52 protein-coding genes, 1 pseudogene and 1 riboswitch (1 of these 54 running past the window's edge) are annotated in these 57,010 nt (G+C 35.5%); of the genes and pseudogenes, 34 read left to right on the plus strand and 19 right to left on the minus strand.

What is annotated here, in order from left to right:
• On the plus strand, positions 1-1,099 hold the 3' portion of the coding sequence (locus tag ACTYA4_RS03000) for an extracellular solute-binding protein (protein WP_445505491.1). Its footprint begins 170 nt before the window's first position; only the last 1,099 of its 1,269 coding nucleotides appear in the window; its start codon lies beyond the left edge, outside the window; it ends in the stop codon at positions 1,097-1,099.
• 276 nt (positions 1,100-1,375) lie between these two features.
• On the opposite strand, the gene ACTYA4_RS03005 is transcribed toward ACTYA4_RS03000, so the two are convergent.
• Positions 1,376-3,913, minus strand: a complete 2,538-nt coding sequence (locus tag ACTYA4_RS03005; RefSeq protein WP_445505515.1) for a glycoside hydrolase family 31 protein — start codon at positions 3,911-3,913, stop codon at positions 1,376-1,378.
• A gap of 157 nt (positions 3,914-4,070) precedes the next feature.
• On the minus strand, positions 4,071-6,662 hold the full coding sequence (locus ACTYA4_RS03010; RefSeq protein WP_445505492.1) for a glycoside hydrolase family 31 protein: 2,592 nt from the start codon (positions 6,660-6,662) through the stop codon (positions 4,071-4,073).
• A gap of 631 nt (positions 6,663-7,293) precedes the next feature.
• Here ACTYA4_RS03010 and ACTYA4_RS03015 point away from each other — a divergent pair.
• On the plus strand, positions 7,294-8,868 hold the full coding sequence (locus ACTYA4_RS03015) for a response regulator transcription factor (RefSeq protein ID WP_443481990.1): 1,575 nt from the start codon (positions 7,294-7,296) through the stop codon (positions 8,866-8,868).
• A gap of 306 nt (positions 8,869-9,174) precedes the next feature.
• Here the strand turns inward: ACTYA4_RS03015 and ACTYA4_RS03020 are convergent, their stop codons facing one another.
• Both ACTYA4_RS03020 and ACTYA4_RS03025 read right to left on the minus strand, forming a co-directional pair.
• Complete coding sequence (locus tag ACTYA4_RS03020) at positions 9,175-10,410, minus strand: mannitol-1-phosphate 5-dehydrogenase (RefSeq protein WP_443481989.1); 1,236 nt, start codon at positions 10,408-10,410, stop codon at positions 9,175-9,177.
• A 117-nt stretch (positions 10,411-10,527) separates the two neighbouring features.
• Positions 10,528-11,196, minus strand: a complete 669-nt coding sequence (locus ACTYA4_RS03025) for an HAD family hydrolase (protein ID WP_443481988.1) — start codon at positions 11,194-11,196, stop codon at positions 10,528-10,530.
• A 468-nt stretch (positions 11,197-11,664) separates the two neighbouring features.
• Between ACTYA4_RS03025 and ACTYA4_RS03030 the strand changes: the two genes are divergently transcribed.
• From ACTYA4_RS03030 to ACTYA4_RS03040, 3 genes are all read left to right on the plus strand, one after another.
• A complete protein-coding gene (locus ACTYA4_RS03030; protein WP_445505493.1) occupies positions 11,665-11,853 on the plus strand; it encodes a hypothetical protein in 189 nt (62 codons plus the stop codon).
• Positions 11,826-12,497 (plus strand): DUF1835 domain-containing protein, encoded by a 672-nt coding sequence (locus ACTYA4_RS03035; protein WP_445505494.1) that lies wholly within the window; start codon positions 11,826-11,828, stop codon positions 12,495-12,497. Before ACTYA4_RS03030 ends, ACTYA4_RS03035 begins: the two co-directional genes overlap by 28 nt.
• 681 nt (positions 12,498-13,178) lie before the next feature.
• Positions 13,179-14,078 (plus strand): glycoside hydrolase family 26 protein, encoded by a 900-nt coding sequence (locus tag ACTYA4_RS03040; protein WP_445505495.1) that lies wholly within the window; start codon positions 13,179-13,181, stop codon positions 14,076-14,078.
• A 73-nt stretch (positions 14,079-14,151) separates the two neighbouring features.
• Here the strand turns inward: ACTYA4_RS03040 and ACTYA4_RS03045 are convergent, their stop codons facing one another.
• Together ACTYA4_RS03045 and ACTYA4_RS03050 are read right to left on the minus strand one after the other, a co-directional pair.
• Positions 14,152-16,437 (minus strand): glycosyltransferase, encoded by a 2,286-nt coding sequence (locus tag ACTYA4_RS03045; protein WP_445505496.1) that lies wholly within the window; start codon positions 16,435-16,437, stop codon positions 14,152-14,154.
• A gap of 372 nt (positions 16,438-16,809) precedes the next feature.
• On the minus strand, positions 16,810-18,564 hold the full coding sequence (locus ACTYA4_RS03050) for an alpha-glycosidase (RefSeq protein WP_443481984.1): 1,755 nt from the start codon (positions 18,562-18,564) through the stop codon (positions 16,810-16,812).
• A gap of 640 nt (positions 18,565-19,204) precedes the next feature.
• Here ACTYA4_RS03050 and ACTYA4_RS03055 point away from each other — a divergent pair.
• The 6 genes from ACTYA4_RS03055 (at position 19,205) to ACTYA4_RS03080 (ending at position 25,641) form a co-directional block, all read left to right on the plus strand.
• Positions 19,205-19,735 (plus strand): PadR family transcriptional regulator, encoded by a 531-nt coding sequence (locus tag ACTYA4_RS03055; RefSeq protein ID WP_443481983.1) that lies wholly within the window; start codon positions 19,205-19,207, stop codon positions 19,733-19,735.
• Complete coding sequence (locus ACTYA4_RS03060; protein ID WP_445505497.1) at positions 19,722-21,428, plus strand: MFS transporter; 1,707 nt, start codon at positions 19,722-19,724, stop codon at positions 21,426-21,428. The genes ACTYA4_RS03055 and ACTYA4_RS03060 overlap by 14 nt, the downstream gene beginning before the upstream one ends.
• Positions 21,429-22,261: 833 nt before the next feature.
• Complete coding sequence (locus tag ACTYA4_RS03065) at positions 22,262-23,161, plus strand: ABC transporter ATP-binding protein (RefSeq protein WP_443481980.1); 900 nt, start codon at positions 22,262-22,264, stop codon at positions 23,159-23,161.
• Positions 23,162-23,899 (plus strand): ABC transporter permease, encoded by a 738-nt coding sequence (locus ACTYA4_RS03070; protein WP_443481979.1) that lies wholly within the window; start codon positions 23,162-23,164, stop codon positions 23,897-23,899. It abuts the gene before it with no gap.
• A gap of 9 nt (positions 23,900-23,908) precedes the next feature.
• Positions 23,909-25,042, plus strand: coding sequence for a sensor histidine kinase (locus ACTYA4_RS03075; protein WP_443481978.1), 1,134 nt, complete (start codon positions 23,909-23,911; stop codon positions 25,040-25,042).
• Positions 25,039-25,641 carry a response regulator transcription factor gene (locus ACTYA4_RS03080; RefSeq protein WP_443481977.1) on the plus strand — a complete coding sequence of 201 codons (603 nt, stop codon included), beginning with the start codon at positions 25,039-25,041 and terminating at the stop codon, positions 25,639-25,641. Before ACTYA4_RS03075 ends, ACTYA4_RS03080 begins: the two co-directional genes overlap by 4 nt.
• 260 nt (positions 25,642-25,901) lie before the next feature.
• On the opposite strand, the gene ACTYA4_RS03085 is transcribed toward ACTYA4_RS03080, so the two are convergent.
• On the minus strand, positions 25,902-26,372 hold the full coding sequence (locus tag ACTYA4_RS03085; RefSeq protein WP_443481976.1) for an Lrp/AsnC family transcriptional regulator: 471 nt from the start codon (positions 26,370-26,372) through the stop codon (positions 25,902-25,904).
• Positions 26,373-27,001: 629 nt separating this feature from the next.
• Here ACTYA4_RS03085 and ACTYA4_RS03090 point away from each other — a divergent pair.
• Complete coding sequence (locus ACTYA4_RS03090) at positions 27,002-27,949, plus strand: DMT family transporter (protein ID WP_443481975.1); 948 nt, start codon at positions 27,002-27,004, stop codon at positions 27,947-27,949.
• Between the two features lie 387 nt (positions 27,950-28,336).
• Complete coding sequence (locus ACTYA4_RS03095) at positions 28,337-29,506, plus strand: MFS transporter (protein WP_443481974.1); 1,170 nt, start codon at positions 28,337-28,339, stop codon at positions 29,504-29,506.
• Positions 29,507-29,602: 96 nt separating this feature from the next.
• Here ACTYA4_RS03095 and ACTYA4_RS03100 read toward each other — a convergent pair whose 3' ends face one another.
• From ACTYA4_RS03100 to ACTYA4_RS03120, 5 genes are all read right to left on the minus strand, one after another.
• Positions 29,603-30,157 carry a TetR/AcrR family transcriptional regulator gene (locus tag ACTYA4_RS03100; protein ID WP_443481973.1) on the minus strand — a complete coding sequence of 185 codons (555 nt, stop codon included), beginning with the start codon at positions 30,155-30,157 and terminating at the stop codon, positions 29,603-29,605.
• Positions 30,158-30,203: 46 nt separating this feature from the next.
• Entirely contained in the window at positions 30,204-31,397 is a 1,194-nt protein-coding gene (locus ACTYA4_RS03105) for an MFS transporter (protein WP_443481972.1), read from the minus strand.
• Positions 31,394-32,989 (minus strand): GH3 family acyl-acid amido synthetase, encoded by a 1,596-nt coding sequence (locus tag ACTYA4_RS03110; RefSeq protein ID WP_443481971.1) that lies wholly within the window; start codon positions 32,987-32,989, stop codon positions 31,394-31,396. The genes ACTYA4_RS03105 and ACTYA4_RS03110 overlap by 4 nt, the downstream gene beginning before the upstream one ends.
• A gap of 254 nt (positions 32,990-33,243) precedes the next feature.
• The gene (locus ACTYA4_RS03115) at positions 33,244-34,986 is read right to left on the minus strand and encodes a sensor histidine kinase (RefSeq protein ID WP_443481970.1); all 1,743 of its coding nucleotides are present in this window, start codon (positions 34,984-34,986) and stop codon (positions 33,244-33,246) included.
• The gene (locus ACTYA4_RS03120; protein WP_443481969.1) at positions 34,973-35,695 is read right to left on the minus strand and encodes a response regulator transcription factor; all 723 of its coding nucleotides are present in this window, start codon (positions 35,693-35,695) and stop codon (positions 34,973-34,975) included. Before ACTYA4_RS03120 ends, ACTYA4_RS03115 begins: the two co-directional genes overlap by 14 nt.
• Before the next feature lie 146 nt (positions 35,696-35,841).
• Between ACTYA4_RS03120 and ACTYA4_RS03125 the strand changes: the two genes are divergently transcribed.
• From ACTYA4_RS03125 to ACTYA4_RS03135, 3 genes are read left to right on the plus strand one after another with little or no spacing between them, the layout of a single operon-like run.
• Positions 35,842-36,036 carry a hypothetical protein gene (locus ACTYA4_RS03125; protein ID WP_443481968.1) on the plus strand — a complete coding sequence of 65 codons (195 nt, stop codon included), beginning with the start codon at positions 35,842-35,844 and terminating at the stop codon, positions 36,034-36,036.
• 2 nt (positions 36,037-36,038) lie between these two features.
• On the plus strand, positions 36,039-36,728 hold the full coding sequence (locus ACTYA4_RS03130; RefSeq protein ID WP_445505498.1) for an ABC transporter permease: 690 nt from the start codon (positions 36,039-36,041) through the stop codon (positions 36,726-36,728).
• Entirely contained in the window at positions 36,728-37,633 is a 906-nt protein-coding gene (locus ACTYA4_RS03135) for an ABC transporter ATP-binding protein (protein WP_443481966.1), read from the plus strand. The genes ACTYA4_RS03130 and ACTYA4_RS03135 overlap by 1 nt, the downstream gene beginning before the upstream one ends.
• 91 nt (positions 37,634-37,724) lie before the next feature.
• On the opposite strand, the gene ACTYA4_RS03140 is transcribed toward ACTYA4_RS03135, so the two are convergent.
• Positions 37,725-38,093 carry a dehydroquinate synthase/iron-containing alcohol dehydrogenase family protein gene (locus ACTYA4_RS03140; RefSeq protein ID WP_443482015.1) on the minus strand — a complete coding sequence of 123 codons (369 nt, stop codon included), beginning with the start codon at positions 38,091-38,093 and terminating at the stop codon, positions 37,725-37,727.
• 88 nt (positions 38,094-38,181) lie between these two features.
• Positions 38,182-38,820: a DUF6198 family protein gene (locus ACTYA4_RS03145; RefSeq protein WP_443481965.1), complete on the minus strand. Its 639-nt coding sequence runs from the start codon at positions 38,818-38,820 to the stop codon at positions 38,182-38,184.
• Between the two features lie 552 nt (positions 38,821-39,372).
• Between ACTYA4_RS03145 and ACTYA4_RS03150 the strand changes: the two genes are divergently transcribed.
• From ACTYA4_RS03150 to ACTYA4_RS03170, 5 genes are all read left to right on the plus strand, one after another.
• Positions 39,373-40,062, plus strand: coding sequence for an MBL fold metallo-hydrolase (locus tag ACTYA4_RS03150; protein ID WP_445505499.1), 690 nt, complete (start codon positions 39,373-39,375; stop codon positions 40,060-40,062).
• An 18-nt stretch (positions 40,063-40,080) separates the two neighbouring features.
• Complete coding sequence (locus ACTYA4_RS03155) at positions 40,081-40,650, plus strand: TetR/AcrR family transcriptional regulator (RefSeq protein ID WP_445505500.1); 570 nt, start codon at positions 40,081-40,083, stop codon at positions 40,648-40,650.
• A gap of 143 nt (positions 40,651-40,793) precedes the next feature.
• Entirely contained in the window at positions 40,794-41,360 is a 567-nt protein-coding gene (locus tag ACTYA4_RS03160) for a permease (protein ID WP_445505501.1), read from the plus strand.
• A 340-nt stretch (positions 41,361-41,700) separates the two neighbouring features.
• Positions 41,701-41,904: a hypothetical protein gene (locus ACTYA4_RS03165; RefSeq protein WP_445505516.1), complete on the plus strand. Its 204-nt coding sequence runs from the start codon at positions 41,701-41,703 to the stop codon at positions 41,902-41,904.
• Positions 41,904-42,101, plus strand: coding sequence for a YwbE family protein (locus ACTYA4_RS03170; RefSeq protein ID WP_445505502.1), 198 nt, complete (start codon positions 41,904-41,906; stop codon positions 42,099-42,101). Before ACTYA4_RS03165 ends, ACTYA4_RS03170 begins: the two co-directional genes overlap by 1 nt.
• Before the next feature lie 130 nt (positions 42,102-42,231).
• Here ACTYA4_RS03170 and ACTYA4_RS03175 read toward each other — a convergent pair whose 3' ends face one another.
• Positions 42,232-43,089: a LysR family transcriptional regulator gene (locus ACTYA4_RS03175; RefSeq protein ID WP_445505503.1), complete on the minus strand. Its 858-nt coding sequence runs from the start codon at positions 43,087-43,089 to the stop codon at positions 42,232-42,234.
• Positions 43,090-43,197: 108 nt separating this feature from the next.
• Between ACTYA4_RS03175 and ACTYA4_RS03180 the strand changes: the two genes are divergently transcribed.
• The 6 genes from ACTYA4_RS03180 to ACTYA4_RS03205 all read left to right on the plus strand — a co-directional run bounded on the left by ACTYA4_RS03180 (position 43,198) and on the right by ACTYA4_RS03205 (position 49,180).
• On the plus strand, positions 43,198-44,316 hold the full coding sequence (locus tag ACTYA4_RS03180; RefSeq protein ID WP_445505504.1) for a Gfo/Idh/MocA family protein: 1,119 nt from the start codon (positions 43,198-43,200) through the stop codon (positions 44,314-44,316).
• Positions 44,317-44,618: 302 nt separating this feature from the next.
• Entirely contained in the window at positions 44,619-45,806 is a 1,188-nt protein-coding gene (locus tag ACTYA4_RS03185; protein WP_445505505.1) for a GTP-binding protein, read from the plus strand.
• 20 nt (positions 45,807-45,826) lie between these two features.
• Complete coding sequence (gene rpmG / locus ACTYA4_RS03190) at positions 45,827-45,976, plus strand: 50S ribosomal protein L33 (protein ID WP_445505506.1); 150 nt, start codon at positions 45,827-45,829, stop codon at positions 45,974-45,976.
• 37 nt (positions 45,977-46,013) lie between these two features.
• Positions 46,014-46,994, plus strand: coding sequence for a metal ABC transporter substrate-binding protein (locus tag ACTYA4_RS03195; RefSeq protein WP_445505507.1), 981 nt, complete (start codon positions 46,014-46,016; stop codon positions 46,992-46,994).
• Positions 46,995-47,489: 495 nt separating this feature from the next.
• Positions 47,490-47,930, plus strand: a complete 441-nt coding sequence (locus ACTYA4_RS03200; RefSeq protein WP_445505508.1) for an aminotransferase class III-fold pyridoxal phosphate-dependent enzyme — start codon at positions 47,490-47,492, stop codon at positions 47,928-47,930.
• A 107-nt stretch (positions 47,931-48,037) separates the two neighbouring features.
• Positions 48,038-49,180, plus strand: a complete 1,143-nt coding sequence (locus tag ACTYA4_RS03205; RefSeq protein WP_445505509.1) for an iron-containing alcohol dehydrogenase family protein — start codon at positions 48,038-48,040, stop codon at positions 49,178-49,180.
• 303 nt (positions 49,181-49,483) lie between these two features.
• Here ACTYA4_RS03205 and folE2 read toward each other — a convergent pair whose 3' ends face one another.
• Positions 49,484-50,389 (minus strand): GTP cyclohydrolase FolE2, encoded by a 906-nt coding sequence (gene folE2 / locus ACTYA4_RS03210; RefSeq protein ID WP_443482013.1) that lies wholly within the window; start codon positions 50,387-50,389, stop codon positions 49,484-49,486.
• A 259-nt stretch (positions 50,390-50,648) separates the two neighbouring features.
• On the opposite strand from folE2, the gene rpmG (ACTYA4_RS03215) reads away from it, so the two are divergent.
• The 6 genes from rpmG (ACTYA4_RS03215) (at position 50,649) to ACTYA4_RS03240 (ending at position 54,084) form a co-directional block, all read left to right on the plus strand.
• The gene (gene rpmG, locus ACTYA4_RS03215) at positions 50,649-50,798 is read left to right on the plus strand and encodes a 50S ribosomal protein L33 (protein WP_101178087.1); all 150 of its coding nucleotides are present in this window, start codon (positions 50,649-50,651) and stop codon (positions 50,796-50,798) included.
• Between the two features lie 293 nt (positions 50,799-51,091).
• Positions 51,092-51,361: a 30S ribosomal protein S14 gene (gene rpsN, locus ACTYA4_RS03220; protein WP_443481949.1), complete on the plus strand. Its 270-nt coding sequence runs from the start codon at positions 51,092-51,094 to the stop codon at positions 51,359-51,361.
• A 78-nt stretch (positions 51,362-51,439) separates the two neighbouring features.
• On the plus strand, positions 51,440-51,802 hold the full coding sequence (locus tag ACTYA4_RS03225; protein ID WP_443481948.1) for a hypothetical protein: 363 nt from the start codon (positions 51,440-51,442) through the stop codon (positions 51,800-51,802).
• A gap of 81 nt (positions 51,803-51,883) precedes the next feature.
• The gene (locus ACTYA4_RS03230; protein WP_443481947.1) at positions 51,884-53,080 is read left to right on the plus strand and encodes a GTP-binding protein; all 1,197 of its coding nucleotides are present in this window, start codon (positions 51,884-51,886) and stop codon (positions 53,078-53,080) included.
• 354 nt (positions 53,081-53,434) lie between these two features.
• A complete protein-coding gene (locus tag ACTYA4_RS03235; RefSeq protein WP_443481946.1) occupies positions 53,435-53,686 on the plus strand; it encodes an AbrB/MazE/SpoVT family DNA-binding domain-containing protein in 252 nt (83 codons plus the stop codon).
• Positions 53,683-54,084 carry a type II toxin-antitoxin system death-on-curing family toxin gene (locus ACTYA4_RS03240; RefSeq protein WP_443481945.1) on the plus strand — a complete coding sequence of 134 codons (402 nt, stop codon included), beginning with the start codon at positions 53,683-53,685 and terminating at the stop codon, positions 54,082-54,084. Before ACTYA4_RS03235 ends, ACTYA4_RS03240 begins: the two co-directional genes overlap by 4 nt.
• Before the next feature lie 115 nt (positions 54,085-54,199).
• Here the strand turns inward: ACTYA4_RS03240 and ACTYA4_RS03245 are convergent.
• The 3 genes and pseudogenes from ACTYA4_RS03245 to ACTYA4_RS03255 all read right to left on the minus strand — a co-directional run.
• Positions 54,200-54,337 (minus strand): annotated as a pseudogene (locus ACTYA4_RS03245) (GNAT family N-acetyltransferase); the annotation flags it as partial.
• Between the two features lie 190 nt (positions 54,338-54,527).
• The gene (locus ACTYA4_RS03250) at positions 54,528-54,959 is read right to left on the minus strand and encodes a MarR family winged helix-turn-helix transcriptional regulator (protein WP_443481944.1); all 432 of its coding nucleotides are present in this window, start codon (positions 54,957-54,959) and stop codon (positions 54,528-54,530) included.
• A 270-nt stretch (positions 54,960-55,229) separates the two neighbouring features.
• The gene (locus ACTYA4_RS03255; RefSeq protein WP_443481943.1) at positions 55,230-56,498 is read right to left on the minus strand and encodes an MFS transporter; all 1,269 of its coding nucleotides are present in this window, start codon (positions 56,496-56,498) and stop codon (positions 55,230-55,232) included.
• 226 nt (positions 56,499-56,724) lie between these two features.
• Positions 56,725-56,826, plus strand: a riboswitch (purine riboswitch).
• On the opposite strand from ACTYA4_RS03255, the gene ACTYA4_RS03260 reads away from it, so the two are divergent.
• Positions 56,822-57,010: hypothetical protein (locus tag ACTYA4_RS03260; RefSeq protein ID WP_445505510.1), on the plus strand; the 189-nt coding region annotated here is incomplete at its 3' end. (Overlaps the previous riboswitch by 5 nt.)

A 57,010-nucleotide genomic window follows, 5' to 3' on the forward strand; every position in this document is an offset into this window, starting at 1 on the left:
GATGATCCCTTCTTTTGAACAGAAATTTCCTAGCATTAAAGTAGTTTCTGTAAGAAAGCCTTATAACAATGGGCTGAAAAATACATTGATTGCCCGTGCTTTCTCTAATCACGGACCAGATGTCGTGCGAATGAAAGTGGCCTGGGTTCCGGATTTTTACAAAAATAAGCTGCTTATGCCTTTGAATGACTTTCCAGATTTTCAAAAAGTCCTTCATGCTCTTAACAACAAGACATTGTCAGCAGGCTTCAATGAGAATAAATATTATTCCCTTCCAATGGATTTATATATACAGGTGGCTATTTTTAATCGGGAGCTTTTAGAGAAAGCCGGATATTCACAGCCTCCCCATACTATGGAGGAAATACTAGAACTTGCAGGAAAAGAGCGATACCGCATTGGACTAGGAGGGCTCAACATTTGGAGGACTCTTCCATATATATATGGTCTTGGAGGTTCACTGACTGATACTGAATTTAGAACGGCAACCGGCTATTTAAATGGAGAAGCAACAGTACGTGCTGTGGAAAAGCTGTTGGGCCTTTATAAAGAAGGGCTGATTGATCGTATGGTAGGAGAAGAGGGAGGAGACAACTGGGAGGGGGTTAAAAGCGGAAATGTGCTAATAACCGGTGAAGGTCCTTGGTTTTATAATATTTGGACAGAGAAAGAATTATATAGATCGTTGAATAGTACGATAGCCATCCCTTTCCCACATGACAATGGGCCGTCTTCCCTTCTAGATGGAGAAAATCTGGTTATTATGAAGGGCAGCGAGGAAAAAGAAGCAGCTTGGACATTTTTAAGATGGATGACAAGCAAGGAAGCTCAGTTAATGATGTCAAGAGCAGGAATTTTTCCGACTAATTTAGAAGCAGCAGATTCAATGAATGTAAATCGGGATTCCTACACACTTTCCTACCAAGAAGCTCTAGAGTACTCTTTCCAAAGACCATCGGTGGAAAATTGGGATGAAATAGATAAAGTCTACACGCTTTATATGAATAAAATTTTTCAAGGCGAACTCTCTCCGAAAAAGGGACTGATGCAAGCGGCAGAAGAGATAGACCATCTATTATCTGCTTCTGGTTCTGATTGAAATAATGTTGGAGAGCTACGCCTTGTAGCTAGACATAAATATAGAAAAAACGACACCCTCATTGTTTGTTTTGTTTACCAATTGGGGGTGTCGTTTTTTTTATTAGTACTACATTCGTGTAGGAAAAAACATTTCTTCTTCAGCCAGGAAGATGTAGCTAACAGCTTGCTCTTAAAAGACTGCCGTTTCGGAGATTTCTGAACCCGTCCGGTCCTGCTTCAAATTCCTTAGTTCCTACTTATTTTTTCATCTTTTCTAGTACTTCATCTTGTTGACTTAACGGATTTTTACTTCTTTCTTTTCATCAGATGGGATGCTGACATAGAGTATTTCTGTATTTGTATCATAGAAGAAGACATTCGTTTTTCCTTTTGTTTCTTCGAGTGTTCCAACTTCTTGATATTTATGCTTGCCAGCTTGAATTCTAGATGGCTTTTCTGTTTTATTTAATTTCAGCGTATACTGCTCTAATTTTGAATCTTTATAGTTGTTAACCTCTTGTTTTTGTTTGAATCTAATAGAGTTGGGTTTATGTTCTACAACAAAGGTTGTTTGATTATATTCCCCTCTTGTGTAATCCTCTGTATTTGCATCGTCTTCATAGAAGGTCTGTGCTGCCTCTTTGTCAAGGTGCGTATCGAGAATCAAGTTCGTTAATGGCTTTTCTCCTGTGTGCTGCTGAACGTCGCGTCTAGGAATGATGGAGTCTTGCTTTACATAGATTGGAAGAGTGGCGAGATCGGCTTTCTTGTGGATCGTTTGTCCGCCTTCAAACTCTTCGCCAGTCCAATAATCTATCCATTTTGCACCAGATGGCAAGTACACAGAACGGGATGTTTCACCTTGTTTTACTACAGGTGCAATCATCAATGAATCGCCGAACAAGTATTGGTCATCAATGTTATACGTATTCGGGTCATGCTGGAATTTGTACACAAGCGGCTGCTGTACAGGCTGTCCGTTTTGATGGGTACGTTTAAATTGGTTATACAGGTAAGGAAGCAGTTCATAGCGCAGGGAAATGTACTTGCGGCTAATGTCTTCCACTTCTTTGCCAAATGCCCACGGTTCTTGCTCTTTATCCCAACTGTAATGGTCGCGGGAGAACGGTACAAAGGTGCCAACTTCTATCCATCGAGCAAAAAGTTCCGGTGACGGGATGTCCTGCGATGTTGGTTTTGCAAATCCGCCGATATCATTGCCGACAAACGCTGCACCGGATAATCCAAGATTCGAGTTCATCGGGATTGTCATGCGTAAATGATCCCAGTTGCTTGTATTGTCCCCAGTCCAGATTGCAGCATAGCGCTGGGTACCTGCATATGCGGCGCGTGTGAGCACAAAAGGGCGTATATTCGGTTTGTTTATTTTAAAAGCATTATACGTCGCTTCGTTTTCTAAGTGGCCGTAAATATTATGAATTTCTAAGTTTTTCCTCTCGGTGCCGTCATCTGCTTCGTAGAAGGTATCAAGCGGCATGGACCATCCTGGCCCGCCAAATACAGCCGGCTCGTTCATATCGTTCCAAATTCCAGAAACACCTTTGTCAAACAGAGCTTTATGCTTTTTCGCCCACCAATCTCGAACATTACTTTTCAGGAAATTGGGGAATACAGACTCGCCAGGCCAAACATAGCCAACATAGGGGCTGCCATTGGAATTTTTAACCCAGAAATTATTCTTGGTTCCTTCCTGATACGTATCAAAGCTTTCATCCACTTTAACACCTGGATCATTGATCGTTACATATTTAAAGCCTAGCTTATCCATATCTTCCTTCAGCTTATCGGGATTAGGATATTTTGGCCCCCAAGTAAAAACACGATAGTCATTCATATAATCGATGTCCGCGTACATGGCATCTGCAGGAATTTGCTTTTCTCGAAATGTTTTAGCAACCCTTGTCATGTCATCCTGCCAGTAGCCCCATTTACTTTGATGAAACCCGAGAGACCATTCTGGCGGCAGATTTATTTTACCTGTTAAATCAGTATATCTGTCTACAACATCTTTAATTTCCGGACCTTTAATAAAGTAATAGGTAAGTTTGCCGCCGTCGGCATAAAAGTAATAATAATCATCGCTTTCTTTTGCCATGTTGAAGTGGGATCGGTGCGTATTATCGAAAAAAATGCCGTATGCCTTCTCGTCCTTTAAACCGATAAAAAATGGTATGGTCGCATACACATATTTCGTGTCTTTCGTATACGAATATGCATCGGTGTTCCACATGCCGATATCATAGCCGCGCTTATTCAACCCGCCGGTTTGTTCGCCGAAACCATAGAAATTTTCAGCTTTGTCTGTTTTTTTGAACACATAGGGCTTCCCGTTTTCATAACCAGATCCTTTTACATCGTCTTCGTTGATTACGTTTCCTTTTTTATCTAAATATTTGATTGCGAAAGGGTTTTTCTTGATGTCGACTGTTAAGCTATCAGTGGTTAGGAGAATTCGATTATCCTCCTCCTTTATTTTGAGAGCAGGGGCAGGCCATTCTTTTTTGGCAATGCCAGGAGACGCAAATTCTTCGTCTCCTTTGTTTAAAAGAGATACCTTGGTCATATCCGAGGTAAGCAGTCGTATATAAGCTTCTTGATTGCCTAAGTCAAGCTTTACGCCATTTTCCAGCTTATCGACATTTTTTACCGTCATCGGCTGCTGCAGTTTATTTTTATCTAGAGGCGTATCAGGGGCGGGCTGCTGAACTTCTGCTGAGACTGGTTTTGCTAAATAGAACTGTGAAGCAGCACTTCCTGAAAACAGTACAGAAGCTGCCAAAAGTAATGGCGGCCATTTTTTTATTCGTTTCATCAAGTTTTCCCCTCCTATGTCATATTATCTTTTTAAAGTACATTTAAAAAATGGGTTGAAGACAAAAGTCTCCAACCTCTGATTCTACTGTTTTGGCAGAACTATCATACCGTTAGAATGTCTGCGATATTCATTTAGGTCAGGAACATCTGCATCTTTACTTTTGAATCTTCACCTTGTGCCTTTCATTGACAGGGATTTTAACATATAGTATGTTTTCTTTCGAATCAAAATAATAAGCTCTTTCCTGCTTGTTCAGTTCATCAACGCTGTCAGCTTTTTTATATTTTCTGCTGGCAGCTTTCACTTTCTTTGGTGCTGTGCTGTTATGAAGCTTCAATGTATACGATTGTATATCGGATCCGTAATTTTGAACTTTTTGATTTTGTTCGAATTCGATGTGGTTCCGTTTATTTTCAATATGGAAATCGGTTATATTGAATTCACCTCGAGTATAGTCCTCTGTCGTTGCATCGTCCTGATAGTAGCTGTAAGAAGCATCGCCCTTCAGATAGGTGTCGAGAATCAAGTTCGTCAGTTTTTTCTCGCCTGCATATTGCTGAACCTCGCGGCGCGGAATAATAGAGTTTTGCTTTATATACATTGGCAGTGTTCCAAGGTCGGCGTCTTTATGAATGGTTTGTCCACCTTCAAGCTCTTCACCAGTCCAGTAGTCCACCCATTTAGTGCCTGCTGGAAGGTACACGTCGCGGGATGTTTCTCCTTTATGGACAATTGGTGCAATCATCAGAGAATCGCCAAACATAAACTGGTCTTCATTGTTATAGGTGTTCGGGTCATTCTGAAATTGGAAAACAAGCGGCTGCTGAATTAGATTTCCTGTTTCATGAGCCTGTTTGAACGCATTTTGCAAGTAAGGCATCAGTTCATAGCGCAAGGAAATATATTTTCGGCTGATGTCTTCCACGTCTTTTCCAAATTGCCATGGTTCTTGTCTGTTTATATTTTGCTTAACAGAAGGGCTGTCACCATCATTATTGTAGTGGTCGCGAGAGAATGGCAGGAAGGCTCCAAGCTCCACCCAACGTGCAAATAATTCTGGTGTAACAATTTCACCTAACTCTTTATTTTTCGTAAAGCCGCCAATGTCGTTCCCAACAAACGGATGACCTGACAATCCTAGATTCGAATTCATTGGAATAGACATTCTCAAGTGTTCCCAAGTACTGTGGTTATCCCCAGTCCATGTTGCTGCATAGCGCTGTGTTCCTGTGTACCCAGCACGCGTTAATACAAAAGGACGGACATTTGGTTTAAGGTATTTGAATGAGTTGTATGATCCTTCCACTTCTAAATGAGCGTAAATATTGTGAATCTCTTCATGAGTATATTTAACGCCATTGTCGTCTTCATGGACAGCATCCAAAGGCAGTGTCCAATGATCTTTCGCAATGAAACTAACCGGTTCGTTTACATCGTTCCAGATGCCGTCTATGCCTGTATCAAAAAATGGCTTAAACTGCATTGACCACCAGTCACGTGTTTCTTTTTTCAGGAAATTCGGGTAGACGGAATCTGGTGGAGAAGATGGATTCCATGGCCAAAGTTTTCCGAGAAAATAACTGCCGTCTGGATTTTTTACCCAAAGATCTTTTTTTGTTCCTTCATCATAAACACTATATCCTGGCAAAGCTCTAATAGCCGGGTCGAAGATATTTACTTGATGAAAGCCCATCTCTTCCATTTGCTTGCCTAGGCCGGCAGGGTCTGGAACTTTTTTGCCCCATGTAAATGCTTTATAGTCGTCCATATATTCAATGTCAAAGAACAAGCCATCTGCTGGAATTTTCTTTTCGCGGTACTCTTTCGCTACTTCTTCCATATCATTTTGAGAATATGCCCAGCTTGATTGATGGAAGCCCAAAGACCATTCAGGAGGGAGAGAAATTTTCCCGGTCAAATCGGTATAGCGGTCCAAGACATCTTTTATTTGCGGTCCATTGAAGAAGTAATACGTTAATTTTCCGCCATCTGCGTAGAAGTAATAATAATCATCGCTTTCTTTTGCAAAATTGTAATAAGTACGATATGTATTATCAAACAAAATACCGTACGCCTTTTTGTCTTTTAAGCCGATAAAGAACGGAACGGATTGGTAAATGTATTTTGATTCATAAGGGTATGGATCCTGATGCCAGATTCCTTCTTCCTTGCCACGTTTGTTTAAGCCGTCAGTTTTCTCTCCTAAACCATAAAAGTTTTCATTTTTATTTGTTTTCTTAAACACATAAGGCTTCCCGTTTTCATATCCTACACCTTGATCTCCATCTTCATTGATGACGTTTCCGTCTTTATCCAAATACTTGATTCCAAAAGCGCTTTTTTTAATGTCTACTGTTAAGCTGTCAGTGGTAATGACGATTTTCTTGTCATCTTCTTTTATGTTGAATTTTGGGGCAGGCCAATCTGTTTTCGCAATCCCAACGGAGGTATATTCTTTGTCTCCTTTATTTAGGATGGATACCTTTGCCATGTCCGATGTAAGCAGCCGGATATATGCTTCTTGGTCGCCCAAATTAAGCTTTACTCCATTTTCTAATTTCTCTACACTTTGTACAGTCATCGGTTTTTGAAGATTGTTCTTGTCTAAAGGTCTATCAGGGGTCGGCTTAAATGCCTCTACAGGAAACTGCTCCGCAGATGCCGGTTTGGCAGATAAAAGTATGCTAGAAGCAATGCCAGAGAATAAAACAGTGGCTGTAATTGCTAGTGATAAGCTTTTCTTCATAAAGACTTCACTCCTGTTTCAAATAAGAATATGATGCAAACCATGGTAATTCGAATGTTTATTGATCCTCATACATTCATGCGCTTATACATTTTCTCCTTTCTTTTTCATTCGCCTTAAAACTAAGGCTACTTATAACACTAAATAGTAAACTCCTTTGAAACAATGGAGAGTAAGCACCAAAAAAAGATTTTAGAGCAGCGATTAATAAAGAAAGGGTTTTCTTTTCATTCGTTTTGGATAGAAAGAAGATGGCAGAAATAGTGGGTTTTATGGAGTTTATGAGTCTTGTGAAAATATTGAATAATTGCTTGAAAAAATTTATTTTTCTATCTTTTTCATGGGATAATATGTAATTTTTTAGTGCTTTTGTATATGGGAAAACACGGTGTTTCAGCTAAACACTTTCTGTAAATATCACTATATTAAGATCAATTCAGTAATATTGGGTGTTGCAACATAACATGAAGCTATTATAGTTATCTAATGAGTGAATGAGACAATGAATCTACAAATATATAAATGGATGATAATGTTTTGGTATAACTCAAAATAATTATGTAAACTTAATAAAGATATTGCTGGATAGAGTTTAGATTTTGAATCTTACAGATTTGGGGGAAATGTCATCATGTATCGAGTTGTTATTGTAGATGACGAGCCAATCAGCAGAAATGGAATTGAAGCCTTTATCGATTGGAAGAGGGAAGGTATGTTAGTAGAATCACTATGTGCAAACGGAGAGGAAGCTTTAAAAGTATTAAAGGCCAGTTCTGCCGATATTCTTATTACAGATATTAAAATGCCCATCATGAATGGGATTGAGCTGATGAAGCAAGCTTTGGAGCATTATCCGAATCTTAAAGTAGTTATGTTAAGCAGCTATAGTGATTTTGAATACGTAAAAGAGGGCCTCAAGCTTGGGGCTGTCGATTACTTGCTGAAGTCGGCTTTAGATCCTGTTGAACTTCTTGATGTTCTTCGCCGATGCATCTCTATTCTAGAGGAAGAACGTAGAAAGGAAATTGAATTTCATTATTATCAACAAGGTGCTGCCTACAAGGAACGGAAATATATGGAGCAAGCAATCAAAAGAATAATGGTTCAAGAACAATGCTCGTCCTCGTCAATGGATTGGGAGCCAAAATGGCTGAAACAAGACTATGTTTGCATGTATATTACGCTGGACAGAGCCGAGGTGCTAATGGAAAAGCATGGCTATCTGCACGTTCAATTATTATTGGAAGAGTTTCAGGAAATGTTTTATCAAAAAATGGATGATGGAGCTGCAGTGCTGTCAGGAGAAAGAAGCTTGTTTCTTTTATTTCCAAAAAGGTTACAAAATTGGAGGAGAAAGCTTTATCGGTTAAAGCGATCCGTTGAAACAGAACTAGGTATTACGATCTCGGCAGGTTATGCGATGGAGCAGGGGAGATATGGAATTTTAAAAGGGCTAGCCAACAGCCGCATGGCTTGTCAAAGAAGATTCTTTGAAGGAGTTGGAGGAATTTACGGATGGACAGAAAATCAGGCAGTAGCCTTTTCTTCAAAGATGGAAACAGAACATGCTGATTGGCAGTCTTTTTTTGAAATTATCCGCAATGGCGATCCTGTTTCCTCCGCAGTGGAATATGCAATTAATCATTGGAAAAACTTATGCAACAACCCAGAACAGATAAAAAAAGAGGCTTGTGATCTTCTAATCCAAATTAGTGAACTGCAGGCAGATGCAAAACCATTACCTCCAGACCAGTTTGATTTGTTAGAGAACGCCGAGACATTGGATGAAATAGCATCACTTTTTAAACGTATATTGGAGGAGATGGAGACATCCTTTATCCTAAGGAGTCCTGATAATGGAAACGGAGGACAGTTAATTACAAAGGCGCTGGCATATATGGACTCCCATTATACGGAGAACTTAACCTTGCAGAATGTAGCAGATAAAGTGCATGTCAGCAAAAACTATTTTAGTATTCTTTTTAAACAGCAGACAGGCTATAATTTTATCGATTATTTGATTGAGCTGCGGATACGGGAAGCAAAACGGTTGTTGACTGAGGAGGACGGCCGAATATATGATGTCGCTGAAAGCCTAGGATTCAATGGTGTGAACTATTTTAGCAGGCTTTTTAAAAAAATGACTGGTCTAACTCCCTTGGAATATAGAAAAAAATACAAAGAAACATGTTCTACTATTACGTAAAATTCTATTACTGAATGTTGGTAACTTTTCTTTAGAAGCTTAGAAGAAGTATAAGAAAAGTGTTTAGCAGTTGATTGAATTTAATTTTATAGAGTAACCACAAACTGACTTTATTACCGTGTACATCCAATTTGTAGTGTGCCAGGCATCTTCATCGACTAGGATGGATAAGATGTCTGATACTTCCTGAAGCATATAGACAAAAATGAAAAAGGAACCTGCTCTTTAGGGAAGAGAGCTAGTTCCTTTCTCAGCTTTTCTTTTATTGCGTATACGGTGCAAAAGGATGTTTGCAGGAAGCTCACTTTATGCTTCTTTTACAAGATGGTATTTTTCCTTAAATTCATAATATTTATTTTCGACTTTTCGATGAATAGGATGAGATTTTGGAATTCCTAAATATTTGCTGATAACTTGATTAATTCCGTTTTTTCGGATTGCTTGCTTTAATTTGACGGCTTCTGGGTCTTTGGAATAATCAAATAGAAGCGCAGCAGCCATTGCCTTCGTAAGATTAGATACGTCTTTACCTTGATCATATGTTTGCAAGGCTGGGCGAACTAGCCTGTCGCCAATTGAAAGCTTGCGAATCGGGGAGCGTCCAACACGAACGATTTTATCAGTCAAATTAGGGTTCGTGAAGCGTTTAAGGATTTTCTGTATATAATTCTCATGCTTTGTCTCATCAAGGTCATACTTCTCAATTAACATATCTCCCGTTTCCTGCATGACTTTTTTTATTTCGGTTTTTAAATTAGGATCAGCCATCACTTCTTGTATTGTAGAGTATCCTTTTAGATAACCATAATATGCAGCGCAGCAATGACCGGTATTGACAGTGAATAGTTTGCGTTCAATAAACGCTTCAAGGGAATCTACCAATTGGACATCTTTTATTTCTGGTAGTCCTCCAAGCATCGCAGAACGGTCAATTACCCATTCGAAATAAGGCTCTACTGTTACTTCAAGTGGATCTTCGTGGTGCTGTGCGGGAACGATTCGATCGACAGCCGCATCCGGAAATGCTACATAGCGATCTATTTTTTCATGCAATTCTTCTTCTATATGCTCATACACCCATTTTTTTAGCTTAGAGCTGCCACCGATTGCATTTTCACAGGCAATAATATGAAGGGGCTCCGTATTGTTATTTTGTAATCGTAGTTTAATTCCTAATGCGATTTTTTCTGCGATATTTGGTAAATTTGATACACCTACTGCAGTAGTAATCAGGTCGGTATCTGCAATGCGTTTTGCTACGGATTCTTTATTTTGCGAAGAGATGGCAGTGACATTTTGAACAATCATTTCATCGTTCGTTTGATTGGCGATATAGACGGAGTATTGTTTTCTTTGCTTGAGCAAGGAGATTTTCTTTTTGTTGCGTGTAACAAAGCAGACATCATAACCTGATTGTGTTAGAAGCAATCCGATAAAACCTCTCCCAATATTACCTGCTCCAAAATGGACGGCATGCGGTTTACGTGTGCGTGTGACCTCACTTATATTTGAATCACTACTTTTATTAAGTGACCTATTCATAAGTTCTCTCTCCTTTGTATGATTATTTGAAAAATTCTGATATATAAATAGATGCGTAGTCACCATGTTAAATAGAATGAACAGGCGACTAGAATCTATTTGGAATAATACGAATCTTTAGTTTGCTTTTTGAAGCAAGTTTTCAACCAAGTCATTTAATTTATGGTTTTCTAAAGAATCAATAGTGTGGTGACCGGTACCGAATGGTAATTGCTCTGTAATCGTGTTTTTAATGACAATAGTATGAATGCCGGCTGCCACTGCTGCACGTGAACCGTTTGGAGAATCTTCGATAGCGATGGCTTCGCTGGCATCAACTCCTAAACGTTCTAATGCTTGTAAATATAACTCAGGATCTGGCTTTACATTTTTAACACTGTCGGCTGTACAATAGCAGTCAAAATATTCTCTAATGCCAAGAAGATCCACAAATTTGTCAATCCATGCTTTTTCAGAACTTGTTGCTAGACCAATCTTTAATCCTGCATCCTTCGCTGCTTTTAAATAATCTAGAACACCGGGTCTAATGGATTCTTTCTCCATCATTTCAGTGTGAGCGTTTTGGATGGTTTTTCTGAATTCATCCAGATCAATCGGAATATTATGATGAGTACTTAAATAAGTGTAAGGATTAAAAGAATGGAGACTGGTACCGAGGCATTCCGAATATTTTTCTAATGTTAAATCAACACCGTGTTCTTTATAAGCATCTCTAAAAGCGATATACCATGCCGTTTCCGTATCAATGATAGTTCCATCAAAATCAAATATAATTGCCTTTATCATAACCGTATTTTATCTCCCTTCAGATTTAATATAGTTATGTCATGTAACATAACAAAAAAGAATGAAAAAAATATAAAATTATGCTTGAAATTCTTTTGTAAATGTGAATCTCTAATATAACCGTAACATTAATTAACAAACTGTTCAAGGAATTCGAGGGAAATTGGGTGAAATGGTAACGAAAACTAACATCCGTAATCACTTATCTACCAATGGTGAAATCGCTGTCAAAAAAAGTTTGAAAAAATTTTTTGAATAGGGTGTAATGTTGTGATGCTTGCACCATGTCCATCAAGTTAACGAAAAAATGGATAATTCCGCGAAACGGAGAGGTAATCGTGCGATAATTATGATAATTCCGCAAACTGGAGAGGTAATCCCGCGATAATTATCATAATTTCTTTAAGATTAGTTTGGAGCATAGAATCTACATGTTCAAATTACTTTTCAGAAGGAGGAAGGTTTCCTATGATTCATATTGTAAATGGGGATGTTGTTGGACAAAAGATTAAAAATCTTGAAGGGAATGTACTCGTTTGGCGGGAAATGTATGATATAGGACCTCTAAGCAGAGATGTGCCCAAGGAAGAATGGATAAAACGCGCCGGGTTAGATTTTTTGAAGAAAAAATGGGTGTACCTTACTCTTTATTTTTAGATAATTGTGTAAAACAAAATCAATTATTAGATGATATCCCTAGAACAACTGAAGTTATTTTATGGTTTGAACATGATCGCTATGACCAAACCATGCTTATTTATTTATTGCAGGAATTATCATTGAAAGGGTTTGAAAAAATTTCCATGGTGACTATTAATCAGTATCCGGGCATAGAGCCTTTTTATGGTTTAGGGCAGCTTTCCTCCTTGCAGCTGAAAGAGCTTTATGAAAGAGTCAAACAACCTATTTCATTAGAACAAATCGAGGAAGCAATAGCAGCATGGGAGGCATATACTTCCTCTAATCCAGATAAAATAAAACAGTGGATTGCTTCATCAAAGAACAAGCTGCCTTTTTTAAAGCAAGCATTACTCACTCATTTGAGCTACTTTCCAGCGGCCAATAATGGATTAAATGAGGTCGAAACATTGGTTTTAACTTATTTAAAAAATAAGAGATGCAGTTTTACCGAGTTATTTCAATATATAAGTGGACAACGTATAAATGATGGATTAAGCGATTTGCACTTTACTTTTATATTAAATGAACTAATGAAGCGTTTTCCCACCTTACTACAATGTGATGTTCCCTTGCCAACCTATAAAGATCCAATTCCTAAGTCCAATCTTTGGATTCAATGATGCCAGTGGGGAATCGGTAGTTTCAAAAATTTATGTGAATATAATCATCAAAAAGACAGGCTGCTTTAAGCAGCCTGTCTTTTTGATGATTGTGGCCTATTGCCTTATAAATTTGGCAGGTGTAGGAATTCTTCTAGCCGAACTTCTTAGATCGGCAGTATTTAAATATATGTCTTTGTTAAAGCTCATTGTTGATTTTGGCACTATGTTGATTGGAGTGGAAGGTGTGAGTCTCCTGCGTGAAAGCGAGTCAGAGGGAGACCCCACAGGCGCACAGCGCCGAGGAGGCCCCCGGACCGCCCGCGGAAAGCGAACGCCTGAAGCGGAAATCAACAGGCAAGTCTAACAGAGCCAAATATATAAAAATCCCTTCTAATAACCTACTATAAGAAATAATATATAAAGACTTTCAGACTATAATATGGTAGTGTTAAGACAATTATATAAATTAAATTATCTATAAATGTGCTAGGAAATGGATAAGTAATAATAAAGGTCTAAAAGTATTGGCTGATTTACTGTATTTTTATAAACATGAAGGGAGAAATAGTCATTTTTTTAGATGAATTATGGCTGGTGTAGTACTATTTACCTTATGATATCAAGTGTCTCAGGCAGTTATGAAATCTGTTATAAAACTTCCGTTCTTGTCACAAAATACTATCTAAGAGGCGGTTATTTATGCTTAAAAATTTCATGTTAATAGGATTGATTGCCATGGTACTAATTTTTAACCTTTTTCTTCCTACTGAAAGTGCTTCTTCTAACATAAGTCAAGGTGCTTGGCTTGGTGAATGGCCAGATTCTAATAAAAATAATATTCAAGCATTCAATGAAATGACTCAATCACATGCTAAAATCATTCATACCTTTGTAAATACCAATCATCAATTTAAAGATTATTCAAATGTAATGAACTATGTGGATTCTCAAAATGCCGTTAATCTTTTAACACTCGAACCAAATGGTTTAAGTACAGAAGATATTAATAATGGTCAGCTCGATTCTTATTTCCAAGCACTTGCAATAGACATGAAAAACTGGAAGAAAGAAATTTGGCTTCGATTTATGCATGAAATGAACGGAAATTGGTATACTTGGTCAATAGGGGACAGCAAAGTAAATACGAACGAAAGCTACATAAAGGCATATCAAAGAGTTGTAAATATCTTCAAAACGAATAATGCACAAAATGTGAAATGGATTTACTGTGTAAATTCTGATAATGTGGGCAAGGGCTCATCCTTTTTAGGTGCTTATCCAGGTGGAAATTATGTCGATTTTGTAGCTATAGATGGCTATAATTGGGGAACTTCTCAATCTTGGTCCCAATGGAGAAGCTTTAAAGAAATTTTCAATCCTTCATATACAGAAGTGAAAAAATTAAATCATCCTATTCTTATCACAGAGTGGGCTAGTTCTGAATTAGGTGGGGATAAAGGCAGTTGGATAAAAGATGCTTTTTATCAAATGGAACAGGGCGGTTTTGATATAGAAGCAGCTATTTGGTTTAATGAAAATAAAGAAACGGATTGGCGGATTGAATCATCCGAAAATTCATTACGTGGTTATTTGAGATGAAATTTGTAAGTGAAAAAAAGTATAAAAATAGGGATTAATTTATGATTGATACATAAATTAATCCCATTTTTGTCTAGTCATCGTGTAACATTACTTTCGAGTCATCAATGAATTTTAATCCAACTGCATAACGATTTCGTTTCATTTTACGAATCCATTTTACAGATGCTGTCCGCTCGATAAAATCAATGTCTGGAAACGATAAATTAACTATTTGATCTAATACTATTGGTTGTTTTACTTCAATTTTGCAACCGTTTGAACTAATATCAAGGAGACTGATGTCTTGAGTATCTAGATATTTTTCACTAGAGACAGGAAATTCAGTGTTTAACCTGGAAGGTATTAGTTGGCCAGTGCTGTTCACTTCTTCTCGCAAATATTGTCGTTTATAAGAATGAGGCTGCTTCTTTGTCCTTCTTAAAAATCGTATAATAGTAAAAAAGATGTTTGATCCTCTTTCTTTAACGGTATGTTTAATGATAGATTCATTATATAAAAATTTAATCAGTCGAGAATACTGATCGACAGGTATATCATTAAACTTAAGACCTATTTCCACACGATTATGTTCTTGTGAAATCCATGTAACCTGACAATTTAACGGACCAATAATATCAATTTCCAGTGTGTGTATATTTTCATCTAGTTGCTTATAGCTGTTTAATGACAGTTCTACACGAGCACCGGTGTCACTTAAATCTTTTAATAATCCTTCCTTTTTTTGAGATTGGTTGAGTAAGGAAATTTTGAATTTTTCCTGCATTTCAAATCGTTCTGCATTTCTAAATCTAGGACGTTCAAAAGCCATAAAAATAGCCATAATTAAACCTATTAGATTAAATAACACCCAAAATAGATTAATACTAGTTAAGTTTATATCAAAAGAATCATATACAAAATAATCCAATAATACTTTAATCAATGCGATACAAGTTAAAACAATGAATATCGCATGCGGTAAGATTGACAAGTATGCAAAATGCCTTGATGCTGATTGCTTTCCTTTTGGTGTAACTTTAAACTCCAGACGCTTTTTAAACAGGAGCTCTGACAACGATGAAAAAGCCATATGTGGAGCCATTGTTATGTCATATATATGAGACCATGTCATAGTGCGTTTTTGATTGGAAATGTGTTTGAAAGCAAGATACGAACTTAAAAACGATGGCATCCAAAAGACAAATAAACTATATAATGATGCATCTAAACTATGAATCCCAAATAATAAAAACAGTAATGGTGCCAACATATAAATCATTTTATACACACCAAAAAACCAGTAAAGAATTCCATCAAAATATAAAATTCTTTGCATCAAAGATAATCCTGATAAGGTTAATGGATTCCATTTTCTTGCGCATTGAATATTCCCCCGGCACCAGCGATCCCTCTGTTTCAATAAGTCTAACCAGCTTTCTGGAGCCAATCCGACTGCACATACATCACTGACAAAAACAGAACGAAACTTGCGTTGAATCAACATGCCTGTAGCCATATCCTCTGTTATTACGCCAGTGGCAAAGCCTCCAATATCTTCTAAAGCTTTACGGCGAAAGATGGCATTGCTGCCTACATACATTACAGAATTAAAGCGATCTTTACCAGCTTGCAATGTTCTCATAAAAAAGTCTTGTTCATTCGGTATATTTTTATTCGAGAACATATTAAACTGATAAGGATCATCATTATAAAATGCTTGTGGAGTTTGCACAAAAGCAACAGATTTTTTTTTGAAATAACCAACCGTTTTTTGTAAAAATGATGGGAATGGTACCATATCAGCATCCATCGTTACAATAAGTTCACCATTTGAATGGGCCATTGCATTGTTTAAGTTCCCCGCTTTAGCATGCTTATTATCTTCACGGGTTATGTAATGTACAGCGAAATCTTGAGCGAGTGACTGGATAGATTTCCTTTTTCCATCATCGCATATATAGATGTTTACTAATTCTTTTGGATAATCTAAATTAATGCATCCAGCTATCGTTCGTTTAAGAATAGAAAGAGGCTCATTATATGTTGCGATATAAATATCAACTGATGGAAGTCTCTTTAAGTTATGTAAAGATGCTGTCTTTTGTTTTGCTGGTTTCCAAAGAAGAATGTAAAAGATAATTAGTTGTAAAAAACCAATAATTTCAGTAATAATAAGTAAAAGGCCCATGACAATGCTTAGCGGATCTGATACAGGTATGGTAAAACAAATTCTCCATGTAATATATATCCCATTTGTAAGTAAACAAATGATAATCAATGGGTTTTTTAATACTGGAGCCATTTTGCATCCTATGAATAATATTAAAATAATACTAATAATAAGAAGCGGATAACTATTATGTAAAAAGTCAAACATTAGTATTTTTTCACCTATTTTCTTATAGAGTGTATTTTCTACAAGAGTATACATGATTACTAAAGCTATAACATTACAAAAATAGTGGAAAAAATGGGTGTTTGTCACCATCGCTAAGCAACAATAAGTCAACTGAAACTAATGAACAATCAAAAGGGGGCGGAGCTTCGCCGATTTTAATGGCACACTACTAGTGATAGTACGATGTTATTTGTTGTTTATCCTTATAAAAGTTGGAGTGGCTCCGCACACGCCTTTCTTTAAAAATAGGTTAGACTTTGGTTTTCTTCGTTAGATGGTAAAGACAAGGCACGAGTAGATAAAAAAGAATCTACCGTGTTTTGTTTGTAGACAGTTCTAGCAATCTATTTGTTAATTTTCCATATGGATAATAATAAATCCATATGGAGCGAGTTCAATTGTGGACGTTTCTTTTAAAGATTTGTTATCCCATAAATCAACTGGTTTTTTATCTGTAAAATCATATGGAATCGTGATGGCTACATCATTTGCTGAGTTATTCATTGCAATAATAACCGTTTCACCTGTTGTTTGTTTAGAATAAACGACATGATTGGATAGTTTATTTGTTTCGATAAATCTAAATTCCCCGTCATTTCTTAAAATGGAATGATTTGTACGGAGAGAAATTAATTTTTTTACATAGTTAAGCAGTTCTTGGTTTTGTTCATCTTTGTCCCATATCATGCATTCTCGGCAGCCTGGATCATTTTCGCCGGTCATCCCGATTTCATCTCCATAATAAATACATGGTGTCCCCATGAAGGTGAGTTGGAATAAATACAGCAATTTCAGCTTCTCTAGATTTTCCCCACATATGGTTAAAATTCTCGGTGTATCATGGCTGCCTAATAAATTAAAAGCGACTTCATTTACGTTGATTGGATAAGATGTCAATACTTTGGTGATTTGATGTGCAAATTCTTCTGCGTTCATTTTACCTTTTGCTAAAAAGTCTAAAACAGCGTTGGTAAAGGGATAGTTCATCACTGCATCAAATTGATCACCATGCAGCCATGGCATGGAGTCATGCCAAACTTCTCCAAGAATATAGACATCCTTTTTAACTGCTTTGACTGTATTTCGAAAGGACCTCCAAAATGCATGATCTACTTCATTGGCTACATCAAGGCGCCAGCCATCTATATCAAATTCTTCTATCCAGTATTTAGCAATATTTAAAAGATATTTCTGCACTTCCTCGTTTTCTGTATTTAATTTAGGCATCATATGTGTGAAAGCAAATGTGTCATAGTTTGGTTTTGGGAAGGCTTGCACTGGGAATTCTTTTAAATGGAACCAATCTTTATAGACAGAATTTTCTTGGTTTTTTAAGACGTCTTGAAATGGAGGGAAATGAAAGCCGCTATGATTAAAAACAGCATCCAGCATAACCCGAATTCCTTTTTTATGGCATGTTTGAACTAGTTTTTTCAAAGTATTTTTGTCACCAAATTGCGGGTCAATTTCCATATAATCGATCGTGTCATACTTATGATTCGTTGGAGCTTTGAAAATAGGGGTGAAATAAATTCCGGTAATACCCAACTCGGCTAAATAATCAATATTGTTGATAACGCCTTCCAAATCACCACCAAAAAAAGAATCAGGCTTTGGTTTTTCGCTGCCCCAAGGAAGTGTGTTTTTCGGATTTAAATCAGGATTTCCATTGCAAAAACGCTCGGGAAAAATTTGATACCAAACCGTATCTTTTACCCATTCAGGTGCTTTGAAGATGTCTGCTGTATTTAAAAATGGAAAACAAAAATAAAAGCTTGCATCTTGGGGGTCTTTTTCTTTAAAGCCTTTTTCCCCATATACAGCAGATTCAGAATCAGAGTGAACTTCAAACCCATACCGTAAACGGCGAAATTCAGGTTTCACCTCCGCAAACCAATAATCAAATAATTCATCTGATCCTTCTAGCTTCATTGGTTTACTAGTGTTATTCCAACTATTTTCTGTCCAATCATAAGGATCCCCATAAATTAAAAACACTTTTTTTACATCCTCTTTTTTAGAGCGCATACGGATATGCAATAATTCATCATTAAAAGCATAAGCAAAATTATCTTTAGGTCTGTGGTAAATCGCTTCTTTTAACATCAAATTCTCCTCACATCTTTTAGTTTTTAAGCAAACGTTTTCGTTAAATGAATCTAGTACTAATATAAATACAAACGAAAGGTAATTGCAATGCATAATTAGAATACAGTACGTTCTATTTTGTAAACGGGAGGTGAACATCATCAACGGGAATTTTCCGGAAATTCGGATTTGCAGATTCAATAGTTTTTTAGAGAAAAGAACAAGGAACCTGCTCGTTAAGGGAAAGAGCGGGTTCCTTGTTTATTTTGCTCTGCATTTGTGAATGATAAAAATCAAATAGAAATTCAAAGCTTGAGGTCTTACAGCCTTAAGCTTTTTTGTATTAGAAAATGGCTGTTTTCTCAAAGTTTGTTGTTTTTTACATAAAAAAAGGAGAAGAAGTATCCAGCAGCCTGAATATACGTAGACTCCTGTGGGAATGCGAGAAAGGCGAGACCCCACAGGAGCGTATGCGACGAGGAGGCTCGACGCTCGCCCATGGAAAGCGAAGTATATTCAGGCTGCGAGTTTAAAAGCAATAATCTATACGAAAACAGCCTAGAAAATAATAAAATTCTTTAAAATAGAAAAAATGATATTGACGTTGTTTATATTAACATTGATAATATAAACAACGATAATAAAAAGAGGTGAACAAATGAATATTCAATACGTTATTTTAGGTTTTTTATTTGAAGAAGAATTAAGTGGCTATGACATCAAAAGGAAAATGGAGATTTCCGTTTCTCATTTCTTTGATGCCTCATTTGGAGCTATTTATCCGGCGTTAAGAAAAATGGAAAAAGAAGAATCAGTAGTGAAGAAAATTGTTTCACAGGATGGCAAGCCGAATAAGAATGTGTTTGAAATTACGGACAAAGGCAGAAGAGAATTTGAGGAATATATGATGAGCCCTATTAATCCAACGACAATAAGATCGGACTTTATGATCAGATTGTTTTTTGGAAAATTAACATCAAAAGAAAGAATTTTACAGTGGATGAAAGAAGAGAGGGAAAAGTCTCAAGTCGAAATAGATGAATTAAATACGTTGAAACAGCAATTTAATATGAACCGATATAAAAGAATTACGTTGGAGTATGGACTTGAAACAGCAAAATTAAATATAGCTTTTTTTGAGAAAGAAATAGCTATTATTGAAAAGGAGATTAGTGGTGGAGAAGAATAAAGGCATGAGAATACTTGTTGTGATGTGTTTAGGTATTTTTGTTTGTATGCTAGATTCTACTATCATGAATATTACATTACCAGCAATTCAGGAGGATTTAGGGACTTCGCTTGAAACTAGTTCATGGATGTTAAATGTCTACACGATGACAATCGCCATCCTAGTCATCCCAATGGCCCGGTTTGCAGATTTGTTTGGCAAGAATAAGTTTTATATAATTGGATTAATTCTGTTTGGTGTAGGTTCTGCCCTTTGTGGATTGTCGGACAGCGGGTCTATGCTGATATTCTCTAGATTTATTCAAAGTCTTGGTGCATCTATTCTTATCCCGTGCAGCATGATCATTGGTGTTGCGGCAATGCCGTTGGAAAAGCGGACCTTAGCATTGACGCTTTTTGGGGCTACGCAAGGTCTGTCAACTGCGATAGGACCATCTGTTGGCGGTATTATTACGAATACATTAAGTTGGCATTGGGTTTTTTATGTCAATATTCCTATATGCATCCTTGCTGTTATCCTCACTATCCTATTTCTAACGATCAAAAATGAACAGCGGGTAAAAGCTGCTATTGATTGGTTTGGTCTTTTATTTTCCAGCGTAACTATTTTTTCTTTGAACTTAGTATTAATCAAAGGAAATGATTGGGGATGGATAAGCGAAAAATCGATAGCTTGTTATATCATTTGTGTAGTATCTCTTATTTTGTTTATTGTGACTGAATTAAAAGTTCAAAATCCGATGGTGGACCTTACTCTATTTAAACATCGCTTTTTTATCGGATCCACTTTAAGCGTGTCATTAGGATTTATCTTTTTAGTAGGTGTAATGGTTCTTCTTCCCCAATTTTTAACGCAAATTCAAGGAAAGACAGAATTACAAGCTGCATTATTAATAACACCTAGTTCAGCTACGATTTTCTTCTTTTCCACATTTGCTGGATGGGTCGTTAAGAAAATTGGTTTTGCCATTCCGACAATACTTGGATTTTTTATCATGGGCTGTTCCTTCTATTTACTAAAAAGTTTAAGTATAGATAGCCCTACTAGTAAAATTATTTTAGTATGCTTTTTGTTAGGACTAGGTTTTAGTTTTATTATTTCCACTGCGACTATGGCTAGTGCTGCTTCATTTGAAGGCGAATTGTTAACTTCATCGCAAAGTGTCTTTACGATGGTGAGACAGATAGGTGTTGTGCTGGCTGTTGCCATATTCGTTTCCAGCTTAACAAACTCAATAGATGATAAAAAACATGAGGTATTGGTTCATGCCTATAAACAAGTAGAACGACTAGATGTTCCTAGTGATGTGAAAAAAGAACTGTACAAGAAAACGGAACTTCAACTAAATAAGCATTCTATTGACGATTCTTCTTCCGGTCAATCTGAAGTAAACGAAAATCTAAAACGAGAAGGGTTAATAAAGAGAAATGTTGAAACAACGTTAGCGAAACTTCCTGCACAAGAAAGAGAAGCACAGCAGGCAGTAATAACCAAAGAAGTAACGAAGCAAGTGGACATACAGCTGCAGGATGTTGCAACAAAGGTTACAAACTATACAAAGGATATTTCAGCATTTGCCAAAACATCCATAGCTTCCAGTTTCCCTGACATTTATCAAAATAGCTTTCCGTTTGTTCTAATATCTAGCATCGTTGGTTTATGTTATGTTCAGAGAAGAAGAAACAGCATTTAGAGGGTGCTGCTAGTACTACTCGAAGTTTATTGAAATACTTTTAATGAAATATCGAAAGGGAAGATGAGACGAAATAAAACTAGGTAAGTAAAAAAAGCAAGTCTCCAAACTAACGAAAGTTCTTCGTTTACTTGGGGGCTTGCTTTTATTTAGGCTGTTTTCGTATAGATTGTTGCTTTTAAACTCGCAGCCTGAATACACTTCGCTTTCCGCGGACGAGTGCCGAGCCTCCTTGTTGCTATGCTGACGACACTGAAAAAGTGTTTTATAAGATAAATTATAGGTGAAACACTTAAATATATTAGGGTAAAAATGGTATAGAGAGTTTGAAAACGACCATCATGTTGGTTAGGAGAGGCGTCCGCACGACTCCTGCGGGATTAGCGAGACAGGCGAGACCCTGCAGGAGCGTAGCGACGAAGCGGCTCGGCGCTCGCCCCGCGGAAAGCGTGTGGTAAGCCTCGGAAAACCGAACGAAAACCTCTTCGTTGCTTGGATTGTCACTACCTATATTTTATAGCATTCACTTTTTCAGTGGCCTCGCTATGCTCCTATGGGGTCTCGTCTTTCTCGCTTTTCTAAGCAGGAGTCTACGTGTATTCAGGCTGCTCAGTGCTTCAGCCATGTTTATTATTTTATTCAAAAACAACAAACTTTTAGAAAACAGCCTATAACAAAAACCTCCTTTTATTTTCTACTATATATAGACTGTAACAAATAATTTAAATTCCATTTTTTTATGACATTTGTCATTTTAAAGTGGTGACATCTGCGACTAATCAAGTGTTTTTTTTCATCTTACAATAGAATTACAAATGTCGGAGGTGTTGAACATGGAGAATGTCATACAGGTAAGCAATGTATCTAAAGTATTTTATGATCAAAAAGCGGTGGATAATATTTCTTTTTCCATTAATAAAGGAGAGGCTGTTGCCATCTTAGGTGCAAATGGTGCGGGAAAAACAACGACTATCATAATGATGATTGGATTAATGGAGGTAAGTAATGGAAAGATTTCTTTATTTCAGTCTGATCCAAAAAGGAAAGAAGTAAGACAAAGGATTGGCTGTATGCTGCAGGACGTTAGTGTAATGGATGGCTTAAAAGTAAAAGAAGTGATTCGGCTAGTTCAAAGCTATTATCCTAACCCATTAGCGATTTCCGATTTACTTGCATTAACCGGACTCGAGGAAAAGGATTGGAATAAACGAACGGAGAAGCTGTCAGGCGGGCAAAAGCGCAGATTGAATTTTGCATTAGCACTTGTAGGCAATCCAGATTTACTTTTTTTTGATGAACCAACAGTTGGCATGGATATTACCTCAAGAAAGCTCTTTTGGGAAAAGGTATTACAGTTAAAAGAATCTGGAAAAACGATTATCTTTACAACTCATTATTTGCAAGAAGCAGATGAAATAGCAGAAAGAATAATTATGCTCCACAATGGTACGGTCGCAAGTGATGGCACCCCTGCACAATTAAAAGAAAGATTTACAAAACAAACGATTTCCTTTTTGGATGAAGCGAAGCATTCTTTAGAAATGTACCGAGCATTGCCGTATATTTTGGAGGTAAAACAAGAGCGAGATCGCATAGTTCTTATAACAGATAATGCGGATGAAGTGCTTACATGTTTATTTGAAAAAAAGATAAAGATGCGTCAAATTGAAATCCGTCATGGGAAGCTAGAAGAAGCATTTTCAAATCTAGTGGAAAATAGGGAGGTTATCTAAATGAGCGCATTTATGATGCAAACAAAAGCAGAGATTTTAAGAATGTTCCGTAATCGCTATTATATTTTTTGGTCTTTATGTATGCCGATTATGTTTTATTTTCTTTTCACCAAGCTCATTAGTTCGCCGCAAAATGATCAAGCACTGTGGAAAGCACATTATTTAATGTCGATGACAACTTTTAGCGTGATGGGATCATCGATTATGACTTTAGGGATTAAGCTAGTGCAAGAACAAACACAAGGATGGACACGATTTATCAAGATCTCCCCTCTGTCTACCGGAGTGTATTTTGCTGCAAAAATGGTGGCGCAAACATTGATCCATGTATTTTCTATTGTAGTTATTTTTCTAGCTGGTGTATTAATAAATGGAGTTGAGTTGTCCCTGTTTCAATGGATGATGTGTGGAGTATGGATTATTTTTGGATCTTTTCCTTTCTTAGGAATTGGCACATTAGTCGGAACAATGAAAAAGGTGGAAACTGCATCAGGTATTAGCAATCTTATTTATATGGTATTAGCGATTATGGGGGGAATGTGGATGCCTATCGATATTTTTCCTAAATTGATGCAAGCAATTGCTAAGTGGCTTCCTTCCTATCAATTTGCTGACGGGGCTTGGGAAATCATTAGAGGAAACAATCCGAATGTAATGAATTCCCTTTTGCTAATAGGATACCTTTTCCTTTTTATGCTATTATCTATGTATATAAGAAGAAAACAAGAAGCTGTTTAAGGAGCGTCTATGGGATTTAACAAGCAGTTATTCATATTTCCAGAAAGATTTGGATTTTTCCCCTATGTATTTTTAATATATCTCGTTTTGCCAACTGTCGATATTTCAAAAGAAAAAGGAGTAAAACTAGTTATTGGATATTTGCTTCTGATTGTATTCCTTGTTTCGTATCGACAATTATATTTTTGTATGGGAATGAAAAAGTATTCTTATTGGCTCGGCATTCAGATGGGGATTATTTTATTGTTAAGTTTATTTTACAATCCGAATAATTTATTTATGGGTTTTTTCCCGGCTAATTTTATTGGATATTATGTAAGAAAAAGGAATTTTTATCTAGCTCTTATTGTATTTGCTGTGATGCAATCCATTCCTCTGCTTATTAATATAGAGAATACTTCATTAAAAAGTATAATCTCCTATATTCCTTTTTTTGTGATTATGTTGATGTCGCCATTTGGCATCCGATCGATGATTAAACGAATGGAATTAGAAAAACAATTGGATTTTGCCAATGAACAGATTAATGAGTTAGTTAAAAGAGAGGAACGAATGCGGATTGCACGAGACTTGCATGATACATTAGGCCACACTTTATCGTTAATTACATTAAAAAGCCAGCTTGTTGGGAAGTTGGCTGTTCATAAACCAGAGCAGGCACAAACAGAAGCGAAAGAAATCGAAAAAATTTCCCGTTCGGCATTAAAACAAGTACGGGAATTGGTTTCAGATATGCGGGCAATCACTATTGCGGAGGAATTAGTGGAGATACAAACGATATTAAAAGCAGCGGGCATTGCTCATCACATAGAAGCTGATTTAGAAAAAGCAGACGTGCCTCCTCTTACGCAAAATATTATTAGTCTATGTTTACGAGAAGCTGTAACAAATGTGGTAAAGCACAGCTCTGCATTAAATTGTACGATTAAAATTAACCATAAACTTGGCAAAGTGGATGTTTTTGTTATAGATGATGGGGTTGGGCTAACGGATAATAGGAAAGCAGGAAATGGATTAAAAGGAATGAAAGAACGCCTTGAACTTTTAGAGGGGAAATTACACCTTTCCTCTCAAGAAGGAACAAACCTGCACATAACGGTTCCTATTATTGTGAAAGAAAGGAAAGAGGGGATGGCTTTTTGATTAGAATCATTATTTCAGAGGATCAAAGAATGCTCAGAGGAGCCTTAGGAACCCTTTTGGATTTCGAAGAGGATATAGAGGTGATTGGGCAGGCGGAGAATGGGGAAGAAGCTCTTTCTTTAATAAAGAAGCTGAAGCCAGATGTATGCTTGCTTGATATTGAAATGCCGATGAAAAGTGGATTGGATGTTGCAGAAGAGCTACAGCGAAGCCATTCAGCGTGCAAGGTAGTCATTTTAACCACCTTTGCAAGTCCAGGGTATTTCGAAAGAGCACTGAAAGCAAACGTTCATGGCTATCTACTAAAGGACGGTCCAAGTGAAGAATTAGCAGAAGCAATTCGGAATGTTATAAAAGGAAAAAGAGAATTTGCATCCGAATTGATTTTTGGCAGCATGGGCAAAGAAAATCCTTTGTCGGAAAGAGAAAGAGAAGTATTATCACTCGTCGCTGATGGTAAAACAGCTAAAGAAATATCCGCTGCACTCTACTTATCCTCTGGAACAATCCGCAATTATATTTCAGAAGCAATCAGTAAATTAGAAGTGAAAAATCGAATAGAAGCTATTTCTAAAGCTAAAGGGAATGGGTGGATATAAAGGGTATCAGCCCTAAGGGTGTTCGGGATTTAATTTTTCGACCGAGTTCAGCACGACAAACTGATGAGTCTCCTAGCTAAAACGATTACAGATAAACCAACCTTTAAACTGATTAGAAGAAACCTTCAGTCAGGAATTATGGAAGACGGTTTAGTAAAAAACAAATCTGGAATAAACAGCGCCATTCTAATCAAAGAATATGGCGCTGAATTCTTATATTACATCTTGATTCCCAAGATTTCACAACTTTAATCTTGTTCCTATATAGGTAATACTGTAGTACTTTTAATTTCTCTTAGGGATAAGCTAGTTTGAATTTTTGTAATACCAAGTTCATATAATTTTCTTCCAAACATCTCTAATTCCTTCCGATCTTTGTTAACCACTTTTATAAGAAAATCATATTCACCTGTTAAAGCATGACACTCTAATATTTCAGGCATAGATTCTAATGCCTTTTCCAAAGCCTCCAACTTCTCAGCTTGGTGCATATTCACACTGATAAAAACGAAGCATGATAAATCAAATCCTAGCTTTTCATGATCTAAAATAGCTACTTTTCTTTTAATAAAACCTTCTTTTTCTAGACGTTTTATCCTTGAATGGATAGCTGGTGGAGATAAGTTCACACGTTTTGCCAGCTCAATATTACTCAACTCTGCTTGTTTTTGTAGTAAATCTAAAAGTTGAATATCAACATTATCTAAAACTTTACTTACGATAGATTCCATTAAAATTACTCCTTTACAAATATTCTAAAAACATTAATGTTTGAATACTTAAAGTGAATTTAATTTTGCAAAAACGATAAATACTTTAAATTATTTTAAGTTTATTAGATTATACCGAATAATAAAGTTATAAATCAACTTTAATGTTAAAATAATTAATAATCAGATAGTGAGGTTAACATGTCATAGTGGCACAATCACATTAATCTTTTCACTTACACTTATTTGTTATCACGCTTAAACCAAAGTTACTTTAGAAAAATCGGACAAATTCGAAAAGTATAGCTGAAGTGAAAAAATATATTAATAATCTCAAAAAATCTCTAAAACAACCGGGTAGTTACTCATCATTTATTTTTTATTTAGGCTGTTTTCTCAAAGTTTGTTGTTTTTTACATAATACATTTAGAAATGCACTTCTTAGCAGCCTGCATACACGTACTCCTGTGGGAATGCGAGAAAGACGAGACCCCGCAGGAGCGTATGCGACGAGGAGGCTCGACGCTCGCCCACGGAAAGCGAAGGGTATGCAGGCTGCGCGTTTAAAAGCAACAATCTATACGAAAACAGCCTTTATTTAAGAAGATTAATCTTAACAATGTTTATGTTGAAGAAATGGAGGAAGTTTAATGGTTTATAAAGCTTGGATCTCTCTCTTGTTATGTAATTTTTTCTGGGCTACGAATATTTTATTCAGTCCACATTTATTAACTAAATATAGTCCGATATGGATCACTGTGGTACGTTGGATTGTTGCTGTTGCTGTTCTTATTCCGCTTGCTCAAATTTATGAAAAACCTGATTGGAAAGAAGTAATAAGGAAATCGTGGTTTAAACTATTACTTATGGGGTTACTTGGAGGTTATCTTTTTACTTACTTTACTTACTTTTCATTAAAGCATACTACACCTACCAATGTATCTCTAATTACTGTATTAATTCCTGTAAGTGTTGTTGTATTTAGTTATTTCTTTTTAAAAGAGAAGATTACTTTTATTCAAGGTATTGGAATTGCTACTTCATTATTAGGTGTAATTATCATCATTAGTTCTGGATCACATTCTAATTTTTCCCATAATAAATTAAATATCGGGGACTTAACAATGTTTATAGTCGTGTTAAGCTGGACTTTTTACACCATTATTGGGAAAAGTTTATTACGTGTTAATCCAATTACCACAACGGCTATTTCATCTTTATTTGGTCTATTTATAATGATGCCTTTTCTTTTATTTTCAAAACCAATAAGTATTCATCAAGTAAACATTGCTGATATTGGAAGTATCCTATATCTTGGTATCTTTTCAACAGTTTTTGCCTTTATTTTATGGAACCGATCAGTTCCTGTAGTGAGCACAGTTAAGGCAAGTATTAGTATGAATTTAGTGCCGGTATTTACGGTAGTAATTACCTTACTATCAGGTGAAACTATTACTTCCATGCAGATATTGGCAGGTGCAATAGTCATAGTCGGTGTATGTTTAACAAGTTTAAAGCTAAAAACAAAAAAATTATGGAGAAGTAGTTTACGAAAAACAAATATATATGAATATAGACCTAAATACAAAAATGGATAGTAAAGATATGGTGTATGCCATTAAGGGGAAATATTTCCTAGTATTGAGGGTATCTCCGTTAAATCCACATGGATTAAAGGTAAAATAAACAGATGGAAAAGCTGGAAGAGTGCAGATGATAAAATAGGGTGTCTCATAAGCCGAGATTTTCCGGTTTTGGACACCCTTTTTGTATAGGACAAAACGGCTGTGATTTCCAAGCAAACTGTTCTACAGAAGATTTATGTAGGATACCCTTATCTTTTTGTGCTATTTGCTAATGAATGTATAGATTTAAATCCAGGTAGTTTTTCTGAAAAAGTTTGAGCAATATACAAGACAGCAAAAGGAAGATTTTTATATAATGATGCTATTTAGTATTAAATAAAAATCGAAGGGGTGATCGTATTGACGAAGAAATACCCGATTGCACTATGGACATTGGTTGTAGGTGCGTTTGCAATTGGGATGACAGAGTTTGTTATTATGGGGTTGTTACCAGAGGTAGCTCATGATGTTCATTCTACTATTCCCGCTGCGGGGCAGTTAATTACTGGCTATGCATTAGGTGTAGCAGTTGGCGGTCCGATTCTTGTTCTTATCACGTATAAAATGTCGCAAAAAAACTTATTAATGCTGCTGATGCTCATCTTCTGCATCGGTAATTTAATGGCGACTGTTGTGGAGAGTTATAGTTTGTTAATGGCGTCTCGTTTAATCACGTCACTTGCTCATGGCTCTTTTTTTGGTATCGGTGCTATTATGGCAGCGAACTTAGTAGAGTATTCTCGCCGTGCAAGTGCAATGGCGCTCATGTTTACAGGCTTGACGGTTGCCAACATATTAGGTGTTCCTTTTGGGACATTTATCGGACAGCAATTAGGATGGAGAAGCAGCTTTTTAATCATTGCAATCATTGGTTTTATTACATTAATAGGCATTTTCCTGCTTGTTCCGAAAAATGATGAACAAAAGAAAATCAATATAAAACAAGAGTTACTCGTATTAAAAAGCGGCAACCTATGGCTGGCGTTGCTTATCGCCATGTTTAGTTTTGGCAGTGTATTTACGTTGGTAACGTATATTACGCCCGTTTTGACCGATGTAACCGGATATCAATCCTCTACCGTTTCCTGGCTGTTAGTTGTATTTGGTTTAGGAGTAACTGCTGGAAATATTGTAGGCGGAAAGATGGCAGATTGGAATATTAATAAATCACTTTTTATTATTTTAAGTGCCTTTGTTGGCTATTTATTCTTGTTTTACTTCCTCCAATTCTCCAACATTCTGATGGTACCAGGAATATTTATCTTTGGAGTCTTAGCTTTTGCAATGATTCCGATGCTGCAGTTTCGGATATTGGGAGTATCCGCAGACGCTCCGACGCTTGCAAGTACCTTAAATCAATCCGCACTGAATTTAGGAAATGCAGGAGGTGCCTTTGTCGGCGGCTTATCTGTTAAGTATTTGCCGTTACAAGACTTAGTGTTAGTCGCACCATTTATTACAGTCATCGGACTCGCATTGTTTTATGTGCAAGTGAAAACAACAAAGATAAGTACTGCGTTAGAGGAATAGCATGGATGGTGCCTGCGCATCACTTGAAGTTTCTCGAAAAAAATAGGGTGGTGCACTAGTCACTACCCTGATTTTATAATTATCTCCTCTGCCTAACTAGTCATTTTTCCTAATACCATTCATAATTAAGTCAACACTTGATAGCAAGGCTTGCTTTAATGTAAGGTCGTTATCAATGAGAAAAGAAGGATTATAAATCATAGAGCTTATTTTTTCCAACATATAACTAACAATAGTAAAATCAACAGTTGCTCTGATTAGTCCATCATCTTTAGCATTTTCTAAAATTTCTCGAGTTAAAGCAACTTTGAAAAGTCTGTACTTTTCAACTTTTTCCCATTCTTTCGGATAGGACCGTTCAGCCTCTTCAATAACAATTAAAGGAAGTTTAAAATCATGTGAAGAAAAGATAATGGCCTGTAATTTTTCATCTAATAGTTCTGCTTTGTCTAATTGTTTCAGCGTATGTTGTTTATCACTTTCTAATACTGCATCAAAATAAGCAGAAATAATGTCATTTTTACTATGGAAATAAACATAGATTGTTTTCTTGCTTATAGACAGCATTCGACTAATTTCGTCTAGTGTGAATCTTCTAAGCCCATACTTCTCAATAAGGTGTGATGCAGTTTCTAATATACGTTCTTTCAATTAATATTATCTCCCTTGCAATAATTTAGCTGTTTATATCAAACAATTATGAGGCAGATTGGCGTTGATGAATAGAAAAAGTTAAGACAATGCCAAAAAGCGCAATAATACTCGTTAGAATAAGTGCAAATTCAGTTTGAATGCCCCAGATTAAACCGGTCAATACCGAACCAATAAAAGAACCTAAATATTGAAAACTATTAAATATGCCATTTGCAGTACCACGACGATTCTCATCAATATCGTGATTTGCTTCATTCTGAGAAAGTGTTGCAATGCATAAATAACTTATCATAAATAGCGAACATCCAATTAGCAGCATGTAGAATGTATTATAAAAGCAACAGAATATACCTATTAAACAAATAATAGAAGAGATTCTTAGCAGGTGTAGACTATATCCCTTTTGTGCTAATGGCACAATCCATTTCATTACAATTAATGCAACAATAACAGCAGGCATAAATATTTTCCACATTCCATTTAGTCCTGTTATATGAACAAGATTCATAGGAATAACGTAGAAAACTGCTGTCATCATGTAATTATTAATAAACGATATAAAATTTAGAGAGAGAAACATTTTGCTTTTAAGCAATGATTTTATATAAGTAAAAGGTGCATCCAATAAATTGGTTTTTTTTACATTTTTTTCTTTTAAAAATAAAAAAATCATCATCCAGCTTAATGTAATAATAATGGCACAAATTAAAAACATATCATTCACTGATATAAAGACATGGATAATTGGACCAATAATAAAAGACAATGCAGCTGCAACAGCAATACTAGTGCTTAAAAAACTCATTGCTTTTATACGGTTATCACTGTTTATATCATTTGAAACCCACGAGAATACAACAGCAATAATGGCGCCGCTACCTTGAAGTGCTCTAGCTAAGATAAATAGATACATATTATGAACAACATAAGCCATTAATAATCCCAAAATAACTAAAAACAAACCTACTAGAATGACTTTTTTATTTCCAACATGATCGCTCCAGATTCCAAAAGGTATTTGGAAAATTGCTTGACCGAGCCCAAATATCCCTAGTGCTATACCAGCCAATAAAGGGGAGTAGTGTGTGAGTGTTTGACTATAAACAGAAAGAAATGGCATTACCATTGTCATAGCAACTTGTCGAATACTAACACCTAATCCAAGAATCATAATAAACATCCACTGGGTTTTTGAAAGTGATTCTTCTACACGATTGTTAGAAAGTGCAGACTTCATAAAATTCTTTCCTCTTCGTCTACCATTTTTGATTTAAATTTAGAACGTATTTCATATGGTAAATCCTCAAATAGTATATGGTCTGATTTTATAAGTTTACATGCTGTTTCTAAATCAATAATGGTTTTTACCTTTGAATGTCCAACAAACCCAGACTCTGCAGCCTTATTTTTTTCTATTTGTTCAAACGTTCCTGGTTTTAGTATGATGATATTTGCCGGTTTAATAATAGATTGTAATCCTTTGTAATAGGAGTAGCGATTTTTAGATAAAACCTCAACAAAATGGTTAATAAAATCTTTGACTGGTTCCTTTCTTATATTGAATAGTTCAATAGCCAAGCAGTGATGAGCCAACAATTGATCATCATTCCAACCAAAAAAGACAAATCTTTCTCCTGTTAATCCATATTTTTCTAAAGTTTTGTTCACGGCATAGGCGATTTCAAGTTCATTTAATTTTTCACCGGCTATATTAATCATTGTCGTAGTTCTACCTAGAACTTTAATTTGTGGAGGACACAAACTAACTAACTCAACAATATCCTCATTTGTAAATCGATAAAGTCCATTCGGTGCTGTAATGATTACTTCATAAGGTTTATAAAGCTGAGCATCTTTTAAACTATATATTTCACCATTTTCTAAATCTCTGAATTCAAAGAAATAAAGGTCTATATTTAAAGTCATTCCATTATCTTGTTTATTATTAGTAAAAGCATATGCTCCTTCTGTTCCAGCATAAAAATCAGCAACCCATACATTATCTATTAGGTAGTTTATCTTAGACTGAAATTCACTTTTCATAACACCGGTAGAAAGCATAAATCCAAAATCAGGCCATAAGTTATTTAAATTAATATCTCCATTTTCATCTAAACAAAAGCTAACTTCCTTATTATATTTAACCCAATCTTTACTATGAAATTTTATAAAATGTAAAAGGTGAAGTGAAAAACTGGTAATCCCTACAATTCCATTAATTTTATTATTAATAGCATATTTAGTAATTTGTAGTAATTTATCATCAAAATTATTTATATTATTTAGATGTTCTGGTACTACATTTTGAGAGGATAGGAATTTATTTTCTTTTGCAGCAATGCCGGAAATATAACCAACAGGAATGTTATGAATATATTTAGTAAAGGATGGTCCTACAAATGCAATAAAATTATTAGTTAGTATTCTTTTTTTAGTATTCGCAAGATAAGATATATAGTTTCTAATGGCACCTTCATTCCAATTTTTAATACTTGTTTTTGTATGTGGAATTAATTTTGGAGTTCCAGAGGAACCACTTGTTCTTGCCCAATAGATAATTGGTTCTTTTGTTAAAATGTTCATTTTATTTTGAGATTCTTCCAAGTAACTATGATAGTTTGAATAACAGTGAACTGGAACAGACTCCCTGTATTGATCAACAAACTTTAATTTATCAAAATGATATTTTTCACCAATATAAGTATCTTTATTTTTTAATAAGATGTTCTTCAAAATTCTTTCCTGAAGTTCTGTACCGTAAAAAACACGAGTATTAAAACGACTAAGTTTAAATTTAGAATAACTTTTAAATAAGTAATTTTTTAACATATTGACCCTCCTAAAAGAAACTTAGGAAACTTAATTATTATAATTAGTTTCCATCTGATGATACAATTATTGTTATAAAATGTCAATTGTTAATTGGTTAGTTGTTAAAATTGGTTAGCTATTTTTTAAACAAGGGTAAGTGCTATATTGGAGGAATTGCATGGATGGTAACTGCGCATCACTTGAAGTTTCTCGAATAAAATATAGGGTGATGCACTTAGACACCACCCCGATTTTATACTTAACTTTTTCTCTTAATTTTCCTCTTCCAACACAGGTAGTATAATGCGAACTGTAGTACCCTCATTAAGCTGGCTTTTTACATTAATGGATCCTCCATGAAGCTCGACTAATTTTTTTGTAATTGCCATTCCTAATCCCGTTCCATTATCTGAACTAGTTGTATCCGTACCACGGTAGTAGCGGTTGAACAACTTGGCAAGCGTTTCATTATCCATTCCTTTTCCATTATCTTTAATCGTAATCACGACTAGATGCTGTTCGATAAGAGTAACCGATACCGTAATCGTTGTCTGAGCTGGATTATATTTCATTGCATTAGCAATCAAATTATCAATTATCCGTTGAAACCATTTAGGATCAATGGAAGCTTCGACTGTTTGATGATAAGGATGAAAGATAAATTCTTTATCATCGCTTGTTGGATCATTGATATAGTGAATGACGATTCGTCGAATAAACTCGTTCATGTCTACTTTTTCTTTTGCGATAGGCAAAGCTTCATTTTTAAGTTGATACGTTATCGTTAAATCTTCAAGCAATTCTTTCATGTACGTTGATTTTTCTGCTATCGTACTAGAAAATGCTTTCACTTCCTCTTCTCTCCAACTATATTGTTTCGATTTGAGCATTTCTGCATATCCGCTTATGGTAGCTAGCGGTGTTTTTAAGTCATGAGATAAACCGCTTATCCATTCTTCCCGAGTCTGCGTTATTTTTAAGCTCTGTTGTTTGTTTTTTTGTAGTGTTTCCGTTAATTGGGAAAGTGTCACAATTAAATCTTTATATAACCGGTATTTTCTTTTCAGTTTGCCATTCTTTTTTAGCATGACAGGACGCTGATGTTGATCAAGGGGTTCTTGATAATTCCCATCGCCAAGGTTTTTAATCCAATTCATCATGGTAAGAAGAGGAATGCCAAATTTAGATGCATACCAGATTGTTCCCGAAATAAGCAGGATGAGCCCTAGAACAAATATAATAAATGTTGTACTTTTAACAGTTTTAAACAAATCTTCTTCAAAGTTAGAATAACTGTTAGAAGGATTTATACCTAATAGAATGGTTTGATCTGTTTGTTTATCATAGTATGAAAAAAACGTTTTATCCTCTTTATTGGACAATTTTTGTAATTGTTTAATAGAGTATTTTTTTGGTTGTTTTTCTGTCCCAGACTCATCTTTTACTTCTCCATCCGCATTAATCAATTGCACCCAGCTATTGTTTTCATTCATTTGTTGAATAGTTGAATGGGAGAGATTTAGTTGATGATGGTTCCAGTCAACTTCTGACTTGACTATTGGTAGGAGAATTGCACCGCTGTTTTCCTGCCCCAAAAAAAGAAGGAGAGGCTTCTCTGTATACTCGTGAATTTCCCAATAAGTATAGGTTACATCTGAATGCTCATCTTGCAGCATTAAAGAAGCTAGTACACTTTTACTCAAGTGATTAGGAAGTTGCATTGGAGCATTATAAGTACCGATAACATCTCTATTTAATGTTAAAACAACAAGCCAGCTATTTTGTTTCTTTGCCATTTTTTTTAATTCGCTGCTAAAAACCACTTTATTATTTTTAACATCAATTTTCCCATCGAAAAATAAACTATCCGCTTTTGATAAATCATTTTTGGCTTCTAAATTCATAGTAGAGAACCCGATGACTACCGAAAAAGTAATAAATACAATCAGGACAAGAGTAAACATAAAAATCAATTGTAAAAAAAACTGTACAATAAATCGTTTATGAACGTTCATGGTGATGATTCCCGCCATTTGCAACAAATTTATACCCAAGTCCCCGTATTGTCACGATATATTGGGGATTGCTAGGATCTTCTTCAATTTTTTCACGGAGCTTTCTAATGTGAACCATGATCGTGTTATCCTCTCCTAGAAAATCCTCTCCCCATACCTGTTCATAAAGCTGACTTTTACTAAAAAGCTGGTTAGGATGTTTACAGAAGAACAGCAGCAATTGATAAACTTGTGCTGGCAATGTAATGCTCTGACCATTAACGGAAACCTCACCTGAAACGGTATTTACCTTAATTTGGCCATAGTGGTACATTGTATTTGCAGCTTTTGGCATCTTTTCTGCATGTCTGCGCAAATGTGCTTTTACCCGTGCGACCACCTCAAGCGGGTTGAAGGGCTTCGTAATATAATCATCTGCTCCTAAAGCAAATCCTGAAAGTTTGTCTAGATCAGTGGAACGTGCTGTTAAAAAGAAGATCGTTGCATTGGTTATTTCCCTGATAAGGGGACAAATGTCGAAGCCGCTTCGATCTGGCAGCATCACATCTAAAAAGATTAAATCATATTGATTCATTTTGCATAAGGAGAGAGCACGCTCAGCTTCTGTTGCTGTGTCTATTTGTTTAAATCCTTCTTTTTGCAAAATAATCGTTAGCATTTGTAAGATAGCTTGTTCGTCATCAACAATTAATAGTTTGGCATTTTCCATAAGAAATTCTCCTAAATAATTAATATAAAAGTATCATAACATTCCTTTACTCAAAAAATAGAAATTAAGGAAAAATTAAGCTTTGCTTTCTATAGGAGTAAGGTAGAAACGTTATTCTAACTGTAGTACAAAAAAGAGGTGGGAGAATGAAAAAGTTTTTTAGGATAATCTCTACGATTGCAGCAATTATCATGCTGAGTAGACATGCAGGAATGCCGTTTGTATCTGAGTATTATTGGTGGATAGTGGCTATATTTCTGATTGGTCTAATTGGTCAAATTACATGGAGTATAGTAGATAAACAGAAGAAGCGAAGTTTAGATGAAGGAAGGAGAACGTAAGGATGTACGTTATTGGAAAAAGAGAATTTTTTAGCTTATTTAAGGGAATAAAGTCTATCATTATATTGATTATTTTATTGGCTACTTCCTATTATTCAGCAAAGTTTGCTAATTTAATTAAAAGTGGGATCGAGTTGCCAGCAAGTGAAGCAGAAGACATTCATACAGTCGGCCTCATGTTTCTTATCTTAATATTTGGCCAATTGTTTGTCATGAGTCTTTCACACGATAGCATGAACAGAGAGATTCATGAGCGAACAGTCCGATTTTTAGTAACGAGAACGTCGCGAACTTCCATTGTGATGGGAAAGTTTTTGGGGATTTGGATATTTTGGTTTGTATGTGTTTTAACTTCTTTTTTAATTATCAGCATTTTTGCGAAGAAGTTCGATGTTTTTCTTTTTTTACAAACAATGAGTTTATTAGCTTATCAAATAGCTTTTGCTATTTTGCTTTCTGTGCTTATTTCAAAGCCTGGAATTACGATGTTTCTTGGGATTGTGGTTGGACTTGTTTTCCCTATTTTAGGTTTTTGGATTACTTTAACATCGAATGTTTATGTAAGCTGGATAAAATATATTACTCCCTTTTACTATTTGGATCTAAATAATTATACTTTTCTAGTTGTACTAATATTTTCAGGAATACTTCTTATCATTGCCAATCAAATTTTTAAAAGGAGAGAGTGCTGATGAGTGTTGTAGTAGAAGTAAAACAATTAAGCAAATCTTATGGAGCTCATCCTGTTGTAAAAGGGATCGACCTTACGATAAATAAAGGAGAAATCTTTGGTTTCTTAGGACGAAATGGTGCGGGGAAATCTACTTTTATCAATATGTTGACAGGAATCATTCAACCAAGTTCCGGATCTTATATATTATTAGGTGAAAAAGGCCAAAATGATCGAGTAAAGCAGAAGATTGGTGTGATGCCCGATTATTCTACTTTTTATGCTTCTTCTACCGCTATGGAACATTTACGTTTCCTTTCTGCTCTTTCAGGTAATGCGGCATCAAAAGGAAGATGTTTGGAAGTATTAGAGGCAGTTGGTTTATCAGCACATGCAAATAAAAAAACGGGGAAATTTTCCTTTGGAATGAAAAAGAAACTGGGGATTGCACAGGCTCTTATTCATGATCCAGAATTAATATTTCTAGATGAACCTACCTCTGGAATGGATGTCGAATCTGCTATTCAAATTTATCGGCTGATTTTTGACCTTCAAAAAAGGGGAAAGACAATTTTTATGACTTCCCATAATCTTGATGAAGTAGAGAAGCTTTGTTCTAGAATCGCCATTATGAAAGAAGGAAAAATTGTTAAAATGGGAACAATGGATCAGCTTCGAGCCTTCTATCGATCTAATATTATCGCAAAGCTGAAATTTTCTCCTATACCAAAATCAGAACAGACTAATTTATTTCAATGGCTTGAAAACACAGGGACAGATTTAGAAATAAGAGATACCAATTTAACTATTACTGTAAACGACGAGAAAAAAATTGCAGAAATTATTCGAGCGTTCACACAGTGCAAAGTAGACATCTATCGAGTAGAAGTAGAGGAACCATCTTTAGAAGAAATATTTTTGGATTAGTTTTAGCGTAGTGCTGCTCGAGTTTGGTCGATAAAAGAAGGGATGAACTTTACTAGTTTAGTAGAGGTCATCCCTTTTTATTTAATATGTATTATTTCAAACTACTATATAACTCTTTTAAAGACTCTTTTGTTATTGTTACTGGGTTGTTCAACATATTAGGAGCAAAGCTGCCTTCAACAAGTTTGTCTAAATCTTCTTCTGTTTTGACGCCTGCATTTTCTAACGTCATTTTTAATCCCATTTCTTTTTTCATTTCGTCAATACGGTCTGCTAATGCTTCCGCATTTTTAAATCCAAGACGTTGACTAAAAGCATTTAAACGCTCTGATTCACTTTCCAATTGGCTGTTCAATTTCCAAAAAGAAGGAAGGGTCATCGCACATGCCTCGCCATGTGGAACGCCAAAATCTTGGGTTAGTGGATAGGAACAAGCGTGTGCAGCAGCTGTTTGTTTTATATATGTATTATTTCAAACTACTATATAATTCTTTTAAAGACTCTTTCGTTATTGTTACGGGGTTGTTCAACAATTAGCCTGCACTACTTTATGCTGAGTACGTATTTTGTTTTTGAATCACAATCCAGCGATTATAAAGGTCAATTAAAAATCCAATTCCAAACATAAATAACATCGTGCCTATACCAAGACCAGTTACATGGTGTTGAAAGAGAATAATAATAATGCTGATGGATATCGGAATTGACGTACAAAAGATTGTTCCTAATGTATAATTGTCCATTAGCTTCCCAAACGCCTTCAACAAATAGTCAGACGGCAAATAAACTGAGCTTGATTGAAAGTAAATGCATACAGCGACTGCAATAAGGTTAAACCCTATTAATAAATATAAACAAAGAATCCATATATTCTCCGGTACATACACAATGTGATGTAAGTACACAAACAAATCAATAAATATTCCAAAAACGAAGGTGAGAGCCATACTTTTGATAATTGTCACCACGGTAAATTTTATTTTCATTAAATAACTAAGTAAAAACGAACAGAAATTCAAAATAATAATGCAGACACCAATGGAAAACGGTAATATGGATACAAGGTTTTGCCCAGCAGCTGCCCAGGGGGCATTTCCTAGGTTAGCCATTATCATAAAGCTATTTCCTAAAGCATTTAACGTAATAGAACAAATAAACCATATTAAGTTCACAGGTAGACTTCTCATTATGACCTCCGATATTTCAAGGTATTTTATATCTATCATAGATTGGTATACTGCCTATCTAATTTTTCGTGACCATCTCATAAATACTCCTCCTCATTTTGAAATTTAACCACCGATATAGTTCTTTACTAATTGGATAGTTTGTGTTTATTCCATTGTTGAGCCTATTATTTTTCAAAGTTTAACAAACCTATTAGCTAATTATATTTGAACATAAACAACGCTAGTATTAGACAGAGTGTATAATATTTTGGAATTTTTTTCTGCATGTTGAGTGACAGACTTCCTTCATTATTTATTTACTTTAGGGTTCGAAGGAGCTGCTTAAATTGATTGAAATTTCCTGAACGTTGTAAATCCACATTTTCCTGACGCTATACCAATTAATTAACTGAATAAAGTGATAATTTAAACAAAAGGTTTTGTGCATTTATGTAGAAGCTTTAATCGAAATTTGTCGAATATTATTATTGAACATTCTACTTGCCAAAACTAATGGTATTAGTTATATTAAAACTAATACCATTAGTTTTTATTTAGGAGGGAAAATAAATGAGATTAATAAAGCGAAATTTTTTGTATCAACTATCTTTTTTACCTCATGTATTTCCAGTTAATTGTTATCTTGTTGAGGAGGAAAAAGAGCTTACATTAATTGATGCAGCATTGCCTTTTAGCTATAAGAAAATATTAAAGACAGCAGAGAATCTAAAAAAGCCGATTACGAAAATTGTTTTAACACATGCACATGATGACCACGTTGGTTCTTTGGATGCTTTAAAGGAGCACCTTCCTAATGCAAAGGTGTATATCTCGGAAAGAGATGCCCGTATTTTGAATGGAGATTATTCTATTGATAAGGAGGAAGAACCGTATCCATTAAAAGGAGGGCTGCCGAAAAATGTTAAAACGAAACCTGATGTTTTACTAAAAGACGGCGATCGAATTGGTTCGCTGACTTGCATTAAAATGCCAGGCCATACTCCTGGCAGCATGGCTTTTTTGGACAGCAGGGACAATAGTTTAATTGCTGGAGATGCTTTTCAAACAAAAGGCGGCTTCGCCATCTCTGGACAAAGAAAATTATTATTTCCTTTCCCAGCAATGGCAACATGGAATAAGGAAGAAGCAGTGAATAGTGCAAAAAAGATATTGCCATATAATATCACTCTTTTAGCAGTAGGGCATGGAGATTTATTGGAAAATCCACAAAATCAACTCGAAAAAATAATAAATGGTTAAGTAAAGGAGAAGTATTTTATGTCACCAAGGGTAGGAATCGCAATAGAGGATATTATCAGAGCAGCTGTAGAAATAGCAGATAATCAAGGATTGCAGGAAGTGACGATGGCGAATTTAGCAAAACGACTCAAAATAAAGTCACCGTCTCTTTATAATCATATCAACGGATTGCCGGAATTGTTAAATCGTTTAACACTTCTTGGGGCAGAAATTATTTATTCGGACTTAAAGCAGGCTGCGAATGGATTAGAAAAGGAAGAAGCTATTCATTCTTTAAGTAAGGCATATATCGCTTTTTCGAGAAAGCATCCTGGATTATATGAGTTAACGATACAGGCCCCTAGTCCAGAGCAGGTAGAAATTATTGAAGTGTCAGATAAAATAATTGCCCTTCTAGTCGATATTTTACGTCCTTATGATCTAGATGAAGAGGCATCCCTTCATGCCATTCGTGGATTTAGGAGCATCCTTCATGGTTTTGCATCAATCGAACTCAAAAAAGGGTTTGGCATGCCACTGGATATTGATAAAAGCTTTAAACTTTTAATTGATACTTTTTTGGCAGGTATTGAAAAAATGAAAGAATAAAATTTATGGTGCCTGTTGCCACGCAAAAATTTTTAAAAAAATAGGAGGAATAAGTAAATGAATTTTATTATTTTTACTCTTCTTTTTACAATCGTTTGTGGGACTTTAGATAGCAAAGTTAGAAGAAAGGGGATGAAATAATTATGTTTGCTGGACATTTTGGAATCGCTGCAGCTGTTAAAGCAAAAAATCCTGATATACCACTTTGGGCGTTAATGACAAGCACTCAGTTGCTTGATATAGCTTTTGTACCTTTATTGTTGACAGGTTCAGAAAAGATAGAAACGGTAGGAGATGGAGGATACGGAGCAGGTATTTTTACAATTGATTATTCTCAATCTCTTGTTAGTGCCATCATCCTTGCCATTATTACGGGATTTATTGCTTTAAAGTTTTTAGGGAAAAAACAAGCATTTATTATCGGATCCGTTGTTTTTAGTCATTGGATATTAGATTTATTCGTACATCGTTCAGATTTAAGCATCCTTCCAGGCAATATCGGAAATATTCCACAAGTAGGCTTAGGACTTTGGCAATGGCCGGTTTTAACGATGTTATTGGAGTTGGCATTAGTGGTGATTGGTGGAATTATGTATTCTCGCTCTTTGTTAAAGGGAAAGAATAAACCAAATAAAAAATTGGTTGTTTTTACAAGTAGTTTAGTGAGTGTATTATTGGTTTTATCCTTAGTCTTAGATTTTATGGCTTAAGGAAAATTAAATAGTTGCAGATTTACTTAGGCGGGGTAGCTCAATTGGCTGCGCTTCTTTTTTTGAAACGATAGCGGGAAAAAGAGGTATAAATGTAGAAAATAAAGTGAATGCGATAGCAAAAAATAGAGTTTTTGCACAGTCACCTTCTTATTCTATCTGGTTCGATTTTTCAATTCGTAAACTTAAGATGAACTGTTCTATTTTCGATGAACCTGTTATGATGTAAATTACTGATGCAAACCGCTGACAAATGATTTTGTTTGCGGAATATTGTTTGACTACATTCTAATTTGAATACACAATGTTTCTATTACTAACTTATATTACAAAACAAATAATGGAGGGATCTAACTTGAACGAATCTAATGAAAAAGGAAAAAAGAAAATAAGTCTTCAAGAAGCAATGAAGCAACAGCTGGCAAACAAAAAACAAAATGCACAAAATGGCAAAGCGAATTTGAATGGCAATCAAAAAATGCAAAAGTTGAATAGCCAACAAACAAAAAAGCCAAATAATCAAAGAAAACGAACGGGTGTGTAATGAACGGTCAAAATAGAAAAGATATTAAACCAGGCATAACAGTAGAAATTGTGCTGAAAGCAGATCAAAAAACTGGAAAACGAACAACGGGAGTAGTGAAGGATATCTTGACGAATTCTCAATTCCACCCCCATGGGATAAAAGTTAGACTAACGGATGGAAAAGTTGGGAGAGTGCAGTTGATTTGTGAGCAATAGATTCGGGAAGTGCAATGGCATCGCTCAAATTTTCTCAAAAAAATAAACAGCATTAAGGAAAACGGATGAACTTTACTAATTAAGTAGAATTCATCCCTTTTATTTTGGTGAATAGTGACTGTTCTCTATTCTAATCCAAATTCATAATAGAATGATTCACCTCGATAAATTGTTTTTCTATAGGTGTTAACTGATGATTTTTACGCGTAATGAAGTATATGTCTATATATCGATAAGCGGAAGGAACGTCTAAATAACGATCGATATGATAGCGATTTACTAATCTTTTAGAAGCTAAAGAAATGCCCATTCCCATTGAAGCAAATTGCACAATCGTTTCTAGATCTCCGACTTCAATGATTTCACCATGCTCTATGTTCAAATTTGAAAAAATTTGGCGCAAAATGGAGAGATACAAGCAATTATCTGATAGTACAAGTAGGTTTTTTCCACTTATATAATCTTCTAACCTTGTATTTTCCCCTATTTCATCTCCAATTAAAGCGATTTCTTCAACCCCAGCTTTTCTATATTTAATTTGTGGGTTGTCCAGTGCTCCAATCGTATAAGCAATATCAATATTTCCAAGAAGAATTTGTACTTCTATCTCATCTGTTGATCCTGTTTTTAAAGTGACAGATAAATCAGGGTATGACTTTTTAAGTTTATTTAAAGCACCCGAAAATTGTGTTCCACCAATGGATATCATCGAGCCAATACGTAGTTTTTCATCCTGTTTTTCCATCTTATTTTCAGTTTCTTCCCAAAGAAATAATATTTTTTTAAATTGCTTATATAATTTTTCTCCTTCTTTAGTTAACTCTACTCCTTTGGCATGTCTAATAAATAGTTCTTGATTATAATAAGCTTCTATCTTTTTTATTTTTGCCGTCATATTGGATTGAAGATGGTTCAGTTTAACCGCAGCCGCTGAAATACTTTTACATTCAGCAACTGAAACAAAGGCTTTCATATTTTCTATATCCATTTTTATTCCATCTCCCATCAAAAAAAGTGATGCCAGTATCATTTAATAACATTATAAATGATATATATTCTTCATTATACTTAGTTTATGTTGAATAGGAGGGAAAAGATGGAACGTAAAATTATAAATGTAGGGATTATTGGTGGTTCATTGAATAATCAGTGGGCTAGTCATACGCATATTCCCATACTTAAAGAACATCCATATTATCGGATTATAGCGATAGGAACATCAAACATGACATCGGCAAAAGAAAGTGCAGCAACGCTTAACGCTCCTTTAGCATGTACAGACCATCAGGTATTAGCAAAATCCAAAGAGGTTGATTTGGTTGTCGTTAGTGTAAAAGTACCTTTTCATTATGAAGCCTCAATCGCAGCCATCGAGCAAAAGAAGCATTTTTATTGTGAATGGCCACTTGCTATAAATACAAGACAAGCAAAAGAATTGGCAGCTTTAGCAGATCAAGCGAATATTCATCATGCTATTGGATTGCAGGCGCGGCAATCTCCTGAAGTGATTTATTTAAAACAAGCGATCAAACAGGGGGGAATTGGCAAGGTATTATCTTGTACGATGCAAGTAGCTACCCAAGGAAAAGGGGGGATAACGGATCAAAAAAGCGCCTATCTTTTAAAAAAAGAAAATGGAGCAAGTCTGCTTACCATTAATGGCGGACATTCACTTGACGTTCTCTGCTATATATTAAGTGACTTTAAAGAAGTAACTGCAACAATGAATAACAATTATCCAGAAGCAATCATAAAGGAAACAGGTAAAAAGATCACTAAAGATACAGCAGATCAAATATTAATAAATGGCACACTTGTTGACGGTACGTCTACATCCGTTCATATTCAAGCTGGTGTTTATCCTGCATTTAGTTTAGAAATTCGAGGAGAAAAAGGGGTTTTTCGTTTAGTACAAAATCATTCTTACGGACATGTGCAATTTGGTAATCTTAAAATTGAAAAAATCATGCACCCGAACTATTCTTCTTTAAGTACAGGAACGAATGATATTTATATTGAAGAAGTAAAGCAATCTTCAGAAGAAGATAAAACCCCAAAAGGATATATTGAAAAAGCGTATAATCAATTTGCCCAAGACATCTTAGAGAATAAACGTCAAATTCCAAATTTTCATGACGCTGTGAAATTGCATCAATTGTTAGATGCTATTCAAGAATCAGCAGAGACAGGTAAAAAAGTAGTTCTAAAAGAGTAGTAACTTTATTGAAATGGAAAATGGTCAAAAGGCTCCCTCATCTAAGTTATTTTGAGGTGGAGTCTTTTTATTCTAAAGCTTACCTTGAAAATTACTAACTAAAAGCAGCTATTATACTGTGTTCACTAATGGAAAAAATAAAAATCACTTGCAAATAGTAATGATTACGTTTTAAAATATAAAAGTGTGATTTAAATCGTAATTATTTCGATTTAATATAAAAAGTTTCAAGCTTAGTAATTGCCAAGTAAATATAACAATCTTAGAAAAGTATCAGAACATATAAAAGAAGGAGGATTATAATGAATAAAAAAATACCAGTAACTGTATTAAGTGGCTATTTAGGTTCGGGAAAAACAACCTTATTAAATCACATTCTAGGTAATAAGGAAGGAAAAAAAGTAGCTGTCATTGTCAACGATATGAGTGAAGTAAATGTTGATGCCGCTCTTATTAAACAAGGTGGATTTTCAAGAACGGAAGAGAAGTTGGTGGAAATGCAAAATGGCTGCATTTGCTGTACATTGCGGGATGATTTGATGAAAGAAGTGGAAAAGCTTGTTGCATTAGGCAATATTGATTACATCCTCATTGAATCCTCAGGGATAAGTGAGCCGATTCCAGTTGCGCAAACTTTTACATATATAGATGAAACGCTGAATATTGATTTATCCAGCATTTGCAGATTAGATACGATGGTAACTGTTGTTGATGCCAACCGTTTTTGGAAGGATTTTGCGTCAGGAGAAACGCTTCTTGACAGAAAGCAGGCTGCAGATGAAACAGATACTAGAGAAATAGTAGATCTGTTAATCGATCAAATCGAATTTGCCAATGTTATTTTACTAAATAAAGTCGATTTAGTTGGAGAAGAAGCTACAAAAGAATTAAAGGGATTGATACAAAAATTAAATCCAGATGCACAAATAATCGAAACAGATCATGCTCGTGTGTCTTTAGACCAAGTGATGGATACGAACCTTTTTGATTTTGAAAAAGCGAGTGAAGGAGCGGGATGGATAAAGGAATTAAATGAAGAACATACACCTGAAACAGAGGAGTATGGCATTTCTTCTTTTGTTTACCGCAATAATCGCCCATTTCATCCAGAACGGTTAATGAAGTGGTTAGAGAATTGGCCGGAGGATATTGTAAGAGCGAAAGGATTCTTTTGGCTTGCTTCTCGAAATGATATGGTTGGCTTATTATCGCAAGCTGGTCCCTCGATTATGATACAAGCTGCTGGAAATTGGATCGCTGCTTACCCGCAGTCAGAAATAGATCAAATTTTAACAGAAGAACCAGATCTAGTTGCAAAATGGGATCCAACATACGGCGACCGAATGACAGAATTAGTTTTAATCGGTATTGAAATGAATCAGGAAGAATTAATACAATCACTTGATGCATGTATTTTAAAAGAAGAAGAAATGGAGTCTGATTGGACATTGTTGAACGATCCGATTCCACCTTTTACAGTGGCACAGTAAAAAAATTAGGAGCGATAAAAATGAGAGTAACGATAACACTAGCATGTACGGAAACAGGAGATCGTAATTATATCACTACAAAAAATAAACGAACAAATCCAGATAGAATTGAATTAAAAAAATATTGTCCCCGTTTAAAGCGTCACACCCTTCATCGTGAAACAAAATAAGCAGAAGTTTAAATTGAAATGAAGGGGAAATGTTGCAATGAAATTTTTTCGATTGAGAACAGTTTTAATTGTTTTAGTGGCAGTTGTTTTTATGGCCGGGTGTGGGAAAAATAGTGAAACTACAAATGGAAAAACATCGAATTCTGAAAAAATAAAAGTCATAACCACTTTTTATCCGATGTATGAATTTACAAAAAATGTCGCAGGAGACCAAGCGGATGTTGAATTATTAATTCCATCAAGCACTGAACCACATGAATGGGAACCATCTCCAAAAGATGTGGCAAATATTCAAAATGCGGATCTATTTATTTACAATAGTGAATATATGGAAACATGGGTGCCTCAGGTGAAAGATACCTTAAGCGGCAAGAAAGTAAAATTTGTAGAAGCAAGTAAAGGAATTACTTTGGTAGAAGGGGTAGAAGAGGAAGAAGAACATCATGAGGATGGAACGGAAGAAGAGGAGCATCATGAAGGAGAGCATGAGCATCATCACGAAATGGATCCCCATGTATGGCTTAGCCCTGCTTTAGCACAAAAAGAGGTGCAAACGATTACGGATACATTAATAAGTGCTGATCCAGATAATAAAGCTGCCTATGAAAAAAATAGTAAAGCGTACCTTGCAAAGTTAACTCAATTAGATAATGATTACCGCACAGAATTAAAAGGTGTTAAGAAGAAAGAATTAATCACTCAGCATGCTGCATTTGGATATTTAGCAAAAGAGTACGGATTAATCCAAGTACCAATTGCTGGTCTATCACCTGAGCAAGAGCCAAATGCACAAAAACTTGCAGAGCTAAAAGATTTTGCGAAGGAACATGATGTTAAGGTTATTTATTTTGAAGAAATTACTTCGCCAAAATTAGCGAAAACCCTTGCCTCGGAAATTGGTGCAAAAACCGAAGTTCTTAGTACACTAGAAGGTTTAAGCGAAAAAGATCAAGCGAAGGGGCTTGATTATATTCAAGTCATGGAGGCTAATTTAGAGAAATTAGTACAGTCCCAATAAGAAAGAGCCAATTAATATTAACAAAGCAATGCACAAAAGATTTCACATGCGAAATCTTTTGTGTATTTTTTGTTTTAAGATAAGAAAGCATAATATTTTTGAAGTTAGATGGGTGTCTAGTTACAGCGCTTAGCCCCTGTGAAAAATAACCCCATGCCTCTAAAAGTAAAAAGCACTTTTTGAGTCATGTGAACATTTTTCTTCGGGGCTGAGCAAGGCGCTTGCATTTTTCTTATAATAAGCCTTTAGCTGCCAAGAGTGTAGTTTAATGTAAAATGAGCAGCTATTAATTACTGACACTTTGACTAATGTAAGTAAACGAAATATACATTATATTTTAATAAATCAGATAATTATTTTATGTTATCACGAGGCTCATATTTTCGTGAATAGCAAAACGGAACTAGCAAAAAAAATCATTGAAGCTGCTCCAAGCAATATGACAAAGGTATTGTATGTGAAAAAATCGCAAACTACTTTGATGAAAATGTTCTTATGACAGGATTAACTTACAACGGACATACTGTCTCTACACAAATTGGGAATGCAACTCTTGATGTATATAAAGAAGAGAAAATCATTGAAAATGCTGAAGAGATTGGACAAATCCTTGCAAAACGACTTGATCAACTTTGCAAGTATGATTCAGTAGGTGAAGTACGTCATATTGGACTCTTTGCTGCAGTGGAACTTGTAAAAGACAAGACGACTGGAGAACTGGTTATTTCTTACGGAATGGATTATGGCAAAGCTAAAGTCGGACTAATGAAGAATTTTGTTGGCTTGTTAGGAGAACACGGATTCTATACGTATTCACATGAATCCAGCGTCATTATTGCTCCTCCATTGATTATTTCGGAACAAGAAATAAATGAAGCAATGGATATTTTTGAGAAAGAGTACTTATTTACAGACAAAGCGTTAATTTCGAATTAAGATAAGATAAATTACAGCCTCATTTCTACATATCTAGAAAAATATATTTTTTTCAAAGAAGAGATGGGGCTGAATGAATAAAATATAGAAAGAGAGGGAGTAAAAGAATGGAAAATTTCTTTTATAAGCAGCCTGTACCTATTGACTTTGGAGTTGGGAAAATAAAAAAAATATCAGAGATTCTAAAACAAATGAATGTTGAAAGAGGAATACTAATTAGTGCTCCTTCTATGGTGCGAAGCGGAATTGCACAAGAGATTATGGATAGTTCAGAAGGGAAAATTGTTGCTGTTTTTTCTGATATCCAACCAAATCCAACCGTTAAAAATACGGATGACTGTGCAGAGGCCATTCGTGAAAAACAATGTGATTTTGCCATTGCACTTGGGGGCGGAAGCGTTATGGACTGTGCAAAGGTGGCATGCTTTGTAGCAAAAACGCCATATGGAACCGCAGATTACTTTTCAAAGAAACGACCAGTTGACGAGCCTGGCATTCCATTTATCGCAATTCCAACAACCTCAGGAACGGCAAGCGAAGTTACAACTGTTTCTGTATTGACAGATACAGAAAATGATGTAAAAGCACCGATTGCCAGCGATTACTTCTATCCAGTATATGCACTTATAGATCCTGAATTAACGGTTACTTGTCCTCCTTCTGTTACTGCAATAAGTGGAATTGATGTTTTGGCACATTCATTAGAAGCATACTATGGTAAAAAGCATCAGCCCTTTACAGATATGGCAGCAGAAAGAGCTGCATCCCTTGTCTTTCAGTACTTATTAAAAGCCTATCATGAACCAGAAAATATGGAGGCTAGAGCAAAAATGAGTGAGGCATCTGTTACAGCTGGCATGGCTTTTAATTTAACACAAACAGCCGCTGCACATGCTTGTTCTTATCCACTAACTCAAGATTTTGGAGTACCACATGGTGAGGCATGTGCTATGACATTGCCTTCCTTCTGGAGAATTAACAGCAATGGACCAGAAGCTGAACGACTTAACGCTTTCAGCCAACGACTTGGTTTTAAAAATGCGGAAGAATTGGCAGATAAAATAGATGAAATGAAAAAAGAAATGGGCTTAAAAATGACATTGGAAGACGCTGGGGTCCTTACAGAAGAACAATTAAACAGTCTTGTGGAAAACAGCTTTGCACCTAATATGCAAAACAACCCTGTCACGATGACAAAGGAATCTTTAAAAGAAGTGTATTTGCAGTTAAGAAGTGTAAGTACAATATAAATAGCAGTCCTATTTATTAAAATAAATAAGAGACGGGGCTGTCCAATTAGTCGATTTTTCGGCTATTGGCTGCCACTTTTTATGTTCAAGAATACTGATATATCAACATTCTTGATTTTCAATTTTCAATGGATTTTCCCCTTTGGGACAGCCCCGTCTCTTTTATTAATGTAGGTAAACATTACTTAGTAATAATTTTATATAATTTTTGTCGGTATTTGAAAAAACTTATAAATAAACAAGTTCAAATTATTTCTTTTTTGCATTCTGCAAATAAACACGTCACTACACGAAAAAACAAAATCAGTCTTTGTCAAAAGAAAGCCTTGCATAAGCATCATGTAGATGAATCGATTCTTCGTTTCGGCATTCGATGTCAAAAGATTTTACCCAATCTAATTCATATAAGTCGGCAGCAATAAGACGAATGAAGTCTTCAACAAAACGAGGGTTTTCATAGGCTTGCTCTGTTACCTTCTTTTCATCAGGTCTTTTAAGGACAGGGTGAAGCATAGAACTTGCATTTGATTCTGCCACGTTAAGCAATTCTTTTTTTATATCCGATGGCCATGGAGTAGAAGGATGTAATTCTACCTTAATTTTTACGATGCCTCTTTGGTTATGGGCACTATATTCGCTAATTTCCTTTGAGCAAGGACATAAAGTAGTGACAGCAGCTTCAAGTCCAATAAATGATTTCCAGCCTTTTTCTTGATCATAGCTAGTTTCCAAAGAAACGGAAGAATGCATAAATCCCTTTTTACTTGTCACAGGAGCTTTTCTTTCATAATACCAAGGAAAGGAAACGGAAAGAGAAGATTTATGTTGGCTCATTCTTTCCGCGATTTCCTTCGTAAATGCTTGAAGGAAATCCATGTCAAGGATCCAGCCGTGTTCATAGTATTCTTGCAATAATTCTGTAAGTCTGCTCATGTTAATTCCCTTGCGATCACGAACAAGATTAGTAGTAATAGTAAAGGTTCCTATTGTTGTTTGCAGATTAGGTTCCATAGAAGAAGTAATGTTGATAGGATGAGAAACATTAGATATCCCAACATGATCAATTTCGAAAAAATAGTCTTTTGGCGTGTTCTGCAGATCTGTCATATTTTCTTTTTCTTCTGGTTTTGTTCTATTTTTTATTGGATCCACCGAACCGAAATGGCGGTGGCGTTCCAACTTATTAGGTAACTGAATAGTCGTTTTCATCATTATTGCTCCTTTGTAAATCGTAATCATTACAGTTTATTATAAGGGCGATAGGATAAAAATCAATGTTTAAGTAACTTAAATGTTGCAAATAATTATATATTTAATTATAATTAAAAATTGATAATATTAATTAATGGGTTCTGTTAAAGTAGTTAATATTTTTTGATGAATAAATCGTAATAATTACGATTTAAGAAAGGTATTAGTAATTTTAACAGAATTGTTATAGTCTGAAAAAATCTAAGGAGGAAAAAACATGAGAGTTACCATTACATTAGCATGTACAGAAACAGGAGATAGAAATTACATTACAACGAAAAATAAAAGAAACAACCCAGATCGTATTGAACTGATGAAGTATTGCCCGCGTTTGAAAAAACGTACTTTGCACCGTGAGACGAAATAAGATTAGGGAAAGGTTTCTTTTAGTATGAATTATAAATCGTAATCATTTCGCTTTGGTTAAATAACAGAATTTATAAGTTCAAGTTAGATGAGTGTCTAGCTCCGACGTACAGGATGTACTAGTGCCGGCGTCGCCACAGAACGTGGCGCATTTAGCCGGCCAGCACCTAGCCCCTGGAAAGATAACCTCTTGTCTCTAAAAGTAAAAAGCACTTTTTGAGCCAAGAGAACATTTTTCTTCGGGACTGGTCAAGGCGCTTCCGCTTTTCTTAATATTAAAGGAGGTAAAGGATAGTGGCAAAAAAATCAAAAGTAGTAAAAGAAAAGAAACGTCAAGAAATGGTAGAGAAATATGCGGCACTTCGAATGGAGCTTAAAGAAAAAGGGGACTACGAAGCACTTAGAAAACTACCAAGAGATTCGTCGCCGACGCGCCTAAAGAACAGATGTGAAGTGACGGGTAGACCAAGAGGATTTTTAAGAAAGTTCAAAATGTCTCGGATTGCCTTTAGAGAATATGCTCATAAGGGGCAAATTCCAGGAGTAAAAAAGTCGAGCTGGTAAAACGTATTCTAGGGTCAGCTGCTAAATGAAGGAATTTGGCGGCTGAAGTTTATGTCAGAAAATCTGGAGGTTTGGAGCATGAATTCAATAAATCCAATTTTAATTGAATTTTTACTTCGAAGTGCTGTTAAGAACTTGCCGGCTAAAAAGAGAGAAATTTATCAATATATTGAAAGTAGAGAAAATGAATTAGAGGAAGTCGCGTTAAATGAGACGCATTTTATTCAGCTCATGAATGAAAAATCGCCTTTTAAAGAAGCAGCAGTCCATTTTTCAGTTGATATTTTAGCCATTATAGATGCGATGAATGAGGCACAAGCTGAAATTGATCGAGTGATAAAGGAAAGGTGCAATCGAATGAAATGGATTGATTGTACGGAATTGCAGAGAAGTAAGCATAAATTAAAGGATAATAAATTGTCATTTATATTTGTTTCGTAGCCAGATTATCAATCGGTATGGATAGTTTGGATGTAGTATTTTTATGCTTTTAGATTCTTTTAATAGAAAAGGGTGGATCAAATGAAAAAGATTCCAGTGACAGTTTTAAGCGGTTATTTAGGAGCTGGTAAAACAACTTTAATGAATTATATTTTACATAATCGTGAAGGTCTTAAGGTTGCCGTTATTGTGAATGATATGAGCGAAGTAAATATTGACAGCGAATTAGTTCAAAAGCAAGGCGGTTTTTCTCGAACAGAAGAAAAGCTGGTCGAAATGTCGAATGGCTGCATTTGCTGTACTTTACGGGAAGATTTGCTGGTAGAAGTGGAAAGGCTGGCAAAACTGGGGGATATTGATTACATCTTAATTGAATCATCCGGCATTAGTGAGCCAGTTCCTGTAGCTCAAACATTCTCTTATATTGATGAAGAACTGGGGATTGACTTAACAAAATTTTGCAAATTGGATACGATGGTGACAGTAGTCGATGCGAACCGTTTTTGGCATGATTTTGAGTCAGGCGATTCTTTGCTGGATCGCAAGGAAGCAGTTGGAGAAGACGATATTCGCAATATTGCTGATTTATTAATTGATCAAATTGAATTTTGCGATGTGTTAGTTTTAAATAAATGCGATTTAGTCGCAGCGGAGGATCTAACAAAGCTGGAAAAAGTGATAAGAACCTTGCAGCCTTCAGCAAAGATCATTCGTACAGTTAATAGTGTTGTTGATCCTAAAGAAATATTAAATACAAACTTATTTGATTTTGATAAAGCAAGTGAATCAGCAGGCTGGCTGAAAGAGCTGAATATTGGACCGGCTGACCATACGCCAGAAACGGAGGAATACGGCATCTCTTCGTTTGTTTATTATAATAAAAGACCTTTTCATTCAGAGCGCTTCAATAATTGGTGCAACTCTATGCCTTTGCAAATTGTTCGAGCGAAAGGGATTGTCTGGTGTGCAAGCCGCAACAATTTAGCATTGCTGTTATCTCAGGCGGGGCCTTCTGTTAACATTGAGCCGATTTCTTATTGGGTTGCTTCACTTCCAGAAGCTCAACAAAAAGAACTAATCCGAAATAATCCTCAACTTCAAGAAACTTGGGATGAAGAATACGGGGACCGCCATACAAAACTTGTGTTTATTGGAATCGACTTGGATGTGGATTTTATTAAAAAGGAATTAGATGATTGTTTGCTTACAGCTGATGAGTTTAATGAGGAATGGAGCAAATTAAAAGATCCTTTTGATTGGCAGATATCTGCCCAATAAGAAGTGAAATGTATTTTTGAGAGGGAGCATCGGAAGTATACAAATCGAAATAATTCCTAATATTGAAGTGGATAGATGTTGCTTTGCAATAAAGCTTGATAAAAAATATCGTTTGAACACACATTTTTACGGTAGTTAAAAAGAATCCATTTTGAAAAAAACTTGATCAAAATGGATTCTTACCTAGAAGTTTTAAGTTTCTATTCTAAAAAAGTTTGCTCATTTCCTACCTGTATAACTCCATAATAGTGCCCGTTTGCTGAATATATAATATCTTGGAGACCTAGCTCATTGAGAATAGAGTATATTATGTTATAATTGTTATAACAGTTATAACAAAGGGGCGTGAAATTTGTGGAGCAAATTGAAAGAAAAGTTACAAAGATAGGAAATAGTATTGGAATCACACTACCTCCTGAGTTATTAAAGCAAGTAGGGTTAGCTCAAGGAGATGACGTACAAGTCGAAGTACAAGATGGAAAGATCATTTTACAAAAGAAAGAAAAACTACATCTTCCAGACGGAGTAGATGCTGAATTTATGGAGCTTCTTAACGATGTAATAAAAGAGCATGACAAAGCATTTAAAGGGTTAGTTGATAGATGATGGACAAAATCGTTTATTTAACGACCAATCAAGTAATCGCGATCAATACGGTGCAAATTCGTCTATTCTCACCAAAAGAACAAATAGGTGTAAAAGATCCAGGCCTACTTGACTCTGCGATTAACCGACCAAAGCAATCAGTATTTGGTCGGGATGCTTATCCATCTATATATGAAAAAGCAGCAGCATTATTTGAATCAATCGCTAAAAATCATGCTTTCCACAATGCGAACAAAAGAACATCTCTTGCCGCACTCATTGTGTTTTTGAAAATAAATCATTACAGATGGACAATGGGAATAGATGAGGAACAAGACTTTACAGTCGATGTTGTAAATCATAAATATACATTTGAAAAAATTGTCTCAACGATTAAAGAACATACAGAAAAGCTATAAGATCAAAAAAGAACCATTTCTTCTTATAAAAATTAGCTCAGTTGCTCAGAATTATTATGAGCAATTAAGCCATTATTCATTTATTGCGCCCGTTTCTTGAATAATCTAAAGTGGTTTAACAATCTTTTTTATAAAATATAAGGGTTGTATTTTCGTTCAATTTCTTATTAACACCTGTTCTGATGTAGCCCATTTTTTCATACAGATAAAAATTACGTTCTTCTTCTAAAATTGTAGCTAATTCCCAACTAGTAGATATGTTTAAAGAATTCACGGAATTTCTTATTTGCTGCATCTTCTTGTAGATGATAGAGTGTAGTTTTTATTCCTTCTTTTAGTGTGCGACAGTTCTCCAGCGAAGTTTATCGCGAATTCGACATAAAAAAGCCTGTGGACAAAGTCTATAAAATAGATTTTGTCTACAGGCAGGTGCTTCCGCTTTTCTAATTATGTTCCTGTTCTAATTTATCACTAGTTTTTTCAATTTCCGTTTTCACTTTTTCTGATAATTCTTTGCCTAAAATTGCTTCATACCGTGTTAGTAAATTTTTAGATGCTTGACGAACGATTGGTTCTAATTCTTTTCCTTTTTCGGTTGGAAATATTTCTACTGTTTTCCCTTTCCCTTTTCTTTCCACTAATTGTTTTCCTTCTAATTTGTCAATAAAACGAGTAGTAGTAGAAGCAGTAATAGATAACTTTTCCGCTAATTCCTTTTGAGAAATACCTGGATTTCCGTTAACGAGTCGAATAATATATCCATACATTGGGGTTAATCCGGTCGAAGCAAATTCTTCTTCCGCCATTTTTGTGATAGCTCGGCTTAATCGGTTAGCAGTAAAAAATAGGCAATTGTGAAGAAAGTGTTCATCCATTATACATGCGCCTCCATGGGAGTTTTTATGAAAAGGGGCCGGAGCTTCGCCAACTTTATTGGAAAAAAACGAGTGATGGTGCTCTGTAGTTGGTTTTTATCCTTATTAAGATTGGAGTGGCTTCGCTCACGCCGCCTTTATTAGGTTAGAATCTGCCCTCATTTCCTGTTAGATGGTAAATACGAGGGGCGATTTTCCATAAAAGTTTTGTTTGTACAACAAAAAATGTAAAGTAATTTCTTCGTTTTGTCAATTAATACAAGAAAAGAGTTACACATTCAATGATTGCTGTTCTCGTACTTTTGAAATTTTTAAAGCCATTAATGCTGCTATTAAACAAACGAGTCCAGCAGCAACAAATGGTACGGTATAACTGCCAAGTACTTCTCTTAATAATCCAGCGCTGTATGCAGCAGTTGAAGCACCAATTTGATGGGCGACAACAATCCAGCCAAAGATCATGCCTGCTTTTTCTTTACCGAACTCTTGTGATGCAAGTTTAACGGTTGGAGGAACAGTCGCAATCCAATCAAGACCGTAAAAGACGGAGAAAATAATCAGCATCATGTGATTGCTATTAAGAGCAAATGGTAAAAACAGCAGAGAGATTCCACGTAATCCGTAATACCAGAATAACAGTTTGCGACTATCGTACCTGTCTGACAGCCAACCGGAAAATGTTGTTCCAATCAAGTCGAAAATGCCCATAAAAGCAAGCAGCCCTGCAGCGGTTACTTGTGCTATCCCGTGATCATGGCCTGCAGCAATAAGATGGGTGCCAATCAAGCCGTTTGTCGAGAAGCCACAGAAAAAGAATGTAGCTGATAAAATCCAAAAAGTAGTGTTTTTAACTGCAAAACGCAAGGCGTTTATTGGTGCAAGAAAAGAGTTTCCTTTTAATACAGTTGGTTTTGCCAGTTCATTAGCTCCATAAGCTGGGACACCTATATCATACGGATGGTTGCGCATCCAGATGGCAACAAGCAAAAGGACTAATAAAATAACTGCTACTGCTGTAAAAACAGAATACTTCCATCCGGCAACCTCAATAATTTTTGCAAGCAATGGCAGAAATAATAATTGTCCGGTAGCAGCACTTGCTGTCAATAATCCTATGACAAAGCCTTGCCGTTTAACAAACCAGTTATTGCTAATCGTTACGCCAAGTACATTTGCCATCATTCCTGTCGCAAGACCTGAAACAAATCCCCATAATAGTTGAAATTGCCATAAAGATGTCATCAACGGTGTAAGAGAAAGACTGATTGCTAAAATGGCTAAAGAAATCACGATCACTCTTCTTATCCCAAATCGTTGCAATAATGATGCTGAAAATGGTCCTACCAACCCGTATAAAAAGATTCCAAATGATATAACGCTGGAAATTCCGCCGCGGCTCCATCCGAACTCTTCTTCAAAAGGAAGAATAAGAATACTTGGCATCGAACGAATACCTGCCGATATTAATAAGGTAATAAACGTAATAGCCACAACAACCCATCCGTAATAAAACTTCGTTGATTTTATGCTTGTATCCATTTGGTTGGCACTCCAATTTCTTAGATAAATTTTGGTTGTGTATAAAAAATATAAGAAGTAAATATTTCTATTTTGTATGTACAACTAAATATATTTTAAGATGCAAAGAATGTCAAGATTTAAATAGTGATTGTGTGACTCGAAATTTGTTGGATTTTTTATTGGAACTTTCGACTTTCGTAAAATATTTGTTTTCAATCTAGCTTACTTCCTTTATAATCCATAATGTCTAAAAAAATAATTTTCTCGTATAATAACAGGAATAGTGCCTGTAAGTTTCTAACGGATAACCGTAAATTATCTGGCTACGAGTAAGCGAGCATATGGCATTTACTAACTTAGTTTTAGATCAAGAAGAACAGTTGCTTACTTTTGTAGGAAAGGATTGTTCTCTTTTTTATGGCTGTTTTCTCAAAGTTTGTTGTTTTTTACGTAAAAAAATGGGAGAGGAAATACTCAGCAGACTGAATACACGTGACTCCTGTGGGAATGCGAGAAAGACGAGACCCCAA

This window comes from Niallia yueguangensis, from assembly GCF_052663115.1.

Coding starts and splice junctions, on each gene's coding strand:
- ACTYA4_RS03175 (WP_445505503.1), bottom strand. CDS start 43,089: ATGGATATAGAAAATATGAAAGCCTTTGTTTCAGTTGCTGAATGTAAA.
- ACTYA4_RS03125 (WP_443481968.1), top strand. CDS start 35,842: ATGAAAAAGTTTTTTAGGATAATCTCTACGATTGCAGCAATTATCATG.
- ACTYA4_RS03040 (WP_445505495.1), top strand. CDS start 13,179: ATGCTTAAAAATTTCATGTTAATAGGATTGATTGCCATGGTACTAATT.
- ACTYA4_RS03250 (WP_443481944.1), bottom strand. CDS start 54,959: ATGGATGAACACTTTCTTCACAATTGCCTATTTTTTACTGCTAACCGA.
- ACTYA4_RS03160 (WP_445505501.1), top strand. CDS start 40,794: ATGTTTGCTGGACATTTTGGAATCGCTGCAGCTGTTAAAGCAAAAAAT.
- ACTYA4_RS03055 (WP_443481983.1), top strand. CDS start 19,205: ATGAATATTCAATACGTTATTTTAGGTTTTTTATTTGAAGAAGAATTA.
- ACTYA4_RS03145 (WP_443481965.1), bottom strand. CDS start 38,820: ATGAGAAGTCTACCTGTGAACTTAATATGGTTTATTTGTTCTATTACG.
- ACTYA4_RS03015 (WP_443481990.1), top strand. CDS start 7,294: ATGTATCGAGTTGTTATTGTAGATGACGAGCCAATCAGCAGAAATGGA.
- ACTYA4_RS03110 (WP_443481971.1), bottom strand. CDS start 32,989: ATGTTAAAAAATTACTTATTTAAAAGTTATTCTAAATTTAAACTTAGT.
- ACTYA4_RS03105 (WP_443481972.1), bottom strand. CDS start 31,397: ATGAAGTCTGCACTTTCTAACAATCGTGTAGAAGAATCACTTTCAAAA.
- ACTYA4_RS03230 (WP_443481947.1), top strand. CDS start 51,884: ATGAAAAAGATTCCAGTGACAGTTTTAAGCGGTTATTTAGGAGCTGGT.
- rpmG (WP_445505506.1), top strand. CDS start 45,827: ATGAGAGTAACGATAACACTAGCATGTACGGAAACAGGAGATCGTAAT.
- ACTYA4_RS03115 (WP_443481970.1), bottom strand. CDS start 34,986: ATGAACGTTCATAAACGATTTATTGTACAGTTTTTTTTACAATTGATT.
- ACTYA4_RS03165 (WP_445505516.1), top strand. CDS start 41,701: ATGGAGGGATCTAACTTGAACGAATCTAATGAAAAAGGAAAAAAGAAA.
- ACTYA4_RS03065 (WP_443481980.1), top strand. CDS start 22,262: ATGGAGAATGTCATACAGGTAAGCAATGTATCTAAAGTATTTTATGAT.
- ACTYA4_RS03090 (WP_443481975.1), top strand. CDS start 27,002: ATGGTTTATAAAGCTTGGATCTCTCTCTTGTTATGTAATTTTTTCTGG.
- ACTYA4_RS03205 (WP_445505509.1), top strand. CDS start 48,038: ATGGAAAATTTCTTTTATAAGCAGCCTGTACCTATTGACTTTGGAGTT.
- ACTYA4_RS03120 (WP_443481969.1), bottom strand. CDS start 35,695: ATGGAAAATGCCAAACTATTAATTGTTGATGACGAACAAGCTATCTTA.
- ACTYA4_RS03070 (WP_443481979.1), top strand. CDS start 23,162: ATGAGCGCATTTATGATGCAAACAAAAGCAGAGATTTTAAGAATGTTC.
- ACTYA4_RS03010 (WP_445505492.1), bottom strand. CDS start 6,662: ATGAAGAAAAGCTTATCACTAGCAATTACAGCCACTGTTTTATTCTCT.
- ACTYA4_RS03135 (WP_443481966.1), top strand. CDS start 36,728: ATGAGTGTTGTAGTAGAAGTAAAACAATTAAGCAAATCTTATGGAGCT.
- ACTYA4_RS03170 (WP_445505502.1), top strand. CDS start 41,904: ATGAACGGTCAAAATAGAAAAGATATTAAACCAGGCATAACAGTAGAA.
- ACTYA4_RS03020 (WP_443481989.1), bottom strand. CDS start 10,410: ATGAATAGGTCACTTAATAAAAGTAGTGATTCAAATATAAGTGAGGTC.
- ACTYA4_RS03045 (WP_445505496.1), bottom strand. CDS start 16,437: ATGTTTGACTTTTTACATAATAGTTATCCGCTTCTTATTATTAGTATT.
- ACTYA4_RS03050 (WP_443481984.1), bottom strand. CDS start 18,564: ATGTTAAAAGAAGCGATTTACCACAGACCTAAAGATAATTTTGCTTAT.
- ACTYA4_RS03025 (WP_443481988.1), bottom strand. CDS start 11,196: ATGATAAAGGCAATTATATTTGATTTTGATGGAACTATCATTGATACG.
- ACTYA4_RS03085 (WP_443481976.1), bottom strand. CDS start 26,372: ATGGAATCTATCGTAAGTAAAGTTTTAGATAATGTTGATATTCAACTT.
- ACTYA4_RS03130 (WP_445505498.1), top strand. CDS start 36,039: ATGTACGTTATTGGAAAAAGAGAATTTTTTAGCTTATTTAAGGGAATA.
- ACTYA4_RS03005 (WP_445505515.1), bottom strand. CDS start 3,913: ATGAAACGAATAAAAAAATGGCCGCCATTACTTTTGGCAGCTTCTGTA.
- ACTYA4_RS03225 (WP_443481948.1), top strand. CDS start 51,440: ATGAATTCAATAAATCCAATTTTAATTGAATTTTTACTTCGAAGTGCT.
- ACTYA4_RS03150 (WP_445505499.1), top strand. CDS start 39,373: ATGAGATTAATAAAGCGAAATTTTTTGTATCAACTATCTTTTTTACCT.
- ACTYA4_RS03030 (WP_445505493.1), top strand. CDS start 11,665: ATGATTCATATTGTAAATGGGGATGTTGTTGGACAAAAGATTAAAAAT.
- ACTYA4_RS03075 (WP_443481978.1), top strand. CDS start 23,909: ATGGGATTTAACAAGCAGTTATTCATATTTCCAGAAAGATTTGGATTT.
- ACTYA4_RS03195 (WP_445505507.1), top strand. CDS start 46,014: ATGAAATTTTTTCGATTGAGAACAGTTTTAATTGTTTTAGTGGCAGTT.
- ACTYA4_RS03200 (WP_445505508.1), top strand. CDS start 47,490: ATGACAGGATTAACTTACAACGGACATACTGTCTCTACACAAATTGGG.
- ACTYA4_RS03035 (WP_445505494.1), top strand. CDS start 11,826: ATGGGTGTACCTTACTCTTTATTTTTAGATAATTGTGTAAAACAAAAT.
- ACTYA4_RS03240 (WP_443481945.1), top strand. CDS start 53,683: ATGATGGACAAAATCGTTTATTTAACGACCAATCAAGTAATCGCGATC.
- ACTYA4_RS03255 (WP_443481943.1), bottom strand. CDS start 56,498: ATGGATACAAGCATAAAATCAACGAAGTTTTATTACGGATGGGTTGTT.
- ACTYA4_RS03155 (WP_445505500.1), top strand. CDS start 40,081: ATGTCACCAAGGGTAGGAATCGCAATAGAGGATATTATCAGAGCAGCT.
- folE2 (WP_443482013.1), bottom strand. CDS start 50,389: ATGAAAACGACTATTCAGTTACCTAATAAGTTGGAACGCCACCGCCAT.
- ACTYA4_RS03180 (WP_445505504.1), top strand. CDS start 43,198: ATGGAACGTAAAATTATAAATGTAGGGATTATTGGTGGTTCATTGAAT.
- ACTYA4_RS03185 (WP_445505505.1), top strand. CDS start 44,619: ATGAATAAAAAAATACCAGTAACTGTATTAAGTGGCTATTTAGGTTCG.
- rpmG (WP_101178087.1), top strand. CDS start 50,649: ATGAGAGTTACCATTACATTAGCATGTACAGAAACAGGAGATAGAAAT.